At 32.3% G+C, this 57,671-nt stretch carries 50 protein-coding genes, 1 pseudogene and 1 riboswitch (1 of these 52 running past the window's edge); of the genes and pseudogenes, 33 read left to right on the forward strand and 18 right to left on the reverse strand.

Going from position 1 to position 57,671, the window contains the following annotated elements:
• Positions 1 to 100 precede the first annotated feature (100 nt).
• Together glcP and KA883_RS11650 are read right to left on the reverse strand one after the other, a co-directional pair.
• Positions 101 to 1,465, reverse strand: a complete 1,365-nt coding sequence (gene glcP / locus KA883_RS11645) for a glucose transporter GlcP (RefSeq protein ID WP_019468854.1) — start codon at positions 1,463 to 1,465, stop codon at positions 101 to 103.
• 215 nt (positions 1,466 to 1,680) lie between these two features.
• On the reverse strand, positions 1,681 to 2,670 hold the full coding sequence (locus KA883_RS11650) for an acrylyl-CoA reductase family protein (RefSeq protein ID WP_210139992.1): 990 nt from the start codon (positions 2,668 to 2,670) through the stop codon (positions 1,681 to 1,683).
• A gap of 255 nt (positions 2,671 to 2,925) precedes the next feature.
• Here KA883_RS11650 and KA883_RS11655 point away from each other — a divergent pair, with 255 nt between their 5' ends.
• Positions 2,926 to 3,444: a GNAT family N-acetyltransferase gene (locus KA883_RS11655; RefSeq protein ID WP_046208540.1), complete on the forward strand. Its 519-nt coding sequence runs from the start codon at positions 2,926 to 2,928 to the stop codon at positions 3,442 to 3,444.
• Between the two features lie 269 nt (positions 3,445 to 3,713).
• Positions 3,714 to 4,514: a hypothetical protein gene (locus KA883_RS11660; RefSeq protein WP_210139993.1), complete on the forward strand. Its 801-nt coding sequence runs from the start codon at positions 3,714 to 3,716 to the stop codon at positions 4,512 to 4,514.
• A gap of 236 nt (positions 4,515 to 4,750) precedes the next feature.
• Here the strand turns inward: KA883_RS11660 and KA883_RS11665 are convergent, their stop codons facing one another.
• Positions 4,751 to 6,454, reverse strand: a complete 1,704-nt coding sequence (locus KA883_RS11665) for a CDP-glycerol glycerophosphotransferase family protein (protein ID WP_046208538.1) — start codon at positions 6,452 to 6,454, stop codon at positions 4,751 to 4,753.
• A 274-nt stretch (positions 6,455 to 6,728) separates the two neighbouring features.
• On the opposite strand from KA883_RS11665, the gene KA883_RS11670 reads away from it, so the two are divergent.
• Entirely contained in the window at positions 6,729 to 8,333 is a 1,605-nt protein-coding gene (locus KA883_RS11670) for an L-lactate permease (protein WP_019468859.1), read from the forward strand.
• 119 nt (positions 8,334 to 8,452) lie between these two features.
• Here the strand turns inward: KA883_RS11670 and KA883_RS11675 are convergent, their stop codons facing one another.
• Positions 8,453 to 9,604: a glycosyltransferase family 4 protein gene (locus KA883_RS11675; protein WP_046208537.1), complete on the reverse strand. Its 1,152-nt coding sequence runs from the start codon at positions 9,602 to 9,604 to the stop codon at positions 8,453 to 8,455.
• Positions 9,605 to 9,997: 393 nt separating this feature from the next.
• Between KA883_RS11675 and mqo the strand changes: the two genes are divergently transcribed.
• Positions 9,998 to 11,476 carry a malate dehydrogenase (quinone) gene (mqo, locus tag KA883_RS11680; protein ID WP_046208536.1) on the forward strand — a complete coding sequence of 493 codons (1,479 nt, stop codon included), beginning with the start codon at positions 9,998 to 10,000 and terminating at the stop codon, positions 11,474 to 11,476.
• Between the two features lie 208 nt (positions 11,477 to 11,684).
• Here mqo and KA883_RS11685 read toward each other — a convergent pair whose 3' ends face one another.
• Both KA883_RS11685 and KA883_RS11690 read right to left on the reverse strand, forming a co-directional pair.
• On the reverse strand, positions 11,685 to 13,049 hold the full coding sequence (locus KA883_RS11685) for a sensor histidine kinase (RefSeq protein ID WP_046208727.1): 1,365 nt from the start codon (positions 13,047 to 13,049) through the stop codon (positions 11,685 to 11,687).
• A complete protein-coding gene (locus KA883_RS11690) occupies positions 13,042 to 13,716 on the reverse strand; it encodes a response regulator transcription factor (RefSeq protein ID WP_019468863.1) in 675 nt (224 codons plus the stop codon). Before KA883_RS11690 ends, KA883_RS11685 begins: the two co-directional genes overlap by 8 nt.
• Positions 13,717 to 13,871: 155 nt before the next feature.
• Between KA883_RS11690 and KA883_RS11695 the strand changes: the two genes are divergently transcribed.
• Positions 13,872 to 14,924 (forward strand): ABC transporter permease, encoded by a 1,053-nt coding sequence (locus KA883_RS11695; protein ID WP_046208535.1) that lies wholly within the window; start codon positions 13,872 to 13,874, stop codon positions 14,922 to 14,924.
• Positions 14,924 to 15,592 (forward strand): ABC transporter ATP-binding protein, encoded by a 669-nt coding sequence (locus tag KA883_RS11700; RefSeq protein ID WP_019468865.1) that lies wholly within the window; start codon positions 14,924 to 14,926, stop codon positions 15,590 to 15,592. The genes KA883_RS11695 and KA883_RS11700 overlap by 1 nt, the downstream gene beginning before the upstream one ends.
• A 160-nt stretch (positions 15,593 to 15,752) precedes the next feature.
• On the opposite strand, the gene KA883_RS11705 is transcribed toward KA883_RS11700, so the two are convergent.
• A complete protein-coding gene (locus KA883_RS11705) occupies positions 15,753 to 16,724 on the reverse strand; it encodes a YdcF family protein (protein WP_019468866.1) in 972 nt (323 codons plus the stop codon).
• A gap of 224 nt (positions 16,725 to 16,948) precedes the next feature.
• Between KA883_RS11705 and KA883_RS11710 the strand changes: the two genes are divergently transcribed.
• From KA883_RS11710 to KA883_RS11720, 3 genes are all read left to right on the forward strand, one after another.
• Complete coding sequence (locus KA883_RS11710) at positions 16,949 to 17,413, forward strand: MarR family transcriptional regulator TcaR (RefSeq protein ID WP_019468867.1); 465 nt, start codon at positions 16,949 to 16,951, stop codon at positions 17,411 to 17,413.
• 365 nt (positions 17,414 to 17,778) lie between these two features.
• Entirely contained in the window at positions 17,779 to 19,164 is a 1,386-nt protein-coding gene (locus KA883_RS11715) for a membrane-associated protein TcaA (RefSeq protein WP_046208534.1), read from the forward strand.
• Between the two features lie 268 nt (positions 19,165 to 19,432).
• Entirely contained in the window at positions 19,433 to 20,635 is a 1,203-nt protein-coding gene (locus KA883_RS11720; protein ID WP_046208533.1) for a putative multidrug effflux MFS transporter TcaB, read from the forward strand.
• A 361-nt stretch (positions 20,636 to 20,996) separates the two neighbouring features.
• On the opposite strand, the gene KA883_RS11725 is transcribed toward KA883_RS11720, so the two are convergent.
• Complete coding sequence (locus tag KA883_RS11725) at positions 20,997 to 21,545, reverse strand: TetR/AcrR family transcriptional regulator (protein WP_046208532.1); 549 nt, start codon at positions 21,543 to 21,545, stop codon at positions 20,997 to 20,999.
• A gap of 126 nt (positions 21,546 to 21,671) precedes the next feature.
• Between KA883_RS11725 and KA883_RS11730 the strand changes: the two genes are divergently transcribed.
• Both KA883_RS11730 and KA883_RS11735 read left to right on the forward strand, forming a co-directional pair.
• Positions 21,672 to 22,319 (forward strand): HlyD family secretion protein, encoded by a 648-nt coding sequence (locus KA883_RS11730; protein ID WP_046208531.1) that lies wholly within the window; start codon positions 21,672 to 21,674, stop codon positions 22,317 to 22,319.
• A 12-nt stretch (positions 22,320 to 22,331) separates the two neighbouring features.
• On the forward strand, positions 22,332 to 24,206 hold the full coding sequence (locus tag KA883_RS11735; protein WP_046208530.1) for a DHA2 family efflux MFS transporter permease subunit: 1,875 nt from the start codon (positions 22,332 to 22,334) through the stop codon (positions 24,204 to 24,206).
• A 366-nt stretch (positions 24,207 to 24,572) separates the two neighbouring features.
• Here the strand turns inward: KA883_RS11735 and KA883_RS11740 are convergent, their stop codons facing one another.
• Entirely contained in the window at positions 24,573 to 25,208 is a 636-nt protein-coding gene (locus tag KA883_RS11740; protein WP_046208529.1) for a hypothetical protein, read from the reverse strand.
• A 275-nt stretch (positions 25,209 to 25,483) separates the two neighbouring features.
• On the opposite strand from KA883_RS11740, the gene KA883_RS11745 reads away from it, so the two are divergent.
• Complete coding sequence (locus KA883_RS11745) at positions 25,484 to 26,389, forward strand: alpha/beta hydrolase fold domain-containing protein (protein ID WP_046208528.1); 906 nt, start codon at positions 25,484 to 25,486, stop codon at positions 26,387 to 26,389.
• A 137-nt stretch (positions 26,390 to 26,526) separates the two neighbouring features.
• Here KA883_RS11745 and KA883_RS11750 read toward each other — a convergent pair whose 3' ends face one another.
• A complete protein-coding gene (locus tag KA883_RS11750; RefSeq protein ID WP_046208527.1) occupies positions 26,527 to 26,934 on the reverse strand; it encodes a hypothetical protein in 408 nt (135 codons plus the stop codon).
• A gap of 12 nt (positions 26,935 to 26,946) precedes the next feature.
• Positions 26,947 to 27,414 carry a thioesterase family protein gene (locus tag KA883_RS11755; RefSeq protein WP_210139994.1) on the reverse strand — a complete coding sequence of 156 codons (468 nt, stop codon included), beginning with the start codon at positions 27,412 to 27,414 and terminating at the stop codon, positions 26,947 to 26,949.
• A gap of 141 nt (positions 27,415 to 27,555) precedes the next feature.
• On the opposite strand from KA883_RS11755, the gene corA reads away from it, so the two are divergent.
• Both corA and fni read left to right on the forward strand, forming a co-directional pair.
• Positions 27,556 to 28,503, forward strand: a complete 948-nt coding sequence (gene corA, locus KA883_RS11760; protein ID WP_046208525.1) for a magnesium/cobalt transporter CorA — start codon at positions 27,556 to 27,558, stop codon at positions 28,501 to 28,503.
• A 71-nt stretch (positions 28,504 to 28,574) separates the two neighbouring features.
• Positions 28,575 to 29,621 carry a type 2 isopentenyl-diphosphate Delta-isomerase gene (fni, locus tag KA883_RS11765; protein ID WP_046208524.1) on the forward strand — a complete coding sequence of 349 codons (1,047 nt, stop codon included), beginning with the start codon at positions 28,575 to 28,577 and terminating at the stop codon, positions 29,619 to 29,621.
• Between the two features lie 234 nt (positions 29,622 to 29,855).
• On the opposite strand, the pseudogene KA883_RS13645 reads toward fni, so the two are convergent.
• Positions 29,856 to 30,044: pseudogene (locus KA883_RS13645) on the reverse strand (IS5/IS1182 family transposase); the annotation flags it as partial.
• 238 nt (positions 30,045 to 30,282) lie between these two features.
• Positions 30,283 to 31,488 carry a sodium/glutamate symporter gene (gltS, locus tag KA883_RS11770; protein ID WP_046208523.1) on the reverse strand — a complete coding sequence of 402 codons (1,206 nt, stop codon included), beginning with the start codon at positions 31,486 to 31,488 and terminating at the stop codon, positions 30,283 to 30,285.
• A 351-nt stretch (positions 31,489 to 31,839) separates the two neighbouring features.
• Here gltS and KA883_RS11775 point away from each other — a divergent pair, with 351 nt between their 5' ends.
• From KA883_RS11775 to KA883_RS11790, 4 genes are all read left to right on the forward strand, one after another.
• Positions 31,840 to 32,163 carry a PadR family transcriptional regulator gene (locus tag KA883_RS11775; protein WP_046208522.1) on the forward strand — a complete coding sequence of 108 codons (324 nt, stop codon included), beginning with the start codon at positions 31,840 to 31,842 and terminating at the stop codon, positions 32,161 to 32,163.
• On the forward strand, positions 32,156 to 32,716 hold the full coding sequence (locus KA883_RS11780; protein ID WP_046208521.1) for an HAAS signaling domain-containing protein: 561 nt from the start codon (positions 32,156 to 32,158) through the stop codon (positions 32,714 to 32,716). Before KA883_RS11775 ends, KA883_RS11780 begins: the two co-directional genes overlap by 8 nt.
• The gene (locus tag KA883_RS11785; RefSeq protein WP_046208520.1) at positions 32,713 to 33,516 is read left to right on the forward strand and encodes a DUF4097 family beta strand repeat-containing protein; all 804 of its coding nucleotides are present in this window, start codon (positions 32,713 to 32,715) and stop codon (positions 33,514 to 33,516) included. Before KA883_RS11780 ends, KA883_RS11785 begins: the two co-directional genes overlap by 4 nt.
• A 176-nt stretch (positions 33,517 to 33,692) precedes the next feature.
• Complete coding sequence (locus KA883_RS11790) at positions 33,693 to 35,021, forward strand: Na+/H+ antiporter NhaC family protein (RefSeq protein WP_046208519.1); 1,329 nt, start codon at positions 33,693 to 33,695, stop codon at positions 35,019 to 35,021.
• A gap of 143 nt (positions 35,022 to 35,164) precedes the next feature.
• Here the strand turns inward: KA883_RS11790 and KA883_RS11795 are convergent, their stop codons facing one another.
• Positions 35,165 to 35,773: a DNA-3-methyladenine glycosylase gene (locus KA883_RS11795; RefSeq protein ID WP_046208518.1), complete on the reverse strand. Its 609-nt coding sequence runs from the start codon at positions 35,771 to 35,773 to the stop codon at positions 35,165 to 35,167.
• 208 nt (positions 35,774 to 35,981) lie between these two features.
• On the opposite strand from KA883_RS11795, the gene KA883_RS11800 reads away from it, so the two are divergent.
• From KA883_RS11800 to KA883_RS11815, 4 genes are all read left to right on the forward strand, one after another.
• Complete coding sequence (locus KA883_RS11800) at positions 35,982 to 36,560, forward strand: DUF805 domain-containing protein (protein ID WP_046208517.1); 579 nt, start codon at positions 35,982 to 35,984, stop codon at positions 36,558 to 36,560.
• Between the two features lie 306 nt (positions 36,561 to 36,866).
• A complete protein-coding gene (locus KA883_RS11805) occupies positions 36,867 to 37,766 on the forward strand; it encodes an ABC transporter ATP-binding protein (RefSeq protein WP_046208515.1) in 900 nt (299 codons plus the stop codon).
• Positions 37,759 to 38,997 carry an ABC transporter permease gene (locus tag KA883_RS11810; RefSeq protein ID WP_046208514.1) on the forward strand — a complete coding sequence of 413 codons (1,239 nt, stop codon included), beginning with the start codon at positions 37,759 to 37,761 and terminating at the stop codon, positions 38,995 to 38,997. Before KA883_RS11805 ends, KA883_RS11810 begins: the two co-directional genes overlap by 8 nt.
• A 591-nt stretch (positions 38,998 to 39,588) precedes the next feature.
• On the forward strand, positions 39,589 to 40,617 hold the full coding sequence (locus KA883_RS11815) for an aldose epimerase family protein (RefSeq protein ID WP_046208513.1): 1,029 nt from the start codon (positions 39,589 to 39,591) through the stop codon (positions 40,615 to 40,617).
• Positions 40,618 to 40,880: 263 nt separating this feature from the next.
• On the opposite strand, the gene KA883_RS11820 is transcribed toward KA883_RS11815, so the two are convergent.
• The gene (locus KA883_RS11820; protein ID WP_046208512.1) at positions 40,881 to 41,537 is read right to left on the reverse strand and encodes an MOSC domain-containing protein; all 657 of its coding nucleotides are present in this window, start codon (positions 41,535 to 41,537) and stop codon (positions 40,881 to 40,883) included.
• A 158-nt stretch (positions 41,538 to 41,695) separates the two neighbouring features.
• Here KA883_RS11820 and KA883_RS11825 point away from each other — a divergent pair, with 158 nt between their 5' ends.
• On the forward strand, positions 41,696 to 42,385 hold the full coding sequence (locus tag KA883_RS11825) for a ribose 5-phosphate isomerase A (protein ID WP_046208511.1): 690 nt from the start codon (positions 41,696 to 41,698) through the stop codon (positions 42,383 to 42,385).
• Positions 42,386 to 42,491: 106 nt separating this feature from the next.
• Here the strand turns inward: KA883_RS11825 and sdpC are convergent, their stop codons facing one another.
• Positions 42,492 to 43,811 (reverse strand): peptidoglycan release complex CPBP-like subunit SdpC, encoded by a 1,320-nt coding sequence (gene sdpC, locus KA883_RS11830; RefSeq protein WP_210139995.1) that lies wholly within the window; start codon positions 43,809 to 43,811, stop codon positions 42,492 to 42,494.
• A 255-nt stretch (positions 43,812 to 44,066) separates the two neighbouring features.
• Here sdpC and hutG point away from each other — a divergent pair, with 255 nt between their 5' ends.
• Positions 44,067 to 44,996, forward strand: a complete 930-nt coding sequence (gene hutG, locus KA883_RS11835; RefSeq protein WP_210139996.1) for a formimidoylglutamase — start codon at positions 44,067 to 44,069, stop codon at positions 44,994 to 44,996.
• On the opposite strand, the gene KA883_RS11840 is transcribed toward hutG, so the two are convergent.
• Positions 44,986 to 45,861, reverse strand: a complete 876-nt coding sequence (locus KA883_RS11840; protein WP_046208508.1) for a LysR family transcriptional regulator — start codon at positions 45,859 to 45,861, stop codon at positions 44,986 to 44,988. The genes hutG and KA883_RS11840 overlap by 11 nt on opposite strands.
• A gap of 143 nt (positions 45,862 to 46,004) precedes the next feature.
• Here KA883_RS11840 and KA883_RS11845 point away from each other — a divergent pair, with 143 nt between their 5' ends.
• From KA883_RS11845 to KA883_RS11885, 9 genes are all read left to right on the forward strand, one after another.
• Complete coding sequence (locus tag KA883_RS11845) at positions 46,005 to 47,279, forward strand: YjiH family protein (protein ID WP_210139997.1); 1,275 nt, start codon at positions 46,005 to 46,007, stop codon at positions 47,277 to 47,279.
• A gap of 48 nt (positions 47,280 to 47,327) precedes the next feature.
• Positions 47,328 to 48,992, forward strand: a complete 1,665-nt coding sequence (hutU, locus tag KA883_RS11850; RefSeq protein WP_046208506.1) for a urocanate hydratase — start codon at positions 47,328 to 47,330, stop codon at positions 48,990 to 48,992.
• Positions 48,989 to 50,221: an imidazolonepropionase gene (hutI, locus tag KA883_RS11855; RefSeq protein ID WP_046208505.1), complete on the forward strand. Its 1,233-nt coding sequence runs from the start codon at positions 48,989 to 48,991 to the stop codon at positions 50,219 to 50,221. The genes hutU and hutI overlap by 4 nt, the downstream gene beginning before the upstream one ends.
• Before the next feature lie 214 nt (positions 50,222 to 50,435).
• Positions 50,436 to 51,602: a SulP family inorganic anion transporter gene (locus tag KA883_RS11860; RefSeq protein WP_046208504.1), complete on the forward strand. Its 1,167-nt coding sequence runs from the start codon at positions 50,436 to 50,438 to the stop codon at positions 51,600 to 51,602.
• Positions 51,603 to 51,608: 6 nt separating this feature from the next.
• Complete coding sequence (locus KA883_RS11865; RefSeq protein WP_046208503.1) at positions 51,609 to 52,733, forward strand: amidohydrolase; 1,125 nt, start codon at positions 51,609 to 51,611, stop codon at positions 52,731 to 52,733.
• A gap of 78 nt (positions 52,734 to 52,811) precedes the next feature.
• Positions 52,812 to 53,693, forward strand: a complete 882-nt coding sequence (locus KA883_RS11870) for an SDR family oxidoreductase (protein WP_046208502.1) — start codon at positions 52,812 to 52,814, stop codon at positions 53,691 to 53,693.
• 103 nt (positions 53,694 to 53,796) lie between these two features.
• Complete coding sequence (locus KA883_RS11875) at positions 53,797 to 54,408, forward strand: flavin reductase family protein (RefSeq protein ID WP_046208501.1); 612 nt, start codon at positions 53,797 to 53,799, stop codon at positions 54,406 to 54,408.
• Positions 54,409 to 54,494: 86 nt separating this feature from the next.
• Positions 54,495 to 54,595, forward strand: a riboswitch (SAM riboswitch).
• A gap of 113 nt (positions 54,596 to 54,708) precedes the next feature.
• Complete coding sequence (locus tag KA883_RS11880; protein ID WP_046208500.1) at positions 54,709 to 55,995, forward strand: Na+/H+ antiporter NhaC family protein; 1,287 nt, start codon at positions 54,709 to 54,711, stop codon at positions 55,993 to 55,995.
• A 247-nt stretch (positions 55,996 to 56,242) separates the two neighbouring features.
• Positions 56,243 to 56,749, forward strand: coding sequence for an SRPBCC family protein (locus KA883_RS11885; protein WP_046208499.1), 507 nt, complete (start codon positions 56,243 to 56,245; stop codon positions 56,747 to 56,749).
• A gap of 152 nt (positions 56,750 to 56,901) precedes the next feature.
• Here KA883_RS11885 and KA883_RS11890 read toward each other — a convergent pair whose 3' ends face one another.
• Positions 56,902 to 57,671 carry the 3' portion of a MurR/RpiR family transcriptional regulator gene (locus KA883_RS11890; protein ID WP_046208498.1) on the reverse strand. 1 nt of this gene lie beyond the right edge of the window, so 770 of the gene's 771 nt are visible here — the last part of the coding sequence; its start codon straddles the right edge of the window (only 2 of its three bases are visible, at positions 57,670 to 57,671); its stop codon occupies positions 56,902 to 56,904.

Genomic DNA, 57,671 nt, shown 5'->3' on the forward strand with positions numbered 1-57,671 from the left:
ACTTTGAAGGGAGCATATCAGAACGGATTAGCTCTCTTATTTTGAGCATAGGTTTTATACCCTAAAAACTCATATTAATTTTGTTTTAGCAATGTAATGTTTATTTGGATTCTTTAACATTGACATCAGTTGCATTTGTTCTAGATCTTAAATCAGCTTCTATTTCTTCTAAACTACGTCCGCGTGTTTCTGGTAAGTATTTAATAACAAAGATTAAAGCACAGACACCGATAGCTGCAAAGATTAAGAAAACTTGTTCTACTGATAAAACATCAGTCAAAATAGGGAATAATTGCGCAACTAGTAAACTACCAATAGATAGTACTAAAGCAGCGATTCCTGTTGCAGCACCACGTGCGCGCATTGGGAATAATTCTGGTAACATAACCCAAAGTACTGGTCCCCAAGTAAAACCAAAGAAGATGATGAAAAGCGTTAGACAAGCAACCATAATCCATGCAGAAGATTGGATACCAATTGTCCAAACTAATATTGCCATGATTAATAGTGAAGCTACCATACCAATATTACCGATGACTAATAATCGCTTACGATCTATTTTATCAATAATCATAATTGCTACAATCGTAATAAGGACGTTTACGGTACCAATACCAACTGTGCCTAATATAGAAGTTGCATTTCCAAGACCAGCTTTACTAAATATCGTTGGTGCGTAATAAATAATAGCGTTAATACCTATAATTTGTTGTAATAAAGCAAATACACTACCAATGATCAATGTTGGTCTTAACCAAGGTGATTTTAATACATTCCAAGTGCTTTCAGAAATAGCATTTATTTCTTTCATATCAGCAATTTCTTTATCAATTTCGCTTTCTTTAAATGTTAATTTCATAACGTCACGAGCAGCTTTTTCACTTCTGTGTTCAAGTAGCCATCTAGGGCTTTCAGGCATAAATGCTACACCGATTAATAGAATGAGTGAAGGTAATACTGCTAAACCGAGCATCCATCTCCATCCTTCGATTGGAGTGAAAGCATAGTTAATTAAATATGAAGATAAAATACCAATTGTAATCATTAATTGGTTTAAGGAACTTAACGAACCACGTTGTTCGGTAGGTGCCATTTCAGATAAATATACTGGTACGATTGCTGTTGAGCCACCGACAGCTAATCCGATAACAAGTCTACCAATTACTAATACTGGCATTGATGGTGCTAAGGCTAAAATTAATGCACCGACAATATAAATAATAGCGATAATAAATACAACACGTCTACGACCTAATCTATCAGACATAGGTCCACTCGCACCGGAGCCGAAGATAGCGCCGACTAACATCGATGCAACGACAAGTCCTTCAGTAAAACTATTTAACGGTATGTCATCTTTTATAAATAACAGTGCACCTGATATAACCCCCATGTCATAACCATAGAGTAATCCTCCCAATGCACCAAGGAAAAAGATGAGCTTTTTATTCACTTTGATTCCCATATTAACCCTCCTGATAATATTCAATAATAATAAGTATACGCTTTCATATTTTAATTGTAAATGTTAAAGTATAATAAATTTATCTATTGATATATATTTATATGAATTGTAATATTTTTGTAGTTTAAATAAAAATGTATAGTTATATAAGTTGATATCAAATAAAACTCCGCACATCAATTTTTGTTTGATGTGCGGAGTTTTATAAAATCATCTTATGCGTCGAATTCGATAACAATTCTACCAGAATTATTATGTTGAAGCACTTCATCTATGCTGTTTTTAATATCTTTAAAGTTTATATTATGTTTTATATCATGTAATTGATCTGGTTTTAAATCTTTTGATAGACGACGCCAAATATGTTTCCGTTGTCTCATTTCTGTATATACAGAGTCAATACCTATAACGTTTACACCTCTTAATATGAAAGGAAAGACTGAGCTATCGAATGTAGCGCCTCCTGTCATGCCAATGAGCGCAACGCTACCATTATAATTAAGTTGCTTAATGATTTGTGAAAAACTGTCACCACCAACTGGATCGATGACTGCTTGCCATGTGCGTTTACCTAAAGGTTTATTATCTTCTTTGTCAATTCTAGAAATAACATCTTTTGCACCTATGGTTTTAAGTGTTTCAGTAGCTTCAGTCTTACCTGTACTAGCGATCACACCATATCCAATGCCATTTAACATCATAATCGCTAATGTTCCTACACCACCTGTTGCACCTCTTACAAGCACTTGATCTTTTTCTACAGATAGTCCATTATGCTCTAATTTTTCAATTGCTAAACCAGCTGTGTAACCTGCTGTCCCATATATCATAGCTTCTTCAAGTGTGAGGTCTTTAGGTAAAGGTACAATCCATTCTTCTTTTACGCGGACATATTCACTAAAACCTCCGAAATGGTCTGTTCCTAAACCGTACCCTGTAACGATGACTTCATCTCCTGGTTCAAAAGCATGTGTGTCAGAGTGAGCTACCACACCTGCTAAATCGATGCCTGGCACCATTGGATAACTGTTAACAATTTTTGAATTGTCTAATGTAGCTAATGCATCTTTATAATTAATTCCAGAGTATTTCGTTTTAATCAACACTTCACCTTCTGGAAGATCATCTATTGTCATATCTTTAAATTCGCTTGTTACTTTGCCGTCTTGTTCATTGACCACAAAAGCTTTAAATGTTTTCGTCATTGCCTTATGGCACTCCCTTATGTATATATATTTATGAACAATTAAAAAACTAGAACTACTTTATCATGATATTGTGAATTTCACAATAAGTGTAAAAGCGCTGATTTAAAAGTAAGCGTTTTAATTTTAACAATCGTAAACTTTATGTCATTTGACTATACTTTAAGTTGTCAAAAAAATATATTAAGTCGTATAGTAACATATTTAACATTTTAGTATACTAATTGACAAGATGGTAAAAAGGGGGCATGCAGTATGACAGATAATATTGAATTGGTAAAACAATCGGAAGTACATCGGTTAAGAGAAATTTGTATTACAACATTTAAACATACATTCAAAGAAGGTGGATATACACAGGAAGATTTTGAAACCTATTTTAAACAGGCATATAATGTGGAAACGTTACAAGACGAATTGAATAATAAACATTCATTCACATATTTTTATCTCAGCAATAATGAAATTGTAGGTTATTTTAAATTAAATATAGACGATGCACAAACTGAGGCAATGGGTGAATCCTACTTAGAAATTCAAAGAATATACTTTTTACCTCAATCACAAGGTGGAGGAAAAGGGAAAAATGTTTTTGATTTTGCAATTAAAAAAGCACGCGAGTTGTATAAAACAAAAATTTGGTTAGGTGTATGGGAATATAATGAAAAAGCATTAAACTTTTATAAAAAACAAGGCCTACGTATAACAGGTTCACATGAATTTCATACTGGTAACGTGGTAGATACAGATTTAATAATGGAAAAAACCATATAGCAGCTTTTGAAAAAGTCGTTTATCCTGTAATTTGTTCAATTATCTTGGCGCATTGTATTCCTATTGCAAAAGCTAGATATTAAATTAAAGTTTCTATTTTTTAAGTTTTTGTAAAAATTATATTTATTTCAAAAAAAGTTTTGATAAAAGGTGTTTATTTTAATAATAATAGTGAATAACATAATAATTCTCATTTATCCTATTTGTTAAACACATTACATAATTTTAAATTAGGCAATGGGAAGGACACAACTAAGGAGGCTTATTATATGAAGAAGTTATTAGCAGGTTTTCTTACACTTACATTAGCACTTGCTGCTTGTTCTAATGGTAGTGATGACAATGGCGGTAGTAAAGACGATAGTTCGAAAGACAAACAGTCTTCCGATGACAAATCAAAAGACTCAAAAGATTCTAAGAGCGATGACAAAAAGGACAATGATAGTTCCGATAAAGATTCAGATAGTAATTCGGACAACAAATCAGACAGTGATGCTGATAAAAATAGTTCTGACTCAGACTCTAGTTCTAACTCTGATGATAGCAGCAATTCTGGAAACAGTGACAATGCCAATGATAGTTCGACTAACGGTTCCAACGGCAGTGATAGCAATAGCGATAATTCAAATAATGATAACAATTCAAGCAATGCGGATAGCAATGAGAGTACAGCAAGTAATGCAAATAGTAATGCTGATCAAGCATCTAATAGTGCAAGTAATTCAAATGCGGGCAACACAGGTAACAGTGGTGCTTCTCAATATGTGGCACCTTATCAAGGTCAAAATGCAGTGCCAGTCGCACAAAACATTACTTCAGGTAGCACTGACGCACAAACAGCTTTACAGTCATTGCCTAATTTCCAAAACGCTTTAGACAATGCAACTGCTGAAGTCAATGCGTTAAATGGCCAATCAAATCCTTATAATGATTATGCTATTGAAGGAAGCGAAGGGAATTATAGCTATATCTTTAGCTTCCAAAACCAAGCACAACCTGGTAGTTATTCAATTGTAACTGTTGACCAACAAGGAATTGTTAGAGTAGTTGATCCAGCTTACCAACAATAAAAGCATCATAAAATAACGTGATTTTTATACGTATTATAAAAAAGTGGCAAGTAGAAAGCATTAACTTCTAACTTGCCACTTTTTAATTTGGTAAAATTTTCTTTATGTGCGAATCGTTCGAGTATGATTCCTTTAAATGCATTTTATATTTAAATAAAAGCACCAAAACCAATATTCATAATTTAAACTTTGAATTTTAAATTAGAATAACAAATTGTTGGTTGTATATGTGATGATTAGTTTAATTTATTGGAATTAATCGACTTTTGAATAATATGTGAAATCGTTTCAAAGGCATGGTTGTCTTTATTTATAAACGGATTAGCATGTATATCTTTCATTTGGTGACTGATTAAATCATTTAAGAGCGCTTTTGAATCACTATATCTAACTGTAGAAAGAGAATGCATAACATCTTCATAAACACCGCGTTCACTCACATATTTTTCATGATCAGGCGTATATTGGCAGACAGTTTTATCAATCGTAAGTGCATCAAAAATAAGTGAAGAATAGTCTGTTAATACTGTATCTGATACTAACAATAAATCTTGAACTTCAATATGTGATGGCGCAATGATAGCATTTTCAGGTATATAGTTAGATTGGTCGTTGATATGCCCTTTAAAGATAACATTATATTTATTCAATAAGCCATCACTCATTGGTAACAAATCGGTTGCTTCATTTGCTGCTTTCCATGTAGGAACATAAAGTAATGTTTGTTTTTGAGGATCTAGTTTTAATTCTTTCTTTATAAATGAGATATATGGTTGATCAGATTGTTTATCTAACAGATATCTAATTCTCGGATACCCACAATTTAATAAGTGTGTGTGTTGTTGTGGAAACGCAGACTTGAAATGTTCCATAATGGCTCCGGAATCACTGATGAAGTAATCTTGTTGCAACCATTTATTATATTTGCGTGCACGATAATTATAGATATTGAGATTCTCATTAGGTTCATGACTATCTAAAAATAGTTTTTTAATAGGTGTGCCATGCCATAGTTGTATAATTGTACCATTTGGTTTGATATCATCAGGGATATCGTTTTCTAAAATAACCACACTTGCTGTTTCTATTAGATTTTTTGATTTCGCGTCATTTGGATCGATAAAATTAGGGCCATTTACATCATTCGTTATAAAAAATATAGGTAATTTAGAAAAGTACTTTGCAAAATGATTAAATAAATAGCGAGAATTACCTCGAAATCCATAATCAAAACCTAAAAAGACGATATGATTTTTAACTTTCGATTTATCTTTCTTATAAATATAACTGCTTTCATAATGTTTTTTTTCGTAATGACGATGAACTAAAGTATAAATCCAATGTGGAAGTTTGAATTTAGTATTTTTAAGCACTTTATCTGTAAATCGAATGTCGTCATGATTAGGCGCTAGTGTTTCACTATTTTTAAATGGTATCGAGTGTTTATGTTCAAAGGCTAATTTGTTTAAATTGAATTTAGTAGTGTTTAATGGCGTGAATGCTTGAATGTAATCCCATATAGCACTACTGGTTGTAAAAGCATGTTTGAAATTGAAAACGACATGGCTATCTGTTACGACATCATCTTGCAATAGTGATAATAATGCTAAGTCAAATATATTATTAATGGTATAATTGTTTATTATTTTTTGAGTGGTTTCTATATGGAAAATAATATTTGGAAAATGATTTAGATTATCCATCCAATCATTAAAAGTGATTTCGGGTTTACCAAAATATCGGCAATCATTTAAATATTGTTGATTGATTGTATAATCTGCAACGATAGTGACCGGTTTTAGTGTAACTGCGTCTAACATCGATTGATAAATTTCACTATTTTGATCTATATATACAAAGTGAGTATATCCTTGTGCTGTAGCTTTCTCAAGGTCCTTTACGAAAAGGTCCCACGTTGAAACTTCTATTTGCTTTATCATTTATAATCCCTCGATTTAAATATTATTATCCTTATTTTATCATTTAATACGTCATAGATAAAAGAAACTTCAATATTCATATTAGGATTGAAGAATTGCGTTTGAGATGATGTATATTCAATTGGAATTTATTAGAAAAATAAAAAACTTTAATTTTAGGCTATTAATTTTTTGGAAATTATTGTATTTTACTTAAAGTAGATGTTATAATTTATGTGAAATAATTCACAAATGGAAGATGATTAATTAATTTAAGTATAGGAAGTGAGTATAAATGTTTGTAGAAAGTATTAACCCCTTTAACAATGTATTATTATCCAGTATTGTAGCCGCTATCCCTATCATTTTATTTTTATTATGCTTAACCATTTTCAAAATGAAAGGGATATATGCTTCAATTACGACATTAGTAGTTACATTGATACTTGCAATAACGATATTCAAATTGCCTATGAATATCGCAACAGGTGCATCAATTGAAGGATTTTTCCAAGGCATCATTCCAATTGGTTATATTGTGATTATGGCAGTGCTGTTATATAAGGTTACAAATGAAACTGGGCAATTTGATAAGATTCAAGATAGTATTGCGAGTGTATCGCAAGATCATCGTATTCAATTATTGCTCATAGGTTTTGCGTTTAATGGATTTTTAGAAGGTGCAGCAGGTTTTGGTGTGCCGATTGCCATATGTGCCTTGTTATTAACTCAATTAGGCTTTAAACCTTTAGAAGCTGCAATGTTATGTTTAATTGCTAATGCTTCAGCTGGTGCATTTGGAGCAATTGGCTTGCCTGTAACAGTGATTGATACACTTGGTTTACCAAGTGATGTTACAGGATTTGCGGTTTCTCAAATGTCTGCTTTAACTTTATCGATTATGAATATGTTTATCCCATTTTTATTAGTATGGATTATTGACGGTTTTAAAGGTATTAAAGAAACGTTACCAGCAATCCTTATTGTTGGTGGAACTTTTACGATATTACAAGCTTTGATTACGGTGTTTATTGGACCAGAACTAGCTGATATTATCCCACCGTTAGTATCAATGTTAGCGTTAGCCTTATATTCTAAAAAACATCAGCCTAAAAATATATTTAGGTTGAAAGATAGTGGAGAACCTAAGTCTATTGTAAAACATAATTTTAAAACTTTAATATATGCATGGAGTCCATTTGTGATTTTAACAGCATTAGTTATGATTTGGAGTGCACCACAATTTAAAGCGTTGTTCTCACCTAATGGTGCGTTGAGCGCATTAGTATTTAATATTCAACTACCAGGTACGTATAGTGACATTGCTGACAAAGCAATTACATTACCACTCAATATCATTGGACAAACTGGTACAGCGATTTTATTAGTAATTTTAATAACTATATTAATGTCAAAACAAGTGAACATGCTTGATGCAACACGCTTATTAAAATTAACTTTTAAAGAATTATGGTTACCTATTATTACAATTTGTATTATTTTAATTATTTCTAAATTGATGACTTATGCAGGTTTAAGTAATGCTTTAGGTGAAGGTATTGCTAAAGCAGGATCAATCTTCCCGCTATTGTCACCTATCTTAGGTTGGATTGGCGTATTTTTAACTGGTTCTGTGACAAATAATAATACACTATTTGCTCCGATACAGTCAGCGGTAGCTAATAATATTGGTACAAGCGGTGCATTGCTTGTATCTGCAAATACAGTAGGTGGTGTAGCAGCGAAATTAATTTCACCACAATCCATTGCGATTGCAACTGCATCTGTACAACAAGTAGGTAAAGAATCAGAGTTATTAAAAATGACGTTACGCTATAGTTTTGCATTTATTATCTTTATATGTTTATGGACTTTCATGTTGAACTTTATCATTCATTAAAGCATCGTGGTTATGGTTGTTAGTAAGATGCCTGTGATTATGGCATATTACAGATGATTAAGTTTATTGTAATAAAATATAAAGATCGAAATAAAAAAGAAGCCGTTTGGCTTCTTTTTTTATTTCGATGCAATCATCATTTGAAAGTAATGGTAGACTGAATCTGATGAAAATAATTGGACGGTTTGATACCCATTTTCTATGATGGATTGTTTATTAAATTCCTGATTGATAAGTCTGAGTAGTTTATTAGAAAGATCTTTTACATTTCCATGCGATACGAGGTATCCATTGACGTTATTTTGTATCAGAGCGTCTGGTCCTGCATTACCATCAAAACTAACCACGACATTACCTTGATTCATAGCTTCTAAAATTACCATTCCGAACCCTTCATTACGAGAAGGGACGACTGTAATATCACTTTTAGCTAATTTTTCGTTTAATTGCTGAGTTGAACCATAAAGTTTTACGATATCTGCTAGTTGGTGCTCTATGACTAATTGTTGTAAAAGCTCATGCTCTTTTCCGTCACCATAGATGTGTATTTGATATTTAAAACGTCTGACTTCTTGTTGAATAGGTATGATACTTTGAATTAATAGGTCGAACCCTTTTTCGTATTCTAGTCGTCCTGCGGCAGTAATGATTTTTTCTTTTGATATTGAGAGACGGGGCTCATTTAAAATGTTGGGTATGACATAAACAGGAGTTTGAACAAAAGATTCATATTTACTTTTATCACTTTCTGTTAGTGTGGTTATTTTGTCTAAATATTGATAAGCATCTAAGATTTCTTGTTGTAGGGTATCGTTATGTGCTTCAAAATTCATATGTTCCATACCTATTTTCTCTACATTTTGTGGACCATAGTGAGCAATTAATATATTAAAACTCGCACGTGTACCAATGAGCATATCAGTGGAAACATTGCGTATTGCTTGAATCATTTTCTTTTCTATATAATGTGAAAACTGATAAAGACCTGGTTCATATTGTGAAATTAATTTTGGTCTAGAAAACGGAGTGTATTTGCGGATTCTATTAAAAAATATAGCTTTAATATTTAAAAAATGTAACTGATAGTCTGTTAAAGCACGAACTTTAATAGATTTATGTAGTTTGAAATAAGGTTTAGAAGCCCCCTTGAAAACGGAAATGATTTCAACCTTATGACCTTTTTCGGCTAAAACATTAGCTAATTGAGAAATAGATTTAACAGTACCACCCATAGCATAAACATTATGCGTAAAAAAAGTGATAGATTTCATTGGAATACCTCCAAAAGTATAAGAATTAAATTAAAATTTATTATAGCATGAAATTTAAGAGAGTGATAAAGTAATGAATGTTATGTGTGACACAATGTAATTTGATTTTAAGTGTCTAATGTTAATTGCAATTTAAGTCGTCTCATAGCTATTATAGTTAACAGGTATTAACATAATTTGAGTAGAATTACTGAAAGCCCTTTTTTCATAGGACAATAACGTATATAATTAGAAGTGTAACAAAAGATTCTGCTATTTTTTTAACATTTAGTATAATTATAGTAGATTAAGATTTAAATTATTCACTATAGAAAACGCTTTATCATGGCTGTGATTTTCCTAGATAAAGATAACGTGTCTATAAACATATATAAAAGGGGGACTGTGTTTGTTATGAGTAAACAACATAGCAAAACAGATGTCATATTAATTGGCGGCGGTATCATGAGCGCAACACTAGGAACGTTATTAAAAGAACTTGCACCTGAGAAAGATATTAAAATGTTTGAAAGATTATCTACACCAGCAGAAGAAAGTTCAAATGCGTGGAATAATGCAGGAACAGGGCATTCTGCATTATGCGAATTAAATTATACAAACGAAAACAAAGATGGATCAATCGATATTTCTAAAGCTGTTAAAATTAATGAACAGTTTCAAATTACAAAGCAATTTTGGAATTATCTTGTTAAGCAAGGTCAATTATCAAAACCTGAAGCCTTTATTAAGCCTGTGCCGCATATGAGTTTTGTACAGGGTGTACGCAATGTAGATTTTTTAAGAAGACGTGTAGAAAGATTAAATAAAAATATTTTATTTAGTAATATGGAAATTACAGATGACAAAGCGCAAATTTCTGAATGGGCACCGTTGATTATGGAAGGGCGTACATCCAATATACCAATGGCTATTACATATGATAAAACGGGGACAGATGTGAATTTTAGTGCGTTAACAAAAAAATTATTTTCAAATTTAGAAGATAAACATGTAGAACTTAATTACGAACATGAAGTAGAAAACCTAAGTCAACGTAAGGATGGCACTTGGGAAGTTAAAGTGAAAGATTTGAAAACGGATGAAGTGACAATAGTGGAAAGTGATTTTGTGTTTATTGGTGCCGGTGGTGCTAGTTTACCTTTATTACAAAAAACAGGTATCAAGGAATCTAAACATATTGGTGGATTCCCAGTAAGTGGTCTGTTCTTAGTATGTAGAGATGAGGCTATCACATCAAAACATCTTGCTAAAGTTTATGGAAAAGCAGCTGTTGGTGCGCCGCCAATGTCAGTACCACATTTAGATACACGCTATATTGATGGCAAACGTACATTATTGTTTGGGCCATTTGCTGGTTTTTCACCTAAATTTTTAAAGACTGGTTCAAATATGGATTTAATAAAATCAGTGAAACCAAACAACCTTATTACAATGCTATCGGCAGGAATTAAAGAAATGAACTTAACTAAATATTTAATTTCTCAACTCACATTATCAAATGAAGAGAGAATGGAAGATTTACGTCAATTTGTGCCAAATGCAAAAAGCGAAAACTGGGAAATTGTGGTTGCTGGACAACGTGTACAAGTCATTAAAGATACAGATAAAGGAAAAGGCACGTTACAATTTGGTACAGAAGTCATTACTTCCGAAGATGGTTCTTTAGCAGCATTGTTAGGTGCCTCTCCAGGTGCTTCAACTGCTGTTGACATCATGTTAGATGTACTTCAACGTTGTTATAAACAAGAATTTAACAATTGGGAAGAAAAAGTTAAAGAAATAGTGCCTTCATTCGGTATGAAATTATCGGAAAATGAAGCTCTATACACTCAAATTAATAAAGAAATAACTAAAAACTTAAAGATTAATTAATAGATATAGTGCACTCATTTTAACAAATGAGAAGCTTAGGAGATAAATAACCATAGTCAAAATAAGAGCGCCAATCCGCAAAGGATTAGCGCTCTTTTTGTAATTAAAATCTCAAGGTTTTAATTGTCTATGTTTGCTAGAAAATATTGTAACCTGTTATGAGCTTTAATTCATAAAATTCACAGGTATCAGCTCACTTGTTATATTGTTATTTATGGATGGTAACAGTGAATGTCGTACCTTCATATTTCGTACTTGCTACTTCAATTGTACCATTGTGTAATTCAAAAATTGCTTTCGCAATAGCTAAGCCTAAGCCATTGCTATTATCATGATTGCTTGCTTTATAGAAACGCTCAAATAGACGAGATTGGGTTTCTGGTGTCATGCCTTGACCATCATCAGTGATATTAAAATGAATTTGATCGGTATCATGTGTGAGTGTAATATCAATTGTACCCCCTTGTTCAGAATATTTGATCGCGTTCGTTATTAAGTTTTGAAAAGCTTGATTTAGTAAGCGCTCATTCCCAATTATAGATACATTAGCTAAATCAGACATAATGATTAAATCTTTTTGATTCGTCGCAAATTGTTCATGGCGTATAATCTGTTTAATCAGTTTATTAAGTTCGATGTTGTCAGTTAATTCTAGATGTTCGCCATTATCAATTTCTGATAATAATAAAAGTTCTTTGGTTAATTCACTGAGCTGTGTTGTAATTTGGTATATTTCATCGATATATTTTTCACGAGCTGTTGCGTCTTTAGCGAATTTTAATTGATCAAGTAAATGATGAATATGTGTTAACGGTGTTTTGATCTCATGTGAAACATTTTGAACAAAGTGCTGTCTCATGTCATCGACTTGTTTTAAAGAGAGTCTCATTTTATCAAATCGATATTGTAATGTGCCAAATTCATCATTACGTTTAATGTCTATCGGTACATCAAAATTGCCTTCCATTAACCTTTCAGTCGCTTGTTTTAACTGTTGTATCGGTTTAATAATCATATAAGTTGAAGAAATAACCCAAATGATTGAGATGACTAATAAGAGTGTAATTAATATGACTAAGAAAATTCTAAATTCACTAAAAGTTTTTCCGATGTCTGGTCTCATAAAAACAGCATAATTTTGACCATTGGATTGAAATTGCACACCCACAGTATTTTGAGTAGTATTTTCAAAAAATCCAGTGATAAAAGGGTTGTAGGGCAAATTTCTTATCCCATGATAATCATGGCCATTTAACACAGATTTAATGTTTTTAGAGTCAACATTATCTTTTCTAAATGCAGTGCCATAATAAGCCTTTTTGCCATTTTCTGAGACGGTCATCACTTGATAATTCATTTGTCCAAGATGTTTGAAAAAGGGTTTTGGCATTTGTATCTTAGATTCTTTTTCATAGGAAATAGCATCTTTTAATGTTCTCATTATTTTTGCATCATTATTCTCTTTTAAATGATTGTGATAAATAATGTTAGTTAATAGAAAACTAAGCAATGCACTCGATAGTAAAATGACGACAGTATAAATAGCAATACGTGAATATAGTGATTTAAACATTGTCATCAACCTTGTATCCTAAGCCACGTACTGTATGAATCGTAATCGTAGCTCCTAACTTTGACAATCGCTTTCTCAAACGCTTAATGTGTACGTCAACGGTCCGTTCATCACCTTCATAGTCAAAGCCCCAAATTTTTTCAATCAAATCGTCACGGTTAAATACTTGTTTTGGATGTGAAGCAAGTAAGAATAAGAGTTGAAACTCTTTATTTGGTAAGTTCATTGATTTAGTAGAAGATTGAAGTTCTAAATAAGCTTGATTGAGCGTGAGATTTCCAACTTTCAATTCATTATTAGCATTTATATTATACCGTTTTAATACTGCTTTTATTCTAAAGATAAGCTCTTTTACTTCAAATGGCTTAGTAACATAATCGTCTGTACCAGTTAAATAGGCTTGTTCCTTATCACTAAGTGCGTCTCTTGCTGTTAACATAATGACAGGCATTTCAAAATCTTCTTTTAAAACTTTACATAGTTCAAAACCACTCATGCCAGGCATCATTACATCGACGATAGCAATATCAACCTGATGTGTATCTAAATACGACAGTGCGTTTTCAGCACTTGATTGTGTCACAACATCTAGTCCTTCTCGTGAAATATAATTTGAAACATATTCTAAAATTTTACTGTCATCATCGACAATTAAACAAGTTGTCATGCTCAAAATCTCCTTAATCATTTTACAGACATTATATATGGAAAAATTTAACTTAACAAATAGGAAATAATTTAAAAAGTTAATCATAGTTCATATTGAGTTCATATAAAGACCTTAAACTTTAAATATAAGTTCTTGAAAGGGAGTGAAACACTATGAAATTGGCATGGCAAGAGATAAAATATTATAAATTTCGTTATATATTAATCATGTTAATTATATTGTTATTAGGTGTTATGGTTTTATTTATTAGTGGGTTGGCACAAGGTTTAGCAAGAGAAAATATTTCTATGTTAGATAATATGAAGTCAGAAAAATATGTGATGCAAAATAACAAAACACCACAAATCGAAAAATCAATTATTAAACCAGAACAGCAAGAGAAAATTGAAGATATTAGTGGACAGTCACCTTTAAAAATAGCATCTCAAACTTTGAAAATTGATAAAGATGAAGAAGATGTTGTTATGACGAATACAGTGAAAAATGAAAAACCAGAATTGTCAGAAGGACATTATCCTAAAAAAGACAATGAAGTTGCAATTAATAGTAAATTAACTGCAAGTGGGGTAGATGTTGGAGACAACATTAAAATTAAAGACGGTGAAACGTTAAAAGTATCAGGTATTTTGGATGACACAATGTATTCTCATAGTTCAGTGGTTATGATGAATAATAGTGGATTTGATAAATTGAATAAAAATGTAAGTACCGTTTATCCAATTCAAGATATGTCACAAAAACAGATAAATAAATTAGAAGATATTAATGGTATCGATGTATTTACGGAAGACGATATCACAAGTGAAATACCGAGTTATCAAGCAGAACAAGCACCACTTAATATGATGATAGTTAGCTTGTTTGTCATTTCTGCTATAGTTCTGAGTGCGTTTTTCTATGTTATGACGATACAAAAAATTCCAGAAATCGGTATTTTAAAAGCAATTGGTATCAAAACAAGACATTTACTAAGTGCTTTAGTATTACAAATATTAATAACTACAATGGTTGCAGTGATAATTGCTGTTGCATTAATTAGTGGTTTATCATTAATAATGCCAATTTCTATGCCTTTCCACGTAACTGTTGCGAATATATTATTAGTCGTAGGCATTTTCATCGTTGTTGCAATTGTTGGCGCAGCACTATCATTTATTAAATTATTTAAAGTAGACCCTATTGAAGCTATCGGAGGTGGAGAATAATGAGTTTACAAGTTAAAGATATAAAAAAATCCTTTGGGAAAGGTTCTTCCGAAACTAAAGTTTTAAAAGGGATTAATTTTGAAGTGAATGAAGGAGAATTTGTAATTTTAAACGGTGCTTCAGGCTCAGGTAAAACAACGCTTTTAACTATTTTAGGTGGGCTATTGTCACAAAGTGGTGGTGAAATATTATATAATGGTGAGCATTTATATGATAGTGATAAAAAAGCTTCTGAGCTAAGACTAAATGAAATTGGATTTATATTTCAATCTTCACACTTAGTACCTTATTTAAAAGTTAAAGATCAGTTAACAACAATAGGTAAAGAAGCAGGTATGTCTAAAAAAGAAGCCACTGATAGATCAGAAAAACTATTAACACAAATCGGTTTAGCAGAACAGCTCAACGTATTTCCACACACACTTTCAGGCGGACAAAAGCAACGTGTTGCCATCATGAGATCATTGATGAATCATCCGAAAATAATCTTAGCTGACGAACCAACTGCAAGTTTAGACGCTGAACGTGCCACAGAAGTGATAGATATGATTAAAAATCAAATTCAAAGTAAAAATATGATTGGTATTATGATAACGCACGATAAAAGACTATTTGATTATGCTGATAGAGTCATCGAATTAGATGATGGTGTCATCGTTGATCAATAGTATAATTAAATGAACCGTAATATAATTATGATTCCTAAATCAATGGAGTGGGACTGAAATCTTTTAATAAAATTAGACTTCTGTCCCACTCTTTTTCTATGAAGAAAACACTATGTTCTATTGTAAAAAGGATGCACAAATTATTTTGTGTATAGTGGCTTTAAATGGATGGAATATGCCACAACGCCATCATACTTGCCCAAAATAACACTACAAAGTAACAAGTTAGTAAAAGCTTATATTGGTACATGATTGCTAAAAAATCCCTAATTAATGCAATTTCAAAGAAATGATAAGGTGTATGACTGCCGACACCTTTTAAGTTGAGGTTTAATTTTTGTCCAAACCTTAAAGCGCGCATAATATGAAATTGACTTGTGACACATAGGATACTTGGTTCATATCTATATAATTGTTGAATGAGCACTTTTGTATATTTAAGGTTTTCTAAAGTGCTCGTAGACTGGTCTTCAAGTACTATCATTGAAGGATTAATATTTCTTTGTACTAAGTATCGATACATAGCCAAGGCCTCTGAAATTGGTTCGTCAGGACCTTGTCCACCACTTACAATGAGTCGAGCATTTGGATTTAAATGGTGTAATGCTATAGCTTTGTTTAATCTTTTAGCTAGCATAGGTGTTACTTGATCAGTAAAAATACCTGCGCCTAATACCAATATGACATCAAAGTCTTCTTTGTATGTAACATTTGAAAATGCAGATGTGCAAAGCGCATAACAAATGAAGGTGAAACATGCACTAAATGCAATAGCAGCTAACCAATAAAAAATCACATTGATACCTACAGGTATTAGACTAATATAAGCACAAGCAATCATAAATAGTAATACTCTATATGCAATAGCATACAAACGGCGCAAAAAAAGTGCGCTTAATCTATGTTTAAATAAATGATGATGTTTGATGTGTATTAACAACACGCCAACAAACATAGTGAATATGAGTGGCATAGGCAAAGATAACTTACCTACATGTAAGATGATTACAAAGTAACCTAAAATAATTTGAATTACAAAAAAAGTTAAATTAGTAGTGAATTTGAAATTTTTAATCATAGCAATAAAACCACATAAAATAATTAAACTTATAATTAAAGACAACGTATACATGGTTCACCCCGAAAGTTTATAATATTTTAAATGTAGAGCAATTATTAAAATTAATCAAATTTTAATGGTATTGTATTTTGTAATTTTGATAGATTTAACAATTAAAAAACGCAGTGAATACAAATTTCTGCTTTTATACCATCTCGAATATTGATATTATAAACATAATATAAAAAAAATAACGTTTACTTATGTGAGCTAGAATAGTAGAGGTGCGAGAAGTTATGGTTAAAAATTTAAGTAGTCATATTGATTTTATGGGTGAATTTATAAATGATGTGAATACTTTGTTAGCTAAATTGTTAAAAGAATTAAGAGAAGACTATAACGTATCAAAAGAGCAGGCCAATGTTATATTAATGTTAGAAAACGAAAAAACCATGACGCTAACTGAAATAACTGAAAGACAAGGCGTAAATAAAGCTGCCGTTAGCCGGAGAATCAAAAAATTAATACAAGCAGAAGTAGTTCAATGGGAGAAAGCAGAAGAAAATACAGATCAAAGATTAAAATATATTAAATTAACAGAAAGAGGCAAACAATTTAATAAACAAAGTAAGGAAATTATCAATACGATTGTCAGTGATATTTTACACGACTTGTCTGATGAACAAATCGAACAAGCACGTTATGTTTTAGAAATTATTGACCAAAGATTAAAAAATTTCAATTTGAAGCACAGTATTTAATAGTATAAGCAATGAAAGTATTTAAAAGCAAAGCTAAATACATTTAATTAAAATCATGCTTCAACAACCGGAATGACGTACCCAAATTAAAATGATTCATTTGAAGTGCATAATTAAAAGCTTAAGCTATATAAGATGAAAGAAAAAATCATAGAAGATATAAGAAGACATTGGACTAATGATGTATATCTTTTACTGATTTATATACATATAATAGAAATAAGGTAGCGTAAAAATAAATTTCACTTAATTAAAAAACTACAAAAAATTGGTGGAAATTGCTTGATAAAGCCATATAGTTTATAAATATATTATGTTAAAATAACGGGATAATGTAAAAAATAAGGACTGAGCGTGGTGATAAAATGCAAAAGTGCCCTAAATGTGGGGGAAATATAAGGATAGGACAACGAAGATGTAGTCATTGTGGCTATCGTATAGAGTCGACAAGTAACGAAAAAATGACTCGAACTTCAAAAGAAAACAAAAAAACTGTTAATAACAAAGCAAGGAAAATTATTCCCTGGGGTATTGCAGCTTTTATCATTATTCTACTGGTGATTATATTTATCTTATTGAAAAATTTTAATTCTCCGGAAGCACAATCGGAAATATTAATTAATGCTGTAGATAATAATGATACTCAAAAATTATCAACCTTATTAAGCACACAAAATAATAGTGTGGATGAAAATGAGGCTAAAGCTTATATTAAATATATAAAAAAAGAAGTTGGCATGAAACAATATACAAAAGATATTAAACAAAAAATAGCTTCTTTAAATAATAATGAGACGAGTGAGGAAGACTTTGTAACAGCCAAAAATGGTGAAAAAGTTTTGCGTATCAGTAAAAATGGGCGACGTTATTTGATATTTGATAACATGAGTTTTACAGCACCTACAAAAGAAGCGATTGTAAAGCCTAAGTACGATGCAACATATAAATTTAAAGCAAATGATAAGCAAAGAACCGTTCACGCACAGAAAAATAAGACGACGGTACTTGGTGAATTCATACCAGGTGATTACGTTATCGAGTCTAAAAAGGAAATGGCTAACGGACAGTTTAGTGGTGAACTCAAATTTAATTTTAATAATAGTAATCATGAAACAGTTGACGTTTCAGAAGATTTTAATGAAGCTTATATTGTCTTAGATTTAAAAGGCGCATCAGAAATTGATAAAGATACGGTTAAAGTGAAAGTAAATGATAAAACATATGACTATAATAATAATAAAGAAATAGGACCATATCCAAAAACACAAGAATTAACAGTTTCTGCCGAAGGTGAAGCGAAGAAAAAGACATTTAAATCAGCTGAAACGACTGTTAAAACGGATAACTTGAAAGATAAAACATATGTAACATTGAATTTTGATGGTGATGAAATTCAAGATTATGTTGATAAAAAAGAAAAAGAAGAAAATAGTTTCAGAAATAAGGTGGTTCGTTTTTTCGGTAATTATACTGCTGCAATGAATAACGCGCATAGCCAAAGTAACTTTAATTTAGTTTCATCTTATCTGAAAAAGAATAGCAATAACTACAAGTCTACAAAAAATCAAGTGAAAGAAAATGCTATTTTTTATTTACCACAGCCACAAATCACTGAAATTGTGAGACAAGGTGAAACATTTTATATTACTGCTCAAACCGTCAAAGAAGACGGACAGTATGGCGAAGTGAACTATCAACTTGAAGGCGATGATGATGCCAGTAATCTCAAGGTAGTGAAATATTCGGAATAGTAATGTAGTGAAATGCTTGTCAATATCACTTTGATAAATGTAGTAGTAGAAAAATAGAGCAATTTGAGAATAAACTCATTCTGACTCATGTATAAGCGTCAATTTCTATAACAGTTAGTAGAAATTGACGCTTTCTTTGTTTTTGAGCTAAAGCTATAATGGTAATAATGCTTATTCATAATATTGTAATAAGTCAGTAAGAAATACATAATTAAATGTAGTTATCGTCGAATTGAGTATTTTAAGTAATATTTGAAGGAGTTATAAGATGTCAGACAATCAACAACAAAAGCAATCACTTATTTTTATTTTAATTCTAGGTGCATTAACTGCAATTGGTGCTTTATCTATAGATATGTTTTTACCTGGTTTACCTCAAATTCAGACTGATTTTAATACGACAACTTCAAATGCACAATTAACTTTATCTTTATTTATGATTGGCTTAGCTATTGGGAATTTATTTACTGGTCCTATTTCTGATTCCATCGGACGTAAACAACCACTTATGATTGCGATGTTGTTATTTACATTAGCAAGTTTAGGAATTATTTTTGTAAACAATATTTGGTGGATGATCATTTTAAGATTTGTGCAAGGTTTTTGTGGAGGCGCAGGCGCAGTTATTTCTAGAGCAATATCAAGCGATTTATACAGTGGTAAACAATTAACGAAATTTTTAGCTTTACTCATGTTAGTCAATGGCGTCGCACCTGTATTAGCACCCGCTTTAGGTGGTGTGATCTTATCATTTTCAACTTGGCATATGGTGTTTGTCGTACTTACCATATTTGGCATGCTCATGTTTTTTGGAACAATGTTTAAAGTGGAAGAATCATTATCAATTGAACATAGGGATAGCCCTCATATGGGAAGTATTTTTAAGAATTTCTTACAATTATTAGAAGCACCACGTTTTGTATTACCAATGTTGATTCAAGGGGTTACGTTTATCATATTGTTTAGTTATATTTCAGCTTCTCCATTTATTACTCAACATATTTATGGTATGTCTCCACAGCAATTTAGTATTATGTTTGCAGTTGTTGGTATAAGTCTGATTGTTTCAAGTCAATTGACTGGTAAGTTGGTTGATTTTATAAATAGGCAAATGTTATTACGAATTTTGACATTGATTCAATTAGTAGGAATTCTGAGTGTAACGTTTACTTTAGTAAATCACTTGTCAATATGGATTTTATGCTTTGGTTTTATTATTCTTGTTGCACCGGTTACTGGTGTAGCAACACTGGGATTTTCTATAGCAATGGATGAACGTACTGGGGGTAATGGAAGCGCATCAAGTTTACTTGGACTTATCCAATACTTATTAGGTGGGGTGATTTCACCTCTCGTAGGTTTAATGGGAGAAGAAAATTATGTACCTTATGTCACAATTATCCTAATTGCAGGTATATTACTCATAGTGTTGCAAGTGATGAGTTATTATGTATTTAGAACAAGCAAGTGAGCCTAAGAGAGGATGAAATAAAATCTTTTTAGTATTTTGGTAAGTAGCTGGTGCATGTGTTTCAAGTCAAGTACTTTAAGTTGATTTAAACATGCGCTTACATTCATGGATGTAGCAATAATGTCATTTTAAACAAATTAGATTTTTATTCCAAGCTAATTTATTTTGCAGGAATGATTCGAAGTGGCGAAGGCTAGAATTTTGCTAAACCAAGGTGAAGTATAGCATTGACATGATGTTGCATGGTAGGTATCAAGCTGTTCTATATATTTGAATTAGAAATAATCTAAGACTATTAAACTTCTATTATTTTGTAGAAATTTAGTAGTCTTTTTAATTAGATCATTTATTAGGAAATGACTTAACGATTCAACTTAATTGTATTAGCTAATAAAATTTGAGCTAAATCATTTACCGGTTGATTGCATCCTTCTTTAATCCAAGTATAAACAAGACCCATTTGGCCACCTAGTGCGTAAATTACAAATTGTTTTTTATTTATAACACTGGTATAGTCATCCAAAATTTTAATATAGGTATCACGCGTGGCATGCATATATTCAAAAAACAAGTCTCGATTAGGATATGTGACTAAAATAGCATGGAAATAGCCATAATGGCGTTTAATATAGCGTAAAATGATTTTGAAAAACTGATATAGTTTCGAATAATTATCTGCAATCTCTTCAGAACTTTTATATAGATTTTCTAATAGTTTTTTATATTTCTGAATATGGTGTGACTGTATTGTAGCTAAAAGATCATATTTATCTACGAAGTAATCATAAAAAGTTGTCCTATTTATATCACTATATGCACATAACATTTTGATAGTTATATTTTCAAACGGATGTAGCTCTAGTAATGCAATCATATTATGGATGATTTTACGTTTAGCATTTTGTTTCATAATAACTCCTTCATAGAACATAAATAACGTACCCAACACATTTTATTTAAGTGTCGGTATACTTTTAAATTTCATCTCTTTATAATATACAAGGTGAATTTTAAATGCAAATAGGAGGAAAGTATCATGAAGAAAATGGTATTAATCAATGTCATTACCATTGTTGTACTTGTAATTATTGGTGTCGTAGGATTCCATTTTTATAATCAAGCAACATCTTTTGTAAGTACGGATAATGCTAAAGTGGATGGAGAACAAATTAAAATATCAGCTCCAGCTTCTGGCGAAATCAAATCGCTTGATGTCAAAAATAATGAAAAATTAAGCAAAGGTGACAAAGTTGCAGAGATTGCTGCTAAAGGTGAAGGCGGTCAATCTCAAGATATGAGTATTAAAATGCCTAAAGATGGCACAATTGTAAAAGTTGATGGCATGGAAGGTTCAATGGCTCAAGCTGGCACACCAATCGCTTATGCTTATAATTTAGATGATTCTTATATAACTGCTAACGTGGATGAAAAAGATATTGCAGACGTTGAGGAAGGTAAAGATGTAAATGTTAAATTAGATGGTGAAGACGCTGAATTAAAAGGTAAAGTAGAAGAAGTAGGCAAAGCAACTGCTTCAAGCTTTTCAATGATGCCTTCATCAAACAGTGATGGCAACTATACAAAAGTATCACAAGTGGTACCAGTGAAAATTTCACTAGATTCAAAACCATCTAAAAATGTTGTTCCAGGAATGAACGCTGAAGTAAAAATTCATAAAAATTAAGGGGGTCTTAAAATGACAATGACCTTCATTATTGTTTACGTAGTCATAGCGCTCATTCTTGTCGGCGGACTAAATTTCTTTATCATGAAAAGAAATAAGCAAAAATCTGCCAGAAAAATGGAACAATCTAAGCATGAAAGCATTGCTTCTAACGAAAGTTATCAATCTAAATTTAAAGTTAAAGACGACAAAACAACAACAGAAAATCAAGAACAAAACAAAGATGAATCAATAGACGAAAAGCCAGAAAAGGCAACGCACTCTGATAGTGACGCTACTGAATCATCGACACAACATGATTCGGATCATGAACAAATCAATCCGAATTCTGAAGAAGCACAGGTAAATGAAAAGCTAAAAGCTAAACATAGTTCATTTATGTTTGGAAAAGGCACTTCTCAAGGTAAAGTTTTAATAGCGATGATTTTCGGTATGTTTATAGCTATATTAAACCAAACGTTATTAAATGTTGCATTACCTAAAATAAATACAGATTTTAATATTTCTGCTAATACAGGTCAATGGCTTATGACAGGCTTTATGCTTGTGAATGGTATTCTAATACCAATCAGTGCCTATTTATTTAATAAATATTCGTATCGTAAATTATTCTTAATAGCGATGACATTATTCACGATTGGCTCGTTAGTCTGTGGTATATCAGGTTCATTTACAATAATGATGGTTGGCCGAGTACTGCAAGCTATTGGTGCTGGTGTCTTAATGCCACTCGGTACAAATGTATTTATGACTATATTCCCACCTGAAAAACGTGGCGCAGCAATGGGGACACTCGGTATAGCAATGATTTTAGCACCTGCAATAGGACCAACATTATCAGGTTATATTGTAGAAAATTATCATTGGAACGTGATGTTCTATGGCATGTTCATTATAGGGCTTATTTCATTGGCTATCGCTTATATATGGTTTAGAGTATATCAAGTTACTACAAACCCTAAAGCAGATATCCCCGGCATCATATTTAGTACAATTGGATTTGGTGCGTTATTATACGGCTTCAGTGAAGCGGGAAATAACACGTGGAGTTCTCCAATAGTTGTAGTGTCGCTTATTATTGGTGTGATCTTTATTATTGCTTTTGTAATTAGAGAGCTTACAATGCGTGTGCCAATGCTAAGTATGGAAGTTTTAAAATACTCAGGTTTTACATTAACAACAGTTATTAACATGATTGTAACCATGAGTTTATTTGGTGGTATGATTTTATTACCACTTTACTTACAAAACTTAAGAGGTTTTACACCAGTACAATCAGGTTTATTATTATTACCAGGTGCTCTAATAATGGGTATAATGGGCCCAATAGCAGGAAAATTATTAGATACGATAGGTATTAAACCACTAGCTTTAGTAGGGACAGCCATTATGACTTATGCTACGTGGGAATTAACAAAATTAAATATGAATACAACGTATGGTCATTTAATGGTTATTTATATCATTCGTTCATTTGGTATGAGTTTTATCATGATGCCAATAATGACTGCTGGTATGAACGCATTACCACAAAGACTCATCGCACACGGCAATGCATTAACTAATACATTGAGACAATTGGCTGGTTCAATTGGTACGGCATTACTAGTTACAGTCATGTCTACACAAACAACTCAACATATTGCATCATATACACAGGATTTAGATAAAACAAATCCATTTATTAAAGACCGTTTACAAGAAATGGCTCAAGCAATGGGTGGAGAACAAATGGCAACTTCTCAAGTTTTAGAATTTGTGCAAAAGCTAGCTTCAATTAACGGCGTAAATAGTGCTTTCTTAATCGCTACTTTGTTAAGTGCGTTGGCATTTATTTTGAGCTTGTTCTTAAAAGGCAAGTCACATTACATTTCAAATGAAGAATAAGAAAAAGAATCAGTGATATAACATTTCTGACTAACGAAAAAGCGGCAATTTCTATAACAGTTGTATAGAAATTGTCGCTTTTTTAATCTTTAATAAAGTCTGCGTTACTATTTTCTTATAATGAATACTTTTGTGACTCAGATAATTACTAGTATTAAATACATTAAAAGTAAAAAGCCACGTGGTCTAAATAAATTTGATAATTAAGTTGAGACCTTTTAGGTTTTGACTTTAATTTTATCAAATGTATTAATCGATTGGTGCATCGATCTATAGGTATAAAAGAAACCCGAAAATGAACTTTGGCATACATTTTCGGGCTTAATATACTATATGTAGCAGCTTTTTGATAAAATTTGAACGAAGTTAAATTCTTGGTTTCCGATTTCTAAAGAATAAACTAATTAAAAGTAAAGCAATACTACAACTTAATAAAATAAAAGCGTTATGGATTGCATTTGCTTCTGTTAATATTTGGTTTGAATCAACAGTTATATAATATTGATTCATTGAATCGGCAATTCTTGTAGCAATATTTTTAATTAATGCAGAAAAACCAAAAGTAATTGCAAGCATGATCGCTATGATAAACATATTAACTATTTTCAAAATCGTTTTATTAAAAAATAATGTGAAAATAGTTAAGATTAAACTTAATATACAGGCGATAAAAAATATATAAAATACAAGTATTAAGCGATCAATACTTGTTTGTAAGTTATCAATGCTTTCTATATTTATATTTAAATGTGTTAAGTTATTGATGGTTTCTTGAAAATTCGTTAATTCTTTAAAATTAACCGATTTATCTACGAAAACTAAATTGAATATGGGCTCTTTAAACATACTGTAACCAGAAATTGCAACTAGAATTAAGACGATTACTTGTATAATAAGGCTGACCCAAGATTTTTTCTTTTTTCCATAGCGAGAGCCTCGTTGCATTGTTTCATTCGTTAAAGTGTGTTCAAAATCTTTAAATTGGTGATTGTTTGCGGTCATAACTTACTCCTTTCATAACATTAGATGGGGGGGATCTAGTTATTTTATGACTTTTATTTTGTTATAATATGTGATAACTGTTACATTTTAACCAATGTAGTTGAATATTTTAATTTTTAGTATGAATTGTCATATTTTTAAAATTTCAATATCTATTATAACTTCTCGTTTATGTCATTATTTTTATTTTATCATATAATTTATTTTAAATACTGAATTGAAACAAAAATTCTATAATTCTAAAATTTGTTACAAAAAGATAGGGATGATTATGTATGAAATCAAGACTAACAACAAAATTTGTTAATAAATACTTATTACCACATCGTTCAATTATATTTGATAACCAACAAAGCTTTGAAAAATTTTTACAAAAAAGATTAACGATGAATGAAAAAAAGCACAAACAGCCTGAAACATTAAATGTAAAATCAGATTTAGAAAAACAAATGATGGATGATATGCAGTTGTTCAGATTTCGTTTTAGACACAGCCAACAAAAGAAAATACTTTATATTCATGGTGGGTATAATATTTTACAGCCTTCAGCTTTTCATTGGAGATTTATGGATAAACTTGCATTAAGTACTTTATACGAAGTTGTATTGCCTATTTATCCAAAAGCACCTAAATATCATGTTGAGGATACATATGCTGCGATTCATAAAGTGTATCAACAATTATTAACAGAATGCAGTAATGAAGATATTATTGTGATGGGTGATGGTACTGGCGGTGCATTAGCGATGAGTTTTGTGCAACAATTAAAATCTAACAATCAACCTTTGCCAGCTAAATTGTACTTGTTTTCACCTATGTTAGATGCTCAATTGAATAATGAAAATATTACAGATGACTTAATCGATAAAGATGTCATCATAAATATAGAAGGTTTACAAAAAATTATGAAAGTATGGTCCAATAATCTTCCATTGAATGATAGTAGATTATCACCAATTTATGGAGAATTATTTGGTTTACCGCCTATATATATATTTGGTGGTGGAAGAGAGATTTATTTACCAGATATGAAAAGGTTAACTTATATGTTAGAAGATATGCGTCAACCAGTACAACTGTATACCTTTAAAAAAATGGTGAATGCATTCGCATTATTACCTATTAGAGAATCTCATAAAGTTGTAAAAGAAATCGTCAATACAATTCATGATAAACGCTAATGCGTTAGCATATAACTGAATTTTAGAAGCATGATAAGCCTATAAAAAATTAAAAACAGAGGCGAGGTAGACATCAAACATAAATGTGTTGATATTGCCTTGCGTCTGTTTTTATATGCCCCAAATAGTTCATTGAATTAGTAGTGTTCGTTCATTATTGTATCAATGACAGTTAAAATAGTCTGTGTCCCTTTTAATTTATAGTAGAGTGCTATAAATTCATTGAAATCTTGCTTTGGCTCATCCATATTTTTAAATTCTGAGAGATTATTTTCATACAGTTGTTTTTCTTCTTGAACAAAAGTTCTGTAGCGTTGAACTAAATCTTCTTCTACATCAATTTGTTCGACTAATGAATGAATCGTATCTATCGCTTGTTTCTGACCTTGGTAATAACTGATATCAAATCCGCGCTTAATCAATTGATGATCAGGACCATTAATAACTAGCTGTTTGTTTTGGTTAAGTTCGCTAAGCCCAGCTTTCATATCATCGTTTAAATCATAAAGCTGCACTTTGATTGCGTCGATTATACTTTGTGACATCTTAAGCACTCCTTATCTTGAGATACCGATTTTATGACCTAATTGTTTAGGCCATTCGATTAATTGTTGATTATCATAATAATTGCTAACTTGGTCAGCAAATGATTTAGGGAAGGGCGCTGTTTTATTAATTGTGCGATCAATTCCTAACATCATTGCTTCATTTGTTGCTATATTGCTACCATCTTGGTTTGTCATGATGGAAAAGAAATGCAAGCTTTTTTCATTATAATCATAGATGTATATTGTAATGGTAAATGTATCACCTTCTGTTAATTCTGATAAATAAGCTGTTTGTTCTTCAACAGTGAATAATGTGTAATTTAACTTGTCACGTTCAGCTAAAGATAAGCCATGTGTATAATTAAATTGATTAACTGCCTCACTGAAAACCATATTATAGTTTGCATCATGTACATGTCCATTATGGTCAATCATATCGGGTGTCACATTGTTGGAAAATGTGAAAGGATTGCTCATCGTTACATCTCCTTTAATACTTTAATTGTTAGATTAAGCATATATATTAATTTTACTAACCTAAGTTTACTAAAAATTGTATATAACATACACAAATAGCATTTCATGATAAAATAAAGAAAATGATTATAGGGGTGACCTATGGCTATCACAATGAGATACTTATCGTCTGAAAATAAACTTACAAGCGCTAATTGTTTAGAAGATATTCCGAAAACAGCACAGTTTATATGGTGTGATTTTAATCAACCCACTGAGGCAGAAAATACATTTTTAAAAACACGTTTTAACTTTAATAAACTTGAAATTGATGATACAGTAAACGGGACACCGAGAGCTAAATACAAAGCTTATGACACATATCAGTACATTGTAGTACATGATGTGAAAACTGAAGATTTCAATGCAAAAGCATTAAATATTTTTATAAAAGATCGTTTACTTATTACATACCATCATCAACCTTTTGATATTTTAAAGAAGATTGAAACCACTATTAAAACACAAATGACAAATAACATTCTCCCAACTCATATATTTATCTTGGTGCTGGATTGTTTAGTAGATGGTTACTTTGATTTCGTTTATGCTATCGAAGATAAGGTATATGAATTTGAAGATAGTGAAAATACAAAGAGTTCTATGAAATTTGAGATGGACAATGTATTTAAGATACGATCGGAATTAATTAAATTAAAGCGCATCATTTATCCCATGACAGAATTAGTCAATCAATTAAAAGAAAGTCATCAATTATTTTTAGATGATAAGAGCCAGCTTTATCTTCAACATATTGACGATCATATGATTAAACAACAAAATATTTTGAAAATATGCCAAGAAATGACAAACGAAATAAAAGATAATTTGACATCGTATGCTTCATATAAAATGAATCGAATTATGCAAGTCCTCACCTTAGTGTCAGTTGTATTTTTACCATTGACATTAATTACAGGTATTTATGGTATGAATTTTATAAACATGCCAGAATTAAAATGGCGATATGGTTATTATTTTGTCTTAGCACTAATGTTTTGTATTAGTATAGGTTGTGTGATTTATTTTAAAAAAGAAAAATGGTTTTAGTCTCATGGTATGAAATTAATGACGCAGTTTGAAAACTGACAAAATTAAAATTTTTGAGGTAGGAGTAAATAATGAGTGATTTAAAAAGAGAACAAAGAAAAAATGAACACGTTGAGATTGCAATGGCACAAACAGATGCTTCAATCTCAGATTTTGATGAAATTCGATTTGTACATGATTCTATTCCGAGTATAGATGTGAGTGATGTTAATCTTGAACATTCGTTAAAAGATTTCACGCTCAGTCAACCACTTTATATTAATGCGATGACTGGTGGCAGCGAATGGACGAAACAAATTAATGAAAAATTGGCAATCGTGGCACGTGAAAGTGGTATGGCAATGGCAGTAGGTTCTACACATGCGGCGTTACGTAATAGCAATATGGCATCATCATTTACAATCGTGCGTGAGGCCAATCCTGAAGGTATCATATTTAGTAACGTCGGCGCCGATGTGCCTGTTGATAAAGCTGTTCAATCAGTTCAATTACTTGATGCTCAAGCATTACAAGTACATGTCAATGCACCTCAAGAATTAGTCATGCCTGAAGGTAATAGAACTTTTTCTACATGGATGGACAATCTTGCACAAATTGTGAAACGGATAGATGTTCCAGTGATTGTCAAAGAAGTAGGTTTTGGTATGAGTAAAGAAACAATCAAAAACTTAAATGAAATTGGCATAAGATATGTAGACGTGAGCGGACGTGGTGGTACGAACTTTGTAGATATTGAAAATGAAAGACGTGCCTACAAGGACATGGACTATTTAAGTATGTGGGGACAAACAACTGTGGAATCATTATTAGAAAGCACTGCTTATCAAAAAGATATGAATATACTTGCTAGTGGTGGCGTACGGTCTCCTTTAGATGCTGTGAAATGTTTAGCGCTTGGGGCAAGTGCGGTGGGTATGTCGCGCCCATTTTTAAATCAAGTTGAAAATTATGGTATTACAGAAACATTAAACTATACTGAGCAATTTACTGAACATATGAGAAAAATTATGACGATGTTAAATGCGCCTACGATAAATGATTTAAAACGCGCTAAATTGATTTTTGGCCCTAGATTACAATCTTGGATAGAGCAGCGTAATATCGATATTTATAATTAAGATTTTATTGAAATTTATTTTAGTAAATCTAGTCATGAACTACTGTGTTAACTTTCGTATATTAAATCATTGATGATTAAAGATAAATTAAAAGAATCTTGGACATAAAGTTCTTGGATAAGTGACAAAGGCAATTTCTATTGAACAATATAGAAATTGCCTTTGTCTATATTGTTTTAATTATAATTGGCTCATTGAGTTACTACTTTTCTCATATTAAATACCATTAATACCAAGAAATAAAGATTCTAATAGGACATCTAATTTAAGATTTACTCTAAAACGATTCATTGTTTTATAAGAAGGTGTTTGATTTTGTGAGAGCTACAACATTCAGATACAATCATTAAGCAGTTTTTCAGTTACAAGACCAAAGCATTCAGATTGGCTGTATGCATGTAGAATAATTTTTAACATCATTTTGGTTGATATAAGACCTTGTTTTTGAGTATTTTAATGTGAGATGACATATGAATACGTTGTATTTTGGCGAGTCGCTTGAGGGAACAGGACAAGCTGAAGCTGCGCCTAAGAAAGCGAGCCAACAATATGAAGTATAGAAACAAATTAAGAAGCACTCCGATGAATTGAATCATCAGAGTGCTATTTTCTAAGATCTATGTCTCAGAATCTTTCCTATGTTAAAAATCAAAATTCAGCATTAGAATAGATTGATAAATGTAGTAACGATTGGGACGCCAAGTAAATCAATCAAAAATGCACCTACAATCGGTACGACCAGATATGATTTTGGTGAAGCACCGAATTTTTTGGTAATAACATCTAAGTTTGCCATAGCGTTTGGAGTTGCACCTAGGCCATGACCAATAAACCCACCGATCATTACAGCTGCATCGTAATCTTTTCCTAAACCGCGGAATACGATAAATATTGAGAATAACACGATAAATACTACTTGTATTAAAACAATAATAATTAAAGGTAAAGCTAATTGATATATTTCTGTAAGTTGTATACTCATCAAAGCGATTGATAAGAAAAGGCTTAGTGATATGTCACTAATTTTATCAACGAATTTCATATCAATAAGATTTAAATTATTATATTCAGAAATATTGCGAATGATAACTGCTACAAACATTGCACCAACATATATAGGAATATTGATACCAGTTAATTCAGAGAATGTATTTCCTAAATATGAACCAATTGCCATACAAATAGTTACAATCGTAAATTGTAAGAAAAAGATGGTAGTAGGGTTCATGCGATTATGTAAGTATTCATTAGATTTCACGTTACCATAGTCTGTTGTTGTTTCTTCTGCATGTTCTGATTTTAAATTATACTTAGTTATTAAAAATTTTACTACAGGGCCACCGACTAAACCACCAGCTACAAGGCCTAGTGTTGCTGCTGCTAAAGCTGCGGTCAATGCAGAATCAAACCCCATGTCTCGAATAGTTTGCCCATAAGCAGCTGCATTACCATGGCCACCTTCCATAGACATAGAACCAGCTGTTAAGCCTAATAATGGTGGAATGTTTAATACTTTTGCTAATGAAACACTAATTAGGTTTTGGAAGACTGCAAGAAAACCGCAGAATATAAAGTATAAAATGAGTACTTTTCCGCCCAAACGCAGTAACTTTAAAGAAGCGCCTAATCCAATTGTTGTAAAGAACGCAAGCATAAAGAAGTTTTGTATGAATTCAGAATCTAGTTTGATTGTTATAATGTTCGTAGATTGTAAAATTGCAACTAAAATCGAGAAGATTAAGCCTCCGATAACAGGTGCTGGGATACAAAGCTTTCTTAATATTGAAACATGATTAACAATAAATATACCTAACAGGTATAACAAACTTGCGATTGCTAAAGTAGTAATTGCATCTAGCTCTAGCATTTTCAATCCCCCTTATATTTCAAATGAAACTCTCCTGTGTGTCTTGTTATATGGATGGAGTCGTGTGCAAAATGACAATGAAGAAAGTGCTTACAAAACTCCATGCTATCTATTATACATATTTAAATCGCATAAATCTAGTTTGGAATTAAATACTAAATAGAATAAATAGTGATTGTTTTATTTGTAATCTTCAGACAATAATACTATTGTCTGATACGCAAAAATTAAAGGGGAATTAATCAGGGATATTTATAGCACAGTACCTTGCAATGTACAGTAGTGTGTGTTATATTCTGTTTGACAGCTACTGTGTAATGTATAGTACTGGTTTCCCATAGGAGGTAACATATGAATAGTCAATTTAAAAAAGGCGCACTTGAACTTATTGTGTTGCTAATAATCAAAAGAGATGACCAGTATGGTTACTCGCTCGTTCAAAATATTTCGAGGCATATGAGTATTGCAGAAGGAACAGTATATCCATTATTACGAAGATTAGTGAAAAATGGAGAACTCACGACATACTACCAACCTTCTTCAGAAGGACCAGCAAGGAAGTATTATAAAGTGACTGACCAAGGTAATGACAGGTTAGCTGATTTATTACATGAATGGCGATCATTTTCAAGTATTGTAGAAATATTTATAAAGGAGAGTGAATGGAATGACTAAAAATGAATTTTTAAAACAATTGCATAAACATTTAAAACATGATTCTGATGCAGAACGACAAGATATTTTAAATGAATATGAAACACATTTTTATAGTGGACTAAAAGAAGGTAAATCAGAAGCACAAATTTCAGAGGAGTTAGGAGATCCTAGAACTTTAGCTAAAGAAATGAATGCGACAGCTGCTGTAGAAAAAGCTGCTGATAGTAAAAAATTTGGTGACGTAGGAAATGCCATTTTTGCAGTGATGGGTTTAAGTATATTAAATTTCTTTGTGATTTTAGTACCGTTTATTTTCGTGTTGAGTATCGTTGTTTCATTGATTGTCACTACAATTTCATTTGTTTTAAGCCCAATATTGTTATTAGTGAAAGGGTTTTTAAATGGGTTTGAAAATATATTACTTTTTGATGTTTATGCGATAGGTGCATTGTTCGGTATGGGATTAATGTTATTTGTGATTACGTATTTAATTACTAAAGCATTTTATTTAATTTGTGTGAAGTATCTCAAATGGAACATAAACGTGGTGAAAAGGAGTGGGGTTTCATGAAGAAAACACTAATTATCCTCTTCATAATTGGATTAATTATAACGATTGTTTGTGGCATTGGTGTGGTAAATCAGTTTCAAGTAGAAAGTAAAAAATCGAAAGAAGTCACTGAGAACTATCATAAAGTATATGATAATAATGCTGAGGTGAAAAAACTCAATGTAGATTTGAGCAACAGTAATATAAAATTAAAAAGAGGAGATCAACTTAAAGTTGAATCACGAGGCACCAACGATAAAATAAACATGGATACTACGGTGAAAAACGGAACGTTATATGTGAAAGATAAACCATTAGACAGCAATGTTGATATCACATTTATGGATTTTAAGCATAATGATGTCACGATTACTTTACCAAAATCATTAAGTCATTTAAATGTTAATACTGAATCCGGTTCGATTATGGTTGATCAAATAAAAGCGGATTATGCTAAATTATATGCGGATGTAGGGAAATTGAATATTAGTCATGCAAAATTTGACCGTTTAATTGCTGAGGTTGATGTTGCGGATATGCATGTGACAAAAACTCAATTTAATTCGGGTGAGTTCAAAGGTGATACTGGCTCAATTGATATCAAAGATATGCCAATTGATAAACCGGTTAAAGTGAAAACGGATGTGGGCGATATAACAATGGATTACACGGACAAACAGCCTAACAATACACGGATAGAATTTGATAGTGACGTAGGAGAGCTGGATATTAACAATCACTTGTTTAAAAACAAACAAGTAGGAAATGGATCAAATCTCATTCATATTAAAACAGATACAGGTGATGCTGAAATCAACTAAATCTGTAAGATTAATTATTAAGTAACAGTGTGTGAGCATAAGTCAATTGGATTTTGGCCCATGCTCACATTTTATTTTTAGCATGAGACGTGGTGAGATTTTAAATTTCTGTGTTTACTCATTTTTTGATATACTATATGCCATATAAAATTACTAGGTTTATCAGGAGGAGTGTTATGCAGGAATTTAATAGAAGTGATAAGCAATATGGTTTTTTAGCACTTCTGCCATTAGTCATATTTTTAGGGTTATACATTGGTGTAGGTATTACTTTTACCATAATGGGTAAGGAAGATGCTTTTGATCAATTACCAAGACATGTTGCTATTTTTATTGGCATCATTATTGCTTGGACATGCTATGATAGAAAAACAAAGTTCACTAAAAAAGTTGAAATATTTACAGAGCATGCAGGTAACTCCGGTATTGTTAATCTAGGTCTAATTCTCTTATTAGCAGGCGCTTTTTCTACGGTGACATCGGAAATGGGCGGTAAAACAGCAATGGTGAATATGGGACTTACTGTAATCCCACCAAGTCTGCTTATACCTGGGATATTTATTATGAGCGGTTTTGCTGCACTAACCTTAGGTACTTCTACGGGGGCACAAGCTGCATTTATTCCTGTAGGTGTTGCTGTAGCGCAAGCTGCGGATTTAAATGTTGCAGCAGCTGGTGCCGCTGTGATTGCTGGTGCATATTTTGGTGATAATTTATCCATTATTTCAGATACGACAATTGCAGCAACAAATGGTGTCGGTGCTAAAATGAAAGATAAATTTAAGATGAATGTGTTGATTGCACTACCTGCTGCACTTATTACTGCAATGATATATGCAGTTGTGGGTGGAACGGGTAAAGTAGAAGGTGACTTAAGTTTTAACTTTATCAATATACTGCCGTATCTATTTGTACTTGTAGCAGCAATCGCAGGTCTAGATGTGATTTTAGTGCTAATCATTGGCATTATAATGGCAGGTATCATTGGTCTGGCTCAAGGTAATTTGGGAATATTTCAGTTTACGAAAGCTATAGGTGAAGGTATGGAAAGTATGTTCCTTATCTTTCTTGTGGCGTTTTTAGTATCAGGACTGGTGGCTTTAATCCGATATTATGGTGGTATTGATTGGATCATTAAGACAATGAAAGAGAAAGCAAAAGGCCGTAAAAGTGCGGAATATGTGATTAGTTTAATGTCTGGTGTGCTTTCTGCTGCTTTATCACATAACACGTTAGCTATTTTAATTTCTGCGCCTATCGCTAAAGAAATTGGTGATGAATATAAGGTACCTCCTAAACGTATGGCAAGCTTATTAGATATATTTGCTTGTTGTGCCTTAATGGTGCTGCCACATGATAGTGGTATGTTAATGGTTGAACAGTATGGTGATGTTTCTTATATAGAAGTTTTAAAATACACATTTTATCCTGTGATATTTGTTGTTTGTACTGTTATTACGATACAATTCGGTTTACTTGATAAAGATAAAAAACTTTCTAAATAATTTTTAGTTTGTTTGTGGTAATGCGTAGAAAAGTAAAACATATATCATAGACGAACATTTAAAATGAGCGATTATAAGTCAAATAGTTTAATAATATTTTAGGAAACAGAGCATATATTAAATATAAATCTCTGTTTCCTTTTTTAACGCCATGTATCCTGTGGCGGTACCGTAGAACGTTTTGATATTCTGGAAACGTACGGATTGCCTTTAACGATAAAACGAAGTGGTTTTTGTGTCCATTCACCTTTATTGGGGATACCAATTCTCGGCGTTTCCTCGATATGTTTAGGGTATTTACGGTTTTTAGTATCTATTTTTAGATGGCCTTCATTTAATCGTGAACCATCCAGATGTCTTGGTATATTAAATGCTTTAGTCCATTTTCCAGGGCCATTTGTTAATTCAAAGCCGTCTTTGTTTCTATTTAAGCGCATTGCTTCAATATTCTCTTCTGGTTCAACAGCACGTATCAGTACACCTTCAGGTACACCTTCTAATTGCGTTACAAAGTTGATAAGTAGATGGGTATGCATCACATGCGCATAAATTGTGCCACCCAGTTTATATAAAGATTCTACTTTGGGTGTGCGTTTGCCATTAAATCCGTGAGCAGCTTGATCTTTTTTTCCAACATATGCTTCAGTTTCAACAATGTATCCTGTAAACGTATGTAATTCATCTTCGAAAATGACACGTACGCCTAATAAATCTTTGGCGATAGTGACTGTATCTCGCTGTAAAAAATCCATTTACTAATCCTCCATATAATAGTTTTAGAAATTAAATGTTTTTCAAACTTTTTTATTAAATTGTAAAATTGTGTTACAACCATGTGTAAATTTTGGTAGAATAACCTTATAAGTTTACTAAAAATTAAAAAGTGTAGTTAAAGTATCAATGACTATATTAAAGTTAAATAAACATTATATCAAATGAACTTGAAACGGGGGGAGCAATTTGGAAAGAAAAATTGGGTTTGGAGAAGCATTAAAACTATTTTGGAAAAATTATTTTAACTTCAAGGGCCGTGCACGCAGAAGTGAATATTGGTATATGGTTTTATGGCATTTAATTTTTCTAGTACCAGCGTTCGTTGTATATTTTATTGCTTTGGTTGCATTAATAAGCGCTGCTGCTTCTCAATCTGAAACAGTCATTATGATAAGCATAGTTTTTCTTATCATCAGTTTAATATATTTCGTTGTGTACGGTTTGGCTACGCTGATACCTAATTGGGCAATATTTATTAGAAGGTTTCATGATACAGGTAGAACAATGTTATTACCGCTTATTTATTTAGGCATTACAGTATTTTCTTACATCATATTTTTAATCATAGCTGTATTAGATTCAGATTTGAATCATATTGCAAGTATAATTTTCATTGTATTGATGTACGCATTCTATATAGGTTTTGGTATTTATGCGTTAGTCGTTAGTTGTTTGGATAGTGAACGCAAAACAAATAAATATGGTCCGAGCCATAAATATGCAAATCAATATACTAAGATTGATGACATGTATAGAGAACAATAATTAAAATAAACCCAAGTATACGAGTTAGGCTGTTAATATGCTTCGTGATACTTGGGTTTTTATAAAGTTTATTCATTTAAATAAGATAAATTTAGATAATGTATTCCTAATACATTATCTAAAATATTGTAGCGTTGAAAAAGCATCATCTACATTTGTACCTATCTTTGCTGTGACTCATGCTGTAACATTGGAAAGAACCAAAATGAGAACTTCTATATATAAGACAATTTGAAATGTATATTTAAGGTGTGAAATGTTATTATCAATATATACTTAACAGACTTTAAGGGAGGGAATCTTGTCATGTCCTTAAAAATAGCAAATGTTACAAAAAAATATAAGGATTTTACAGCAGTTAATGATATTTCGATAAATTTAGAACAAGGAAACATGCTAGGTTTTTTAGGACGTAATGGTGCAGGAAAGACAACAACATTTAGAATGATACTTGGGTTGACACCGATTACTGAAGGACAAATTTTGTATAAAGATAAAGCAATCGACCAATCAATATATGATAAAATTGGATATTTGCCTGAAGAACGAGGATTACATCCAAAAATGAAAGTGGTCGATGAGTTAAGATACTTAGCTACATTAAAAGGGATGAAATCCAAGGAAATAACTAAAGCGATTGATTATTGGTTAAATCGTTTTGATATTGAAGAAAATAGGGACAAGAAAATTGAATCATTATCTAAAGGGAACCAACAAAAAATACAACTATTAGCAAGTATGTTACATAATCCAGAGTTATTAATCTTGGATGAACCTTTTAGTGGTTTAGACCCAGTTAATGTTGAATTATTAAAATCAGCCGTAAAAGATTTAAATGATGCAGGAACGACGATTATTTATAGTTCTCATAGGATGGAGCATGTAGAAGAGCTTTGTGATGATGTTTGTATTTTGAATAAAGGTGAACTTGTTGTTTCAGGGCCGATTGGTGAAGTGAAAGCAAATCACGGCAATAAAAGCGTAATCATTGAAACCAATCAAGCGATGCCAGAAATAGATGATATCAATGGGGTTATCCAAGTGGAACGCAATAAGAGGGAAATACGAGCATTAATAGAAGACGAATCTATTGCAGAGGCAATATATCATATCGTTGTGCAGTATGGTTTTGTAAAAAGATTTCAAGTGATAGAACCAACATTAAATGAGATTTTTATAGATAAAGTAGGTGAGGTAAATGGATAAATTTTGGGCTACTTTTTCACTTACGTATAAAAGTAAAGTTAAAACAAAATCATTTATGATTTTCACAGCAATTGTCGTTGTATTAATGTTGGCGGCAGCTAATATTAATAAAATCGTTGATCTATTTGATAATGGGCCTGATAAGATTGGTATCGTAGTCAATCAAGACTCAATATATAAAGGGGTTAAAGCACAAAGTGATCATCTTGATAGTGATGCGAAATTTAAAAAAATGACAGAATCACAAGCACATCAACAAGTGAAAAATGAAAGTTTAGATAAAGCGTATGTCATTCAATTACATGATAATCATAAATTGACTGGTGAAATATTAAGTAAGGATACCGTTTCGAAAACAGATGAACAAAAATTACAAACTACTTTATCAGCTATCCAAACCAAACTTGTGGCATCTAGTTTGAACCTATCTGAAGATGAGCTAAAGCAATTGCAATCTCAAAGTGAAGTAAGCTCACAAGTGCTTTCAGATAGTGCGAATGGCACACATTTAAGTGAATCACAAAAAACATTTAATACGATTATCGTATATGCAGGTATTATGCTCATGTTTTTCATTATCATAAATTATGCCAATCAAGTAGCGATGGAAATTGCAACTGAGAAGACGTCACGTGTCATTGAAATGATTATTACAAGCATATCACCAGTAACACACATACTTGCTAAATTGTGTGGCGTCATTGCTGTGGCATTAACACAAATTAGTATTTTCATTGTAGTAGGTATTATAAGTGTACTGTTATTTGATATTGGAGATATGCTTAAAGGATTTGATGTACAGCCGAATGATCTAACAGTACAATTAATCATCGTTGGTATACTATCGCTGATTTTAGGTATACTTTCCTATATTATATTGGCAGCTATTTTGGGATCGATTACTTCACGTATCGAAGACATTAATCAATCACTTATGCCAATGACTTTGATTAGTATCATTGCATTATATACGGCAATGTTTGGTGTTATAAACCCTGACACGACTATCATAAGGATTACAAGTTTTATTCCTTTATTATCTCCCTTTATCATGTTTTTACGTGCATCAACACCTGATGTAGCTACTTGGGAAATTGTAATAAGTATGAGTCTATCAATAGTAACCATATTTATCTTGCTTTACATTGCAGTAAGAAGTTATAAAGATACAATCTTAAGTTTTGATAAAGGTCTGTTTAAATCTATGAAACGTGTTTTCGGAAAAAATTAACATATGTTAACGATTATAGAAATGAGTTATAGATGAACAAATAACTTTTAAAAGTATCATAATAATAAGTAGGGGAATGAAACTCAAACAACATGATGGTTTCACTCCTACTTTTTTTATGAAAGTATGAATTGTAAAACAGGGTCCTCGAGTTTGTTGAATATGCCAAATAAAACATATTTATAAAAAATAGAAAAAATATCACAATTTTAAATAATATTTGATAGAATGAATAATTAGTATAGATAATGAATTAGTTAAGTTGTTACACTATAGATAAGTAAGATATTTACTAAGGGAAGTAGTAAGCTATTTTGGAATTTTAAATTTTAGTGGATGAAGTATTTTGCTCAATAATTTGGGGAGATATTGAGTGCGTATTGACCTTAGCTCATTTTTAAATGTTGTCTCATTCACTTTAAAAGCAATGAATTTTAGAACTACCAGGACTCCTATGTCTTGTTTTATAAAACAAAGATGGTGTTCATGACTGTGGTTCGATAAATTCAATTTGTTTGAAGTTTTATTCAAGATAGAACTGAAAGTCTAAGTGAATCATAATATGTTTGGTTTGAAAGGGAGTAATTGATGATGTTTGCAAAAGTAGAAAGACAAAGTAATGGTATTGATTTAATTAAGATAGACAATGAAGCAACTAAGATTGTTTTCACAAACTATGGCGCTCGTATCGTGTCATGGAAATATGATGATAACAATATTGTATTAGGTAATGTGGTAGAAGCGGATGAATTCTATCAACAAAATCCTTTTTATTTTGGTGCTACTGTAGGCCGTTATGGTGGACGGATTGCAAATGCAGAATTTCATTTGGATGGTACAACGTATCGATTAGATACGAATGATGGTAAAAATAATATTCACGGTGGTTATAACGGTATTGATAAATGTTATTTTGATTATGAGATATTTGAACAAGTAGGACAAGTGAAAATTGTGTTTTCCACTACAATTCAGCAATCAGATGATTATTTTCCAGGAAATATCGATTTAGAGGTGATACATACTTATGACGTTGATCACAAATGGACAATTGAGTATAAAGCCGTTACTACCGAAAAAACAATTTTTAATCCTATGAATCATGTTTACTTTAATTTGAACAGAGATAATAATGTTATCGATAACCATAGTATTTCAAGTTCAACATTAAAAATGCATTTATTAGATAACGATCATTTTGTGACAAAACAAAAGCCACTAAATTTAGAACATGTTTTTGCACGCAATCACATTCAATTTAAAGATATTTTTAATAGTGAGCATCATGACATTCAATCACAAATGAAACGTTATGGTGGTCTAGATCATCCGTTTCAGATTGGAGAGCAAGGTATGACAGTTGAAAATAAACATTTTCAACTGACTGTTGAAACTGATATGCCCAATGTCGTGATATTTACATTTAATGATACTACGGAATGGGAAAGTGATTTCAATATTTATAAAGCACATTCAGGATTTACGTTAGAAACACAATGCATACCTAATGATATTAATTTGTATGGAGAAGATGCGCCATCAATTTTAGAAGCGAATCAGCCATTTTATTCTAAGACATCATATAAAATTGCTGAAAAAACTTGCGAAGAAGTAGAATGATATCATTGCGTGTGTATCAAGTGTTTTGAATTAATATAAAGTAAGCAAACACCACTTATGGATAAGTAAGTAGCAATTTATAATAATGTATTACAGAAAATAGATTAAGTAGACAAACTCAGGTAAGTGCAGTTATATTAATACCATTTTTGGTCAGTTACTTAACCTGAGTTATATCAATATATCATTTTTAAAGATTCTTGTTGTATAAGAATCTTTTTTTTTGAGCCATTAGTTTAGGATATTTACCCATATTGTAATGTTTATTTTTGAGCGCGTTTTAGATATTTTTCTAATTTACGTCGTCTTTCTTCAGTTAAATATGGATTTTTCAAAGCATATGCCAAGCGCACGACATTTTTATTGTCATTGTAATAAATATCATTAAGTTCGAATACAGATAAAAGAGAATCATGTTCCCCGAATTTTATGAGCTGAAGATGAGACGAATCGTAAACAAAGCCTTCCTTAACTACTCTAAAGTAACAACCAGTTTTACATGAACTGGACATGCGTTTAATAAGATTAGGAATTTTATACTTTTCTTGTATTTTCCAACAAGGCTCTCTTATCTCTGAAACTTCGATAATCGCTTCACCTAATTGAAATTGATCTCCAAAATGCAAATCTTTTTCATCTAAGTCTTTGACCGTTAAGTTCTCGCCAAACATTGCATATTCTGGTAAATCTGTGACATCATCTTTCCATAGATCGTAATTTTTTTCGCTATATAAACATACAGCCTTATTGGGCCCGCCATGTCCTTTGTATTCTTGTTCATCTTCAGAAAAACCGGTTTTTGAAAGCCACATCTTACCGGTGAAAAGTGTTTTGTTAAGTGCTGAACGCATTGGTCTTTTAGTACTATAAGGTAAATCTTCTATTTTTCCTGTAGCAATCGCTTTTAAATGATAAATCATGACAATCCTCCTAGTTGGTGATGTATTATTATTGTAAACTAGCTATTTAATTATGCAAGAAGATATATTAATTTAAAATTTATACATATTTTTTAACTATGTATTTTTTTCAATCTCATGTACAATAAAGGTGAGAGTAAGTTATGTAAAGGGGACGCATTATGGATACGAAACAGTTAAAAATTAGTACATTTAATGAAGCGTTAAGCCAAATCAGTGACGGTATGGTTGTGGGCATTGGTTCTGGTTCAACAATAGAGTTGCTTGTCCCAAAACTAGCTGAGAAGTTGGACCATGAACAGATTGATATTACAGGTGTATGCACCTCTAATAAAACTGCTTATATCGCAAAAGAATTAGGTATTCGAGTAGTGGATGTCAATGATGTAGAAAAAATTGACGTTGCCATTGATGGTGCAGACGAAGTAGACAACAATTTGAATTTAATTAAAGGTGGCGGCGGGGCATTATTTAGAGAAAAAGTGATTGATGCCATGGCGGAAAAGTTTATTGTTTTAGTAGATGAATCTAAGTGTGTATCATACTTAGGTCAAACTTTTAATTTACCTGTAGAAGTAGATAAATTTAATTGGTTATTAGTTTCTAAAAAAATAGTAGCTTACGATAATTTAAAAGTGATGCGCCGAATGGTGGATGATGTCCCATTTATAACTGATAATGGCAATTACATCCTTGATGTTACATTGAATTCATCTATCGATCCTTATGCTATGCATGAATTTTTAATTCATTTAGTAGGTGTTTTAGAAACTGGATATTTTCTTGATGTTACAGATCAAGTCATTATAGGTAAGCAAAAAGGCGTTGAAATTTTAAATAAATCATAACTCAAAATATAATAAAAGCAGGTTAACTAACGGTATAAATTAAGATAGACATGAAGTTTATTCATTGTATCTGAATATACGATTAGCGTAACCTGCTTTTTGTTAATTAGCGACGATGATCATGTTTGTTTTTAAGTTTAAAAGGTGATCGTTGTCGTTTTTTATTTTGTTGTTGTATGGTTGGCTCAGAAGTACTAGAATCATCATGTTTTGGTGATGATGTCTCCACCTGTGCTTTTTCAGTAGAATTTTCAACGGCGCCATTTACCTGTGTCTCAACATGTTGACGTTCATCTTGGACATCGTTGTTCTCTATAGTTTGTGGCGTGTTTTCATCAATAATATTGTTTCGGCTGTCATCGTGCTGTGTTTGTCGGTGATTCTTCTCAGTGTCCGTGTCATTCACATGTTCAGTCGATGGTTTTGAGTTAGCATCATGTGAATTGACATGATTGTCTGTTGCTCTTTCAGTTTGAGATGTAGCAGTTTCACTGTGCTCACTGTCTCCACTATGTGTATGTACATTTGTTGTTGAATTATCAGATTCGAGTGTATCTTCATTACTATCATCTGCTTGAGCAGTTTCTGAATCTTCACTTACATGATCTAAATAATTATTGCTATCAACTTCATCTAAACTACGTTTAGTAAAGAAATAAAGTATTGCTCGAATAATAATACTTAATAAAATGTAAACGACTGCTACAGCTGATGTGGATAATGCAATTACTTTCATTGCAAAAACACTGCCAAGTTCTTCATTGAATAAGAAAACAAGACCAAATGACATTGCTGCATGGAATATCGTTGCGATAAATATCGTGCGACCTTTTGTAGCACGAATTAACTCACCGATAATCATGGAAAATGCAAATGTATATAATAAACCATATAAAGTATATTCAAGACTAAAGGCCACATTTATATTCCAAATGGAATATAATAAACCAACAATAATCGATGCAAAGAATGTGTTCATTTTCGTTTCTATAATATTTTGTAAATAAGAACGGAAACCAAATTCTATTAAGAATGCCATCACTAGTTGTCCAAGTATAATTGCAGTAATTGAAACAGATAAATCTTCTGTTTGTAATAATACAAAACTATCCGCAAAGATATTAAAACTTATCATAGCAATCAGGAAAATGATTAAAGGTAAAATAAATGCTAGTAAAATACGTTCAATCACTTTTAAATCTATTGTTAGTTTTAAACCAGATAACTGCGTCTTACGTTTACTAAAAACGATAATACAAACAAGCGCAGCAATAAATGGCGCTATAGCACTTAAGTCAAAGACAAAAGTCTTAAGTGAAATAGTACTTTGTAAGTCTTTCAGTATAATAGGAGCTGCATAAGCAATAATATAGAAAATAAAAATCATTATTGCCCATTGAAAACCTGATATACGTTGTTTATTCATTATGTAACCTCCAATAGGGTTCAGAAAATCATTTATCACTAATTATACATATTTATTAATCAGAAATAAATTAAATTTAGGTATTTATCATTGAAATGTAATAGTAATGCCAAAACTAACATCTAAATGAAATAATTTATTGTCATTTGATAAAATTAAGTAGATAAATTTTGGGTAAATAAAAGCATAAATTGAATTGAATTCAATGTAAGCGTATACTTTTAAATGAGACATTGTTATAAAAGGAGGAGAATTATGTATAAATTAGCACAGCGTGATTTCTGGACAGGTAGAGTCGATAGCGAATCAGATAAGTCTCAATTTAGACATTTTCAAACTGTGAATTTTAGAAATATCAAAGATGACTATCATGAGACACGCCAAGGTGTGGGATTATTAGGTTACGCAGTTGACAGAGGTGTTGAATTGAACAAAGGGAGATTAGGTGCTAAAGAAGGTCCCGACGCAATTAAGAAAGCATTTGCCAATCTACCTGTGTTGAGTGACTGCAAGATATATGACTATGGTAATGTAGAACATGATCATGATGACTTAGAAGACACCCAAAAAGAATTCGCAAAATATGTTGCGACATCAATACAAAGGCATAAACAGACGTTTTTATTGGGTGGTGGACACGATATCGCATATGCCCAGTATTTAGGTATAAGAGAAGTTTATCCTGATGCTTCTTTAGGTATCATTAATATCGATGCACATTTTGATACCAGAGCGGAGTCACAGTCTACCTCTGGAACGAGCTTTAGTCAAATTTTAGATCAAGATAATCAAGCAGATTATTTGGTATTAGGTATACAACAAGGCGGTAATACACAAGGCCTATTTGATTATGCGGAAGAAAAAGAAATCGGCTTTGTTTATGCTGAGGAATTATTACATCAAATATCTCCTCCTGTAAAAGATAAAGTAGAACGATTTATACACAATCATGACGTTATTATGTTCACAATATGTATGGATGTTATAGATAGCGCATACGCACCAGGTGTAAGTGCTAACGCAGTATTAGGTTTGTTCCCACATATTGTCCTTGAACTTGCCAAACGCATTATCCCAAATGACAAAGTCTCTACGATTAGCATTGCAGAAACAAACCCTAAATATGATGTCGATAATCGTACTGCAAAGCTATCAGCTAATTTTTTACATCATTTTATTCTTTAATATTCCAATAATAAAGGCATAAATCTATAAAAGAAAGTACTCGTTCAGGGTGCTTTCTTTTTTTTAGGTAATTGATGTAAATGGTACGACTGAGTGTAGGTTTAATTTCAATTGCATCTAAATCTCGTGCATTAAAAGATTGGTAATAGACACGTGGTATGACGGCATAGCCTAATCCTCGATGAACGAAATTCGTTGAAGCTTCAAAGCGATCTGCCTCTATAATAATATTTGGGTGAATATTTAAGCGGTTAAAATAGTCATCCAAATGCTTACGTACTTGGGAACCTTTTGTAGGTAAAATGAGCGGTAAAGATTTAATGGATACCTTTTTGCTATTAGAAAAGGTATTTTTAGGTGTTATGAGGACATAAGATTCCTTATATAGAGGAACAGAGTGTATATCCTCGTGAATAATTTGTTCATTGGTTAAGCCTAAATGATTTTCAAAATTTAATAGACGCTCTAATATCGTGCTCTGATCATGTACTTCTGAAGCGTGATACGTTTGATCTGCATATTCTTTTTGATGCATAGCAACTACTTGTGATATCCATTGATTTGATGATTCAAGAATAGAAAATTTGATTTTAGGTGCATGTCCCATTTTTAAATCATACATTTTTTCTAGCGTTTGATGATAACTTTGTACGAGCTGAATTGCGTAATTATAAAAATGAATACCTTTTTCAGTAATTTTGATATCCTTGGTCGTTCTTAAAAATAAATCATAACCTAAATCAGCTTCTATTTTTTTTATTGTATTAGTTAAAGAGGGTTGGCTTATATGCAAAAAATCTGCTGCCTTTGTAAAACTATTATATTTAACGACAGCAATAAAATATTCTAATTGAACAATTTTCATCTGAATGTCACTCCTATATATTTGCGTATTTATAGTTTGAAACTATTAATAATTAGTTTATTGATATTGGTAGTCTATATAATAACATATTATACTTTTAGATATAGAGGGAGTCGTACTTTCATGTTAGGGGCGTGAAGTACATGTGGAGATTTTTCATTTATAGCTTGATTGGTATTATATTTTTCTTCGTTCCTGTGACTATACAAGGTCAATCAACCATTATGATTGATCATATTGTGCAATGGATTACGCTAATAGTGAAACCAGTTTTACCATATTATGTATTGATTTTAATTATTATTGGTGCAATTCATCCATTTCTCAATCAAAGGTGGAATGAATCGAAAACAAATATTATTTTTAGCTTATTCAAAGTAGTAGGGGTATTCATCGCTTTCATGGTTGTTTTCAATATAGGGCCTGCTTTTGTTTTAAAAGAAAGTATTGGACCATTTTTATATGAAAAGTTAGCCATACCATTAAGTGTTTTAATTCCCATAGGAGCGATTTTTTTATCATTTTTAGTAGGTTTTGGATTGTTAGAGTTTATCGGTGTGATTTGTCGTCCGATAATGCGACCGATATTTAAGACACCAGGAAAGTCAGCGGTCGATGCAGTAGCATCATTTGTTGGTAGTTATTCAATAGGCTTACTAATAACAAACAAAGTCTACAAGAGTGGTAGTTGCACACATAAAGAAGCAGTAGTTGTAGCGACAGGGTTCTCTACGGTTTCCGCTACGTTTATGATTATTGTAGCTAACACACTAGGTATTATTCAGCATTGGAATTTATATTTTTGGTTTACACTCGCAGTGACATTTATTGTTACTGCTATTACCGTACAACTCCCACCTATCAGATTTGAAAAGCATACGACATATAAAGACCAACCATATCAAGAAGAGATTCGCAGAAACATGCCATTGTTAAAAGAGTCTTGGTTAGAAGCAAAATTAGCTGTGAAACAGTCTAAGTCATTAATTGACAATGTATTTGAAAATTTGAGAGATGGTGTCGTAATGACTATAGCAATTTTACCTTCTATCATGTCAATTGGTTTTCTAGGATTAGTAATCGCAGAATTCACACCAGTAATCGAATATATATCTTACATCTTTTATCCATTTATCAGCATTTTTCCAGTAGAAAATGTAGGGGTATTAGCACAGGCTTCAACGATTTCAATTGTTGAAATGTTATTACCAGCTGCGATTGCACAATCAGCAGATTTAGCAACAAGATTTACAGTAGCGGTCATGAGTGTTTCAGCGATTATATTTTTCTCAAGCGTTGTTCCGGTTATATTATCTACTGAAATTAAAATATCGATAGGAAAACTTGTGATTATTTGGTTTGAAAGAGTAGTACTCACACTACTGATTACAATTCCATTTGCATTATGGATATTTTAAATATCAAAACAAAGGTTGAATTTAAAATCGATGAAGGAGAGATTGTTCATGAGAAATATTAAAGCAAAAAAAGGTTTAGAGATTGAATGTAAAGGTTGGGAACAAGAAGCAGTATTACGAATGCTATATAATAATTTAGATCCTGAAGTTGCAGAAAGACCCGAAGATTTGGTTGTCTATGGTGGCATAGGTAAAGCAGCTCGAAACTGGGAAGCATTCGAAGCAATTGAATCCACACTGCGTTCATTAGAAGCTGATGAAACGATGTTAGTTCAATCAGGCAAACCAGTTGCTGTATTTAAAACACATGAAGAGGCACCACGTGTATTACTTTCAAATTCTGTATTAGTACCTGAATGGGCAAACTGGGATCATTTTAATGAATTAGATCAAAAAGGTTTAATGATGTATGGACAAATGACTGCGGGTAGTTGGATTTACATAGGTTCACAAGGTATCGTTCAAGGTACATATGAGACATTCGGTGAACTAGCTAATCAACATTTTAATGGCAAATTAAATGGTACGATTACATTAACTGCTGGTCTTGGTGGCATGGGTGGTGCACAACCATTGGCAGTTACGATGAATGGTGGAGTTGTCATCGGAGTTGATGTAGATGAAACACGCATTGATAAGCGTATTGATACACGTTACTGTGATGTGAAAACACGAGATTTAGACGAAGCATTAACGTTAGCGGAAGATGCACGCAAACAAGGCAAGCCATTATCTATTGGCTTGGTCGGTAATGCGGTCGATGTACATCAAGCAATTTTAGATAAAGGATTTAAAATTGATATTATTACGGATCAAACGAGTGCCCACGATCCTTTAAATGGTTATGTGCCACAAGGGTATTCATTAGAAGAGGCAAGTGCACTTCGTAATAAAGATCCAAAACAATACGTGAAAGAATCGCAATCCTCAATGCATAAGCATGTATCACTAATGTTAGAATTTCAAAAACAGGGTGCGGTCGCTTTTGATTATGGAAATAACATAAGACAGGTCGCATATAATGATGGCTTAAAAAATGCTTTTGATTTCCCTGGGTTTGTACCGGCATATATTAGACCGCTATTTTGCGAAGGAAAGGGACCATTTAGATTTGCAGCATTAAGTGGGGATCCTAAGGATATTGAACGTGCTGATGAAGAAATGAGAAAGTTGTTCCCTGAAAATGAAAAACTTATTCGTTGGTTAGATTTAGCACAGGAGAAAATTGCGTTTCAAGGATTGCCTTCAAGAATTGCGTGGTTAGGTTATGGAGAACGTGCGAAAATGGGTCTAGCGTTAAATAGACTTGTGCGTGAAGGTGAAATTTCTGCACCGATTGTAATTGGTCGCGACCATTTAGATTCAGGTTCAGTAGCCAGTCCTAATCGTGAGACTGAAGGTATGAAAGATGGTTCAGATGCCGTAGGAGATTGGGCTATTTTAAATGCATTAATCAATACTGCTGCAGGTGGATCTTGGATTTCATTCCATCATGGCGGTGGTGTTGGTATGGGTTATTCATTACATGCAGGCATGGTAGTAGTTGCTGATGGTTCAGAAAGAGCAGATAAACGTTTAGGACGTGTATTAACTACGGATCCGGGTATGGGAGTAGTAAGACATGCTGATGCAGGTTATGAATCAGCAATTAATGTAGCAAATGAAAAAGGCATTCACATTCCAATGATTACAAGAAAAGGAGATAAAAAATGAACGACTTAATCATTCAAAATATTAAACAATTAATTTTACCGAAAGCTACCAAACGTCCTTTAAAAGGCAAAGAATTAGATGATTTAAATATTGTTGAAAATGGTACAGTAGTTGTGAAAAATGGCAAGATTGTTTATGCGGGTGAACATTCTGATGCATATGATGCAAAAGAAATAATAGATGCTTCAGGAAAAGTCGTTTCACCTGCCTTGGTAGAAGCACATACGCATCTTGTACATGGTGGCTCACGTGAACATGAGATGTCACTCAAGCGTCAAGGTGTGTCTTATTTAGAAATACTTGAACAAGGTGGCGGTATACTTTCTACTGTAGAAGCCACACGTCAAGCGACGGAAGACGAACTTTTTGAAAAAGCGGAAAAAAATCTATTAACCATGTTACAACACGGTGTCTTAGCGGTTGAAAGTAAGAGTGGTTATGGATTGGATAAAGAAAATGAACTTAAACAATTGCGTGTTTCAAATCGATTAGCAAAAAAATATAATTTAGACATGAAACATACCTTCCTTGGGCCACATGCTGTGCCTAAAGATGCGGAGTCTAACCAAGCTTTCTTACAAGAAATGATAGATTTATTGCCGGAAGTTAAACCATATGCTGATTTTGCCGATATTTTCTGTGAAACAGGCGTGTTTACTGTGGAAGAATCTAAATCTTACATGGAAGCAGCTAAAAAACAAGGCTTTGATGTTAAAATTCATGCAGATGAAATCGATCCATTAGGTGGTTTAGAACTTGCAATTGATGAAAATGCTATCTCTGCGGATCATTTAGTTGCATCTAGTGAAGAAGGTAAACAAAAGTTGAAAGATAGTGATACTGTTGCAGTATTATTACCAGGAACAACTTTTTATCTTGATAAGGAAGGTTATGCAGATGCAAGAGGTATGCTAGATAACGATGGCGCTATTGCGATAGCTACTGACTTCAATCCAGGTAGTTGTGTGACTAATAATTTACAATTGGTGATGTCTATTGCAGCGTTAAAATTAAAATTATCTCCAAATGAAATTTGGAATGCAGTGACAGTCAATGCAGCTAAAGCAATTGACGTTGATGCAGGTACCATCAATGAAGGAGATAAAGCAAATATTGTAATTTGGGATGCACCTAATCATGAATATATTCCATATCATTATGGTATTAATCATGCAGAAAGAGTTATTAAAGATGGTAAAGTGCTCTTTGATAATCGTGTAAAACTTTAATAGAAAAACTGTAATTAAAATTAAAAATAAGATTATTAGAGATGAATAGGGTGAGGAATGGAATCAAAAATGTTGATTTGTCCTCGCTCTATTCTTATTTTTTTATTCAAGTTTTCTAAAAATAGAAATTTAGAAGTGCAAAAAATTAAGTTAATAAAATATTTTGACAATTATGATAGTATAGTAATTAAAGGGGCTTGGGGGTGAGTACGGTGTGAGTAATGCTGGGTATATTGAACAATGGAAAGGTAACATAGTACAGAATACACTTTCAGGTGTATTACTTGCACTTGCATTGTTACCTGGTGCAATTGCTTTTTCATTTATAGCAGGCGTGAATCCAACAATCGGTATGTTAAGTACTGGTTTAATGATGCTTGTACTTAGCTTGACTGGAAATAGAACCTTGATGGTATCAGCACCAAGTAGTGGTGTATCTTTAGTCGTAGCACCTTTAGCTGCAAGTCATGGGATGCAAGCTGTCATTTCAGCAACGTTATTTATGGGTATCATCCAAATTTTATTTGGGTATTTTCAAATTAATAAATGGTTAGAATTGATACCTGTCGGTGTTGTAATTGGATTTATGAATGCACTAGGTATATTATTATTTACATCTCAGCTAAAGAATATTTTAGGTATTTCTATGGCAACTTATATCGTTGCAATCATGTCATTTTTTATTATTTGGTTGGGCGCTCAACATATCAAAATTATACCTGCACCATTGATATCCATCATTATACTGACAATATTTTCGTGGGTATTAAAACCTGATATAAAATATGTGCACGATTTGTCTTCAATACATATTAAACTACCTTATCCAACTATTCCTATTGAAATATTAAATGTAAACTATCTCCTAATTACATTGTTTTATGGTTTGATGATGGCTATTGTTGCAATCGTTCAAACGACTTTAACAGCAAGAATGATGGATGAAGTAACAGCTACGACTAGTGATAAAAATCGTGAATCAATAGGTCAAGGCATAGCTAATTTAGTAGTAGGATTATTTGGCGGTTATGGTGGAAGTGCGCTTGTTGGTCAATCGCGTTTTAATGTAACAATGGGTGCGAACTCTAGAGTTTCGACGCTTGTTACCGGTAGTTTTTTACTGGTAAGTTTATTTGTTTTTGGTGAAATTATAGGACATATTCCAATGGCTGTTTTAGCTACCGTGCTTATTACAATTTCATTGAATACATTTGATAGACGAACAATACCCTTTATACGTAAGTCACCTTTAGTAAATGGATTCATGGTAATACTTACGATGGTGCTTATTTTAATCTCTAATAATTTAGCGCTCGGCGTTGTGATTGTAACAATACTATATTATATTTTAAAACGTTTTATAAATTTAGAAAGGACGTGACATGTCATGCCACAATATGAAGACTTTGTAAAATGGAGACGTACATTTCATCAGTTTCCAGAATTGTCTGATGATGAATATGAAACAACGAAACGATTAAGACGTATTTTAGAAAGTTATGAAATTAAAATTTTAGATATACCGTTGGAAACTGGTTTGATTGCTGAAGTAGGTCAAGGAGATACGTTTATTGCTGTTCGATCGGATATAGATGCTTTGCCAATTAATGAAGAAGTTGTACATGAATTTACATCAACTAATGAAGGTATTATGCATGCTTGTGGTCATGATATCCATATGGCAAGTATTTTAGCAACAGCTACAAAATTAAAAGAAATTGAAGATCAATTAAAAGGTAGAGTACGTTTTATTTTTCAACCTGCCGAAGAGCTGGGCTATGGTGCTGTTAAATTAGCTGAGACAGGTGCTATTGATGGTACAAAAGCTGTGCTTGGTTATCATAATTATCCTACTATGGATATAGGTACATTGGCAGTGAAATCTGGTGCCGTGACATCCTCTGTAGATCGCTTTGAATTTAAAATTAAGGGTAAAGGTGCACATGCAGCAAAGCCTGAACAAGGTAATGATCCAGTCATCGTATTAGGTCAATTAATCAATAGTGTTCAATCCATCGTCAGCAGAAATTTATCTGCTTTTGATAATGCAGTCGTAACGATTGGAGAAGTATCTTGTGGTAATACATGGAATGTTATTGCAGATCAAGCTTATGTACAAGGTACAGTGAGAAGTTTTGATGAAGGTATTCGCACATTCATTGAGAAGAGATTGAGAGAAATTGGGAGTGGATTGGCAGAAGTATTTGATGTTGAAATTGAAACACAATATATACGATTACCAGGCGCAGTAATCAATGACGAAAAATTAACAGACGATGCAATTAACGTTGCTAAACAAGTAGGTTACAATGTGAATATAATGGAACAGCCATTAACTATTGGTGAAGATTTTTCTGGGTTTGCCAACAAGTATCCAAGTGTATTTGTTTTTATTGGATCTAATAGTGACTATGATTTACATCACCCCAAATATGATCCCGATGAACGCATTTTAGAAAAAGTACCAGATTACTTTGTAACATTTGTAAAGAAATTATTGAACGAAACTTAAAAATATAATCTTGTGTTATGGGCGATTTAATTTGGGTAAAAAATAATTACAACCATTATTTTTTGAGGAGGATTAAGCATGGCGTCTCAAGATCCTAGAAAGAAATATTCAAATGCAGATTTTCCAAAACAAGAGCAACTCGTTCCAGGTTTACAAAAAGATCTGAAGCCTAAACCAGATTGTGGAGAAACTTCTTATACCGGTTATGGTAGATTGAAAGGTTTAAAGATGTTAGTAACAGGTGGAGATTCAGCTATTGGTAGAGCAGCAGCTATTGCGTATGCTAAAGAAGGTGCTGATGTTGCAATCAATTACTTGCCATCAGAACAAGAAGATGCTGAAGAAGTAGAAGAAGTTATTATATCGGCAGGACAACAAGCTGTGCTAATACCGGGTGATTTACGCAATGAACAATTCAATTATGAGTTAGTAGAACGTGCATATCACGCGTTAGGTGGATTAGACAATGTTACACTCGTAGCTGGACATCAACAATATAGAGATACACTAAAGGGCTTCGATACAGCGTCATTTACTGAAACCTTTGAAACGAATGTGTATCCAATATTTTGGATTGTACAAAAAGCGATTGATTATCTTGAACCAGGTGCTACAATTACGACAACGTCATCTGTACAAGGTTATAACCCAAGTCCAATTTTACATGATTATGCAGCATCAAAAGCTGCAATCATATCGCTAACTAAAAGTTTGTCTGAAGAACTAGGAGCTAAAGGCATCCGTGTTAACTGTGTTGCACCAGGACCATTTTGGTCACCACTTCAAATATCAGGTGGACAACCACAATCCAAAATTCCAACATTTGGACAAAAAGAAGTGCTTGGCAGAGCAGGTCAACCTGTAGAATTAGCAGGCGTTTATGTTCATTTAGCAGCTGATGAATCAAGTTACACTACTGGCCAAGTATACGGGGTTACAGGTGGTACACAATTAGATTAATTTGATAGATGGCTATTTCAAAGTGATTCGTGCTTAAATGAACAGTTATGCACTTACATTTTGACATAGCCACTTTTTATTTATGAAAGGAAAGTGAATTTTTGTGAAACATTTTAAAGCAAGTGAATTGTCTAAAAGACAAAACTATAAATTATTGAGTGGTAGTATCATACCTAGGCCAATAGCCTTTGTGACGTCTCAAGATAAAAATGGCAAGTTAAATGCGGCACCGTTCAGTTTTTTTAATGTGGTGAACAGTGCACCACCGATGATTATGATTTCTACAGGACGCTCAGAAGGTAAACGTAAAGACACTTCACTTAATATTGAAGAGACTGAACATTTTGTAGTACATATCACTGATGAAACAAACGTAGAGCAAATTAACCGTACAGCTGCACCATTGGATCGTACTGAAAATGAATTAGAACGAACAACGTTAACCCTTGTCAACTCAGAACTGATAAGTGTACCTGGTATTGAACAGGCGAAAATACGTATGGAATGTAAATTAGAGCGGATTATATCATTAGGAGATACTGATGAGGGGTCAGATCTAATCATTGGAGAAGTCGTGATGTTTCATATTAATGAAAACGTGTATTTTGAAGACAGTAAGATTAATGCACAGGCACTAGAAGCCGTGTGCCGTTTAGCTGGAAATGATTATGCCACGATCGGTGATACATTTACGATTGTTCGGCCAACGGAATAACCTTTGAAGTAAAATATCATTTCATATTATGATTATATAATTGACGAAGTGGCATGAATAGTGTACTGTTATAAAATAAATAAAATAGCTTATCTAGAGAAGTGGAGGGACTGGCCCATTGAAACTTCGGCAACATGGTAATGCGTGTGCCAATTCCAGTAGCATAAAGTGTGCTAGAAGATAAGATTAAAGATGTATCGATTTACTCTTTTCTTCTATGAGAAAAGAGTTTTTTATTTTTTATGGTAAGCAAAATGAATGATTGACTAAAAAAGTAATGATAAAGAAAGTTGGTTTTGTATGACGGAAAATAAAAAAGGTAACGCATGGGCGCTTGTGCCATTAATCATTTTTGTAGGTATATTTTTAGGTGTGGGCGTTATTACTGGTGACTTTTCAATAATGCCACTCAATGTTGCAATTATTATCGCATCCATTGTGGGTTTGTTGATAAATAAAAAAGAAACATTTTCTAAAAAAGTAGATGTATTTACTAAAGGCGCTGGACATTCAAATATTATTTTGATGATGTTAATATTTCTACTTGCGGGTGCATTTTCTCAAACTACAGAAGATATGGGGGGAGTCAAGTCGACGGTAAATTTAGGACTATCCTTTATTCCAGAAAACTTAATTATCGTCGGTTTATTTATCATTTGTATGTTTGTATCACTTTCAATGGGTACTTCAGTCGGTACAGTTGCAGCTATAGCGCCGGTTGGTTTTGGTTTGAGTCAGGCGACTGATGTATCTGCAGCGATAACAATGGCTACTGTCGTTGGTGGCGCAATGTTTGGTGATAATTTATCAATGATTTCGGATACTACAATTGCCGCTGTTCGTACTCAAAAGACTAAAATGAGCGATAAGTTTAAGGTGAACATAAAGATTGTATTACCAGGTGCGCTATTTACTGTTATAGTACTTTGGTTTTTAACGCATGGTGCTCAGATAGATACTACGAAATCATATGACTATAACTTTATTAAAGTTATTCCATACTTATTGGTACTGATTTTAGCGCTGGCAGGTATAAATGTAATTATAGTGTTGATTGGTGGTACCGTATTATCTGCGATTATTGGACTGGTTGATGGATCATTCAACTGGTCAGGCTTGCTTAGTTCAATCTCAAAAGGAATTGTTGGTATGGAGGATATTGCGATTATTGCACTTTTAATTGGCGGACTTGTAGCATTGATACAACATAATGGTGGTATCACTTGGCTATTAAATTTTGTACGTAATAGGGTTAAATCAAAACGCGGTGCAGAATTAGGTATAGCTGGACTTGTGAGTGCTGCGGATATTTCGACTGCCAATAATACAATTTCTATATTAATGGCAGGCCCCTTAGCTAAAGATATTGCAGATGAATACGATATTGATCCTAGGAAATCTGCAAGTGTTTTAGATATATTTGCGAGCTGTTTCCAAGGTTTATTACCTTATAGTCCGCAAGTTATAGCAGCAGCAGGCGTTGCGTCTATCTCACCAGTTTCATTAATGCCGTATTCAATTTATCCGATCATTCTAGGTGTTTGTGGCCTAATTGCAATTTTCTTTAGATTACCAAGATTAAAATAAAAAAGTTGATTAAAAGAAAGGGCAACAGTTTATATTATTTGATATAGACTGTTTGTCCTCTTTTTTAAGAAGTAAGATAGTATTAAAAAAGGGAAAATTTTGACGTTTACTGATTAATAACGATAGAATAAATAGGTTATCACTTTTAAAGGGGATATAAAGGAAAGTTGAATTTCATAGTATTATTGTTTAGAAGTCTAGTATAATGAGTTAGAATAGTTATAAGAGTGAAAGTAGGTGAACAATCATGGCTAGATATAATGTGGAAAATGAAAACGTAGAAATTCAGTTGGAAAGACTGTTTAAAGTTGAACCTGAATTAGTATATCAAGCTTGGACTGAGCAACGATTTCTTAAACAATGGTTTATGACAACTGAACGAACGAATAAATCAATAGAGATAGACGCTGTACAAAACGGAAGCTATGAAATTATTGATGTTCGTAAAGGGAAAGAAAATATAGTGAAGGGTTCTTACGTTACTTTGAACCCAAATGAATATATTGTAATGACGATAGGGATGCCTGAATTAAGTGACTCTGAAGATACAATTGAAGTAGAGATGTTTGAAAGAGAACCAGGCATAACCCAAATGATTTTTAATTATACAGCTTATGTACCTAGGGAACGCAGATTGACATCATTAGAGTATAAGCAAAAGAAAAAGGAATATCATGATTCTACTGCGCATGGTTTTGAAATGTTGTTTGATAAGCTGCAAACAACACTAGAAGAATATGAAGAGGAACAATAAAAAATCATTACAACCTAACTCAATAAATTAAAAGTGGGACTCAGGCATATTTGGGCAGAAGCTCATGTATCAGTCCCACTTGTGTAATAAATTGAGATGTTGACTAAGAGGCTGAGACAATTAATTTGTCCAGCTTTCTTTTATTTGATATGTTAATTATTTTGTGTGAATTGACCGTATTGTATACGCTCATTAAATTTACGTAGTACCGTTTCAAAAAAAATATGGTAGCTGATAAAGCTGGAATAATCAATGCCGTTTGTTAAATAAAAAGTGTTACTTGATACGTAGATATTATAATTTGCCTTTTGAGCCAAGGTGTTGTCTTGAAGCGTAGTAATAGAAATGAAATACTTTTGACGCAGTTGCAGTAAATTCGTTATATCGGATAAGTGATCGGTCTCGCCGGATAAAGAAATAATAAAAAACAAATCATTATCAGAAGCTTTATTTAACACCATTTTAAATTCATGTACATCATGTAATACAATAATATTTTTATGTATGGTCAATAAAATTCTTTGAGCTTCTTGCGCAACATTCATTTGAGCTAAACCTGTGCCATATAAATATACCGTTTCGGCTTGATATATTTTGTCAGTAACTAGGTCGTAATCGATACGTTCCAAATAAGTGAAGGTATTTTCAATTTCTTGTTTAAAAGCGTTCATAGAGTCAGAAGGTAATTGATGGACTTGTTCAGATTCAAATTTTAAGTATGATTTAAAATCACTGTAGCCATCAAAGCCGAGCTTACGAGTAAAACGATGAATACTTGCATTTGATGCATGTGTATAAGCCGCTAAATCTTGGATTTTCATTGTTTTACAATCTGATATATGTGTGTTTATAAAATGAGCGATTTGTAGGTCGTTTTCATTTAATTTATTAAAATTGTTATTTATGCGTTCATCTAAAAGCA

The sequence above is a fragment of the Staphylococcus sp. GDY8P54P genome, from assembly GCF_017892645.1.
Lineage (GTDB): Bacteria > Bacillota > Bacilli > Staphylococcales > Staphylococcaceae > Staphylococcus > Staphylococcus ureilyticus.

What these genes read in the sequence shown, in the direction of transcription:
- KA883_RS11735 (WP_046208530.1), top strand. Translation starts at nt 22,332, where the DNA reads ATGACAATGACCTTCATTATTGTTTACGTAGTCATAGCGCTCATTCTT.
- KA883_RS11805 (WP_046208515.1), top strand. Translation starts at nt 36,867, where the DNA reads ATGTCCTTAAAAATAGCAAATGTTACAAAAAAATATAAGGATTTTACA.
- KA883_RS11650 (WP_210139992.1), bottom strand. Translation starts at nt 2,670, where the DNA reads ATGACGAAAACATTTAAAGCTTTTGTGGTCAATGAACAAGACGGCAAA.
- KA883_RS11665 (WP_046208538.1), bottom strand. Translation starts at nt 6,454, where the DNA reads ATGATAAAGCAAATAGAAGTTTCAACGTGGGACCTTTTCGTAAAGGAC.
- KA883_RS11655 (WP_046208540.1), top strand. Translation starts at nt 2,926, where the DNA reads ATGACAGATAATATTGAATTGGTAAAACAATCGGAAGTACATCGGTTA.
- gltS (WP_046208523.1), bottom strand. Translation starts at nt 31,488, where the DNA reads ATGCTAGAGCTAGATGCAATTACTACTTTAGCAATCGCAAGTTTGTTA.
- KA883_RS11720 (WP_046208533.1), top strand. Translation starts at nt 19,433, where the DNA reads ATGTCAGACAATCAACAACAAAAGCAATCACTTATTTTTATTTTAATT.
- KA883_RS11675 (WP_046208537.1), bottom strand. Translation starts at nt 9,604, where the DNA reads ATGAAATCTATCACTTTTTTTACGCATAATGTTTATGCTATGGGTGGT.
- hutG (WP_210139996.1), top strand. Translation starts at nt 44,067, where the DNA reads ATGTATAAATTAGCACAGCGTGATTTCTGGACAGGTAGAGTCGATAGC.
- KA883_RS11740 (WP_046208529.1), bottom strand. Translation starts at nt 25,208, where the DNA reads ATGACCGCAAACAATCACCAATTTAAAGATTTTGAACACACTTTAACG.
- KA883_RS11815 (WP_046208513.1), top strand. Translation starts at nt 39,589, where the DNA reads ATGTTTGCAAAAGTAGAAAGACAAAGTAATGGTATTGATTTAATTAAG.
- KA883_RS11710 (WP_019468867.1), top strand. Translation starts at nt 16,949, where the DNA reads ATGGTTAAAAATTTAAGTAGTCATATTGATTTTATGGGTGAATTTATA.
- KA883_RS11730 (WP_046208531.1), top strand. Translation starts at nt 21,672, where the DNA reads ATGAAGAAAATGGTATTAATCAATGTCATTACCATTGTTGTACTTGTA.
- KA883_RS11785 (WP_046208520.1), top strand. Translation starts at nt 32,713, where the DNA reads ATGAAGAAAACACTAATTATCCTCTTCATAATTGGATTAATTATAACG.
- KA883_RS11660 (WP_210139993.1), top strand. Translation starts at nt 3,714, where the DNA reads ATGAAGAAGTTATTAGCAGGTTTTCTTACACTTACATTAGCACTTGCT.
- KA883_RS11885 (WP_046208499.1), top strand. Translation starts at nt 56,243, where the DNA reads ATGGCTAGATATAATGTGGAAAATGAAAACGTAGAAATTCAGTTGGAA.
- KA883_RS11685 (WP_046208727.1), bottom strand. Translation starts at nt 13,049, where the DNA reads ATGTTTAAATCACTATATTCACGTATTGCTATTTATACTGTCGTCATT.
- KA883_RS11705 (WP_019468866.1), bottom strand. Translation starts at nt 16,724, where the DNA reads ATGTATACGTTGTCTTTAATTATAAGTTTAATTATTTTATGTGGTTTT.
- KA883_RS11695 (WP_046208535.1), top strand. Translation starts at nt 13,872, where the DNA reads ATGAAATTGGCATGGCAAGAGATAAAATATTATAAATTTCGTTATATA.
- KA883_RS11715 (WP_046208534.1), top strand. Translation starts at nt 17,779, where the DNA reads ATGCAAAAGTGCCCTAAATGTGGGGGAAATATAAGGATAGGACAACGA.
- KA883_RS11840 (WP_046208508.1), bottom strand. Translation starts at nt 45,861, where the DNA reads ATGAAAATTGTTCAATTAGAATATTTTATTGCTGTCGTTAAATATAAT.
- KA883_RS11845 (WP_210139997.1), top strand. Translation starts at nt 46,005, where the DNA reads ATGTGGAGATTTTTCATTTATAGCTTGATTGGTATTATATTTTTCTTC.
- KA883_RS11775 (WP_046208522.1), top strand. Translation starts at nt 31,840, where the DNA reads ATGAATAGTCAATTTAAAAAAGGCGCACTTGAACTTATTGTGTTGCTA.
- KA883_RS11820 (WP_046208512.1), bottom strand. Translation starts at nt 41,537, where the DNA reads ATGATTTATCATTTAAAAGCGATTGCTACAGGAAAAATAGAAGATTTA.
- fni (WP_046208524.1), top strand. Translation starts at nt 28,575, where the DNA reads ATGAGTGATTTAAAAAGAGAACAAAGAAAAAATGAACACGTTGAGATT.
- KA883_RS11750 (WP_046208527.1), bottom strand. Translation starts at nt 26,934, where the DNA reads ATGTCACAAAGTATAATCGACGCAATCAAAGTGCAGCTTTATGATTTA.
- mqo (WP_046208536.1), top strand. Translation starts at nt 9,998, where the DNA reads ATGAGTAAACAACATAGCAAAACAGATGTCATATTAATTGGCGGCGGT.
- KA883_RS11700 (WP_019468865.1), top strand. Translation starts at nt 14,924, where the DNA reads ATGAGTTTACAAGTTAAAGATATAAAAAAATCCTTTGGGAAAGGTTCT.
- KA883_RS11745 (WP_046208528.1), top strand. Translation starts at nt 25,484, where the DNA reads ATGAAATCAAGACTAACAACAAAATTTGTTAATAAATACTTATTACCA.
- KA883_RS11790 (WP_046208519.1), top strand. Translation starts at nt 33,693, where the DNA reads ATGCAGGAATTTAATAGAAGTGATAAGCAATATGGTTTTTTAGCACTT.
- KA883_RS11755 (WP_210139994.1), bottom strand. Translation starts at nt 27,414, where the DNA reads ATGAGCAATCCTTTCACATTTTCCAACAATGTGACACCCGATATGATT.
- KA883_RS11865 (WP_046208503.1), top strand. Translation starts at nt 51,609, where the DNA reads ATGCCACAATATGAAGACTTTGTAAAATGGAGACGTACATTTCATCAG.
- KA883_RS11810 (WP_046208514.1), top strand. Translation starts at nt 37,759, where the DNA reads ATGGATAAATTTTGGGCTACTTTTTCACTTACGTATAAAAGTAAAGTT.
- KA883_RS11880 (WP_046208500.1), top strand. Translation starts at nt 54,709, where the DNA reads ATGACGGAAAATAAAAAAGGTAACGCATGGGCGCTTGTGCCATTAATC.
- glcP (WP_019468854.1), bottom strand. Translation starts at nt 1,465, where the DNA reads ATGGGAATCAAAGTGAATAAAAAGCTCATCTTTTTCCTTGGTGCATTG.
- corA (WP_046208525.1), top strand. Translation starts at nt 27,556, where the DNA reads ATGGCTATCACAATGAGATACTTATCGTCTGAAAATAAACTTACAAGC.
- sdpC (WP_210139995.1), bottom strand. Translation starts at nt 43,811, where the DNA reads ATGAATAAACAACGTATATCAGGTTTTCAATGGGCAATAATGATTTTT.
- KA883_RS11690 (WP_019468863.1), bottom strand. Translation starts at nt 13,716, where the DNA reads ATGACAACTTGTTTAATTGTCGATGATGACAGTAAAATTTTAGAATAT.
- KA883_RS11725 (WP_046208532.1), bottom strand. Translation starts at nt 21,545, where the DNA reads ATGAAACAAAATGCTAAACGTAAAATCATCCATAATATGATTGCATTA.
- KA883_RS11780 (WP_046208521.1), top strand. Translation starts at nt 32,156, where the DNA reads ATGACTAAAAATGAATTTTTAAAACAATTGCATAAACATTTAAAACAT.
- KA883_RS11795 (WP_046208518.1), bottom strand. Translation starts at nt 35,773, where the DNA reads ATGGATTTTTTACAGCGAGATACAGTCACTATCGCCAAAGATTTATTA.
- hutU (WP_046208506.1), top strand. Translation starts at nt 47,328, where the DNA reads ATGAGAAATATTAAAGCAAAAAAAGGTTTAGAGATTGAATGTAAAGGT.
- KA883_RS11670 (WP_019468859.1), top strand. Translation starts at nt 6,729, where the DNA reads ATGTTTGTAGAAAGTATTAACCCCTTTAACAATGTATTATTATCCAGT.
- hutI (WP_046208505.1), top strand. Translation starts at nt 48,989, where the DNA reads ATGAACGACTTAATCATTCAAAATATTAAACAATTAATTTTACCGAAA.
- KA883_RS11870 (WP_046208502.1), top strand. Translation starts at nt 52,812, where the DNA reads ATGGCGTCTCAAGATCCTAGAAAGAAATATTCAAATGCAGATTTTCCA.